This is a genomic window from Priestia sp. Y58 (assembly GCF_029522095.1).
Classification (GTDB): Bacteria; Bacillota; Bacilli; order Bacillales; family Bacillaceae_H; genus Priestia; species Priestia megaterium_E.
Window position 1 is genome coordinate 624652 of the sequence record NZ_JAKWFL010000002.1, and the last position, 56330, is coordinate 680981.

A 56330-nucleotide genomic window follows, 5' to 3' on the forward strand; every position below is an offset into this window, starting at 1 on the left:
AACACTAATACCGTACGCATCTTCTTCTTTTTCATAGATTGTAATCAACTTTTCTTTTGTGCCAAAACTTCCTGTAGGCAATTCATAAGGAGATCCTATATAGTGATGTACAGTCATATTCGTCACTTCTCTTTCTCTTTGCTTATGTAAAATACTATTATTCTATCACTCTTATTAAGATTACATACAAATACAAGGGAAATATGTATAATAAAACCAGGAGGTGACAGCATGAAAAAACTACTGCCTTTTCTATTTCTAGCCGCTCTTTACCTGTATGACTCTTCATACAACCATACTGCTTTTTTACATAAACCGGTTGTTTCTGCATTTTTATATGTAGCTGCTATTTTAATTTGTGCTCTTTTATTTGTAAATATAAAAAAAGAGCGTGCTGTTTAAACGAGGGATAACGATGAGCTATAAGATTGTATTCTTTGACGTAGATGGAACCCTTACCCATCATGAAAACGGGACGATTTCCACTAAGACACGAGAGATTATAAAAAGCCTAAAAGCTAAAGGGTTAAAAGTCGTAGCCGCAACAGGCAGGCCTTTATCTCTCTGTGAAGAAATTAGAGAATTAGGTATAGATACGCTTATTACCGCAAACGGAGCGTTTAGTGTACATAATGAAGAAATCATTCATAAGCTGTCCATGGATAAGCACGTTGCGCGCGAAGTTTTTGAATACGCTGCATCAGAAAATCACGGTCTTTCATTTTACACAAAAGAGCTCAGCATGAACGGTGTCAAAGATGAAAATATTTTAAAAGCCCTGAAAGAAACATTATCGCTTAGTGATTATCCTCAAATAAGTGAGCGCATTTACGATGAAGATATTTATTTAATGTGCTTATTCGCTGATGAAAAAACGACTGAACAGTATGCACAGCGATTTCCTCATTTAATGTTCAAAAGGTGGCATCCTTTTGTCGTAAGTGTTCTTCAAGAAGAAATCACAAAGTCGGTAGCTATCCTAAACGTCTTAAACTATTTTAACATCGATCACTCCGAAGCCATCGCATTTGGAGACGGAGAAAATGATATTGATATGATAGAATTAGCCGGCCTTGGAATTGCGATGGGTAATGGATCTGATAAGTTAAAAAACGCCGCTGATTTTGTTACGAAGAAATCCGGTGAAGACGGAATTGAATTTGCGCTTAAAAATTTTGGCATTTTATAAGAAAGCAGTACGCCTAGATAATTTATCTAAGCGTGCTTTTTTCTCTCCATAAATGTTTCAGGATGTAGCTCCTCGGATTGAATGACAATGGCCGTCATGCCTTCTTCACTTCCCGACGTATGCCACTCTCCTTTTTCCCACATCGCCGCTTCTCCACGTTTAATAGATACTCGTTTTTGATCTCCTCCTGTTACCCATCCTTCACCTTCGACTACGATAAACAGCTGAGCGATAGGCGCTGGGTGGTGTCCTACCGTTCCTTCTCCATCTATATACATATAGCCAATCGTAGACGCTTCGTTTGTTTGAATCATTTTTACGTAAGTAGCTAAATGCGACTGATATTTTTCTACATTTTTGCCGTTTTCTTTGCTGCATGTATAGATTTTCAATGTGCACCTCTTCTTTGTTCATTACGATTTTTTATTTATTTTTATTGCGTTTAAGATACTCGGGCGGAGAAACAGACTCAACGAGTAAAGCACCGTCTAGCTGATCACGCGGTACAAATAAAGTCGGCATAGTACCGCTTTCTAAAAAGATCGTTTTAGTGAATATCCATTTGTTGTCTGAGTTTTTTTCAAGCTGTGAGAAATCTGTAAATAACGCCGGTGACTGCACTTGATGCATGTAATCTTCTAGACTTTTTTTAGGCGGCTTCTCTATTTTGTATGGCTGCCCTGTATCCGTATGTATTTCACCTTCGTACATAAATAAGCCTAAGTAATAAGACTGTTCCTTTATTTCACTAGAGACAATTGCTCCTAGAGGTTCAAATCCCGTAAACGTTTTGTATTGCTTAAAAATATGAAGGTTATGAGCCCAGATAATGATCTTTTCATCAGGATACAGCTCCTGACAAATCCACTCTAGATTTTCTTTCATTCTTTTTTCTCTTACTTTTTTATAGGTTCGGTGGTTATGGTGAATATGGTTAATAAAATATAAGCGATTTTGCAGGCATCGAATAATTATTTTAACTTTACATACAAGCTCTTGATTTTCAAGATACAAAACGTATTCTTCATGTAGATAAGCTTCTAAATCTCCTATCACCGCGCTTACTTTTTCTTTAAACTCTGCAAACTCACGTAGCATTTCTGTTGGGACTTTTTTTCTTCTCGCTTTATATTGCCCTAGCTGGTAGTACCATTTATATACGCCTGCTTCAATGTATTCTATCTTTTCTATCACGTCTTCAGACACTACGGGACTCAGCTGCTGAACAAATTTTATGAAAAGATCAGGATTAGAAGAAGGATTAATATCTATTCCTATTAAACTTAAATCTGATTTTTTCATTAGCTGAAACAAAGACAGATTTTCTTTTGTTGCCCATAAAGAATAAATCGCGTTTTTTAAAAAGTCTTCATCTGTAAACTCTTCCTTTAACTCATTAGCGCTATGGCATTCCGCTAATCCACTTTCAAATGCCAGTACGGTAAAATTCATTTCTTTATGTAGAAATTCTATTATTTTTGACTTCATCATATTATGTTCTCTTATGTTATGACCGTTTTCTCCTAGCCACACAACTCTCTTATCTTTTACGATATGACGGAGAAATTCAAACTCTTGCGGCGTACATTCAGTTGGTTTGCTTAAATGGATTGAGTTTTCAGATAGCCATTCTATAGAGTTTAAATACTTCTCTTTTCCTCTAAAAAAAATTCCCATACCCTATCCCCCTTTACTACATTACCTATTACTTCCATTTTACTAAAATACAGCTAACACTTCACTATTTATGTCCAGTAGCTGATCATTAGCAAAAAGACCTTATATATCTATAAGGTCCTAGCTTACTAGAATCCTAGATTAAGCCCTTCTGAGCTGTCTCCAAACGTTCTTTGACTATTTTTTTAAACGCGTGAGGATCATCTACGCGAATGGCTACCTGCTTGTATTTCTTTTTGATTCCCATAAAAAGCGTCGCCTCTACTGGAGATTTTAATGTTAGTAAAAGATCAGGATGAACGGTTTCAAAATCGCGTGCGATAAATTCAATCGTGGTGCTGGGTATTTTTTGTTTCAGGATGTGAGTGTCTTCTATTATTTCTTCAATATCTTTAAAAGAGATTTCCATACGCTTAGCTAAACCAAACGAAATGTATATGCGATCCTCTTCCACTCGTAAAGGGTTAAGCCTTAAGGCTTGAATGTCTCCTATGAAGAAAACAATGCTATAAATATTAAGGATCAGTAAAACGACTGAAAGAATGATAGACGTGTTGTGCAGCAGCCAGTGAAGCCCTAATGTTTCAATAACAATCGCGTGAATAATCATAATTTGAAACGTAATAAAACTTGAGCGTTTATACAGAGTAAACGTATCCCCTTCAGTACTCGGCTGCTTCTTCCACGTTCCAAACGCATAGTAAAACATCAGCATTTCTGAACACAGTATGTGTATAAAAGTTTGTTTGGGAAACTTTTCGTTTATAGCCCGCGAAAAGGAAAATAAAAGCGGTAAAGAGCTTGATTTGACTCTTTTCAAAATAGGCGGTACGTTTTTAGCCAGCATAAACAGCAGCGAAAGTTCAAAGAAAATGAGTACCCCTTCTATGCCAACGCCTAGCCACATAACCGACTGAAAAGAAGCTAAATATTCACTTGGAATGATAAAACGCGCAGCCACGAGGCCTGTTGCCATTAATACAATAAAGTACTTTAGACTGAACTTACGTTGCCAAGCTAGAAATAAGAGCGGAGCCACAAGGCTTAAGTCTAAAATAGAACCTACTACTACTCCGTTGAAATCACCAGGCAAAGACTGAATTCCAAAAGAAGAATGATACAACACGTAATTTGAACTTATTACTAACAGCAGTAAAAAAAGAGCGACAAAAGAAACTGTTTTTTTATGAAGAACCAAACAACCCACCTCACTTTTAGTTGGCGAAACATTACAATTCCTGTTACTTCCATTTTAGCAGTGTAGTTGATTTAAGTCACTTTGTAACATGGCTTTGTGTTATAAAATCCATTTAAAGATATCGACTTTTTTATCGTTATTACCTGAAATTGTCTGAAGAAGCTTCCACCCTCTGTTTTGGTAGTATTCAGAGGCGGTTTCAGTCTTTAAATAAAGCTCTTGATATCCTAAGCTCTTAATTACCTTTAATCCTTCTAGTATGAGAGTTTGACCAACACCTCTACTGCGATGTTGGGGCTTTATGTACAAGGAAGCAAGCCAAGGTTTGTATACATCTTGTGTTTTTAAGTCGTTTTCAAAAATTGATACGGTCCCTAAGCACGCTTCTCCTTCTAGCGCAATGAGTGTAAGAGGCAAATCATCTTTCTTTGTGTGTGAAAAGAAGGTTACAGCTTCTTCAAAAGTCATGCTGCTAGTTGTTGGTTCCACAAATTCTTTATAAATCATAGCAGCGACTTCTTTAATATAATCAGGATGATTAGACAAGAAATCAACTGTCATGGTTTTTCCTCCGCGTCTTAATGGTTCTCCTCATTTCCATATGCACGCCCTTTCTTTTTCAAATGCTAGACACGTATTCCGCTATATGAAAAGTCTTTAACATCTGCAATATATTTTAGATTTCAACTTTTATTGCTGTAGTTCATGAGTATTCTGGAAACAGACTTTAAGCTATCTCCTCCAAAAGATAATTTGTAGATATCAGGCATCTGTAAGCTCTTCAAAAACTCAAAATCATACTTTGCATCAAAATAATTCATGATTAACACCATGATGTTTCCATGCGTTCCAACAACAATATTTTTTCCTTGATACTTTTCTAAAATGTTACAAATACATGCTATGCCTCTTTGCTGAGCTATGATATTTGACTCTCCTCCTGTTAGAGAAAATAAAGGATCTTTCCACACTTTTATGATTGCTGTTTCAAAATCTTCTAAAGGATCCGAGCTTAATTTTCTTTCTTTTAGATCATATGCCAGTTCAATATCTAAATTGAATTGATTAGCAATTCCTTCGACTGTTTGAACAGCTCGTTGATACGGACTGGAAATCACAAGATGTATCTCTTCGTTTTTAAGTGAACTCGCAATTTGCTCAGCGTCTACCATTCCTTTTTTTGATAAAGGTCTATTCACTTCATCAGGTGTATATATCGAATGAGCATGCCGGATCAAATATAAATTTGTCACATTTTCTCTCCTCTTAAAACTGTTGTGTATGTATAATTCATCTTTTCATGTTAGAAGCGCCCTACATCTCAAAAAAGCTATGTCTTTCCACTTTACAAACCCTAAGCGAAAACGTTTGATACCATTCTGTTTTTCCTTTGTGCTGGGCTGCGCGGTGGGCTGAGTTTTCTTTCCACATTTTGATTGATTCTAAAGAATCCCAGTATGAAATGGTAATGCCTAAATCTTTGTCCCTGGCACTTTCTATTCCTAAAAAGCCTTTTTGTGCAGAAGCAAGCTCCGTCATTTTGTCTGCCATGATTCCATAACCCTTCTCACCTTCCGTTCTTTCAGAAGCAAAAATAACAGCATAATAAGGGGGCTCAGGGGTTTTAGCAATTCCAGACACCTTAATTTCCTCCTTTAAATAAAGTCAAATTAATAATAAAAAGAGTCTAATGTGAAGACTCTTTTACTATTGATACGTAGAAGCTACTACTTTATATTTTTTCACTTTTGCTAGTTCTTTATCAGGGATTTCCGATGAAGTAGCGTCAAAAGGAATGGATTTTCCAGGAGTCAGCTGCGCTTCTTCGGATTGAAATATAGTTCCTATAAACTCATTTTGTTTTCCATATAAGGCTCCACCAACCAGAATATATTCAGTAGATTCTTTGGTATTGTTTGTAGCTGTTCCTTTGATATGTAGGATGTGATTCTCTTTTTCCTGACTCATTGCGTCGCCTTTAATTTTCAAGCTCTGTACATTACTTACAGGTTTTATCGGATTAATCTTGACCTTTACATTATATGTATCTGGTTCTTTATTAATAATTCCTTCCGCTGAAATGTACCCTTTCTCGCCCGGCTTTAGTACATAGGGAGCAAGATGAACGTCGGGGTCACTTGGAATAATATGCGGATCAAGGACTTTTCCAGTTTTGTTTACATATTTTATTGTTGTATCGTTTACATTAAGCGTTTTGTCACTTTCATTTTTTATAACCGCAGAATAGCTCAGTACGTTATTATGAGTGATCGAATCTGCAAGTGTATAACTTTTTTCTTCTACTATTTTTATTTTTTCATCCTTTGTTTTCTCTTTCTTATGCTGGGCAGTGTCCGTTTCCTTGTTGCATCCAGCCAGAATGAACAAGAATGCTAGGAGTATTCCTAGCAGCAGTCTTACTTTCATGATGATTCCTCCGTTTAATACTATTTTTTTCACAAATTCCATTATAATACTTTTTTGGATTTATCTAAAGGGGATTTCACACCTAATTAGAATTTGCTAAAACTATAATTAGATAAATATTCCATTTATATGATATAGTCTTTATATGTAAGTAATAAACAAAGAGAAATGGAGTTTCAACATGAGGAACATAAGCAAGATAACAGCTGGGACCATTACGATAGCTTTGGCGCTTGGATTAATGGGGTGCAGTCACACGAGTTCAAACAATGAAAGCATAGATGGAAGCGAGGAAAAAAAAGAGCTGGCCATAGAGCTGAAATTTCTGCAAAACGAGTCCGAACGCTTAATCAATAAAGACGGAAAGATAGAAGATAAAACGTTTCAAAGCTATAAAAACGATTTTAACCTGCTGTCTGCGTCTATTAATAGTACGTCAAAAGTAGAAACACAAAGTGATAGCGAACTAAAAGAAAGCATAGCGCAATTAAAAAGAGATGTAGATGCATTAACAGAAAAAGAATATGTAAAATCTTATAAAAGATTTAATTCAAGCAAGACTATCTATGAAGTTACGCTCATGAACAATATGCATGACGTTATAGATGCAACAAAAACGTGGGAAGGAAGCAATAACGTGTCAGATTCATTTGATGATAAACACTTCCATTCTTCTGAAGCACAAATAAAAAAAGATATGGGGCCTGCGATTGATCATATTAACACCGTATCTAAATATAAAATAGAGCTCATGCAAGACGAAATCCAAAAGCATCGCGATAGTTTCACCCAGCTGCAGCTCGAACAATTAAAAAAAGCAACTTATAATTTTAATTTATCTCTCAACGATCAAATTAAATCGATTCAATTCTATCAACCTATAAGTGGAGATTATAATGTAAGCAGAAACTTTAGCTATGATTCCTATGATAAATATACGAATGCCTGTGTATACATTACCGACTTTGAATCTAATTTAGGAATTGCTAAGGCCGGTGAGTTTTAAAAAAACCTCTCTAAAATTAGTTTTAGAGAGGTTTTTTTGCTGTATTCATTACAAGCGCTAGTTCTTTATATCTTTTAACGCTCTATAAGCATTTGCTTCTCCTGAACCAAATAAAGCGTCATGTCCTTTTTTTCCATAGTCAAAAGCTGTTTGCTTAATACGTGCTGTTACTTGAGCGGGTTTATACTCAGGATGAGCGGCTTTAAGAACTCCTGCAATTCCAGCTACTTGAGGAGTTGCCATGGAAGTACCGGCGTTTAACTCATAGGAAGCCCCTAAATAAGTCGGCCATGTACTTAGGATTAAATTGCTTGGATCAGCCGCTGCTGGATCATTGGTTTTGGCATATTTCTCTCCCAAATCCCCTCCTGGAGCCGCTACGTCAATAGCACTGTTTCCATAATTAGAGTAGAAAGCAAGCTGCTGAGTAGACCATTTTGTAGAAGCCGAGACATTAATCACTCCTGGCATTTGTGCCGGCACGACAGTTGCAGGACCTTTGACACTTATTCCATACGGTTCATACAGGGTATTTAAAAAGTCGTTTACTTCCTTTTTATTATCTAAATTCAAACTTTCATTTCCGCTACCGGCTACGACCGTTACGTCATTTTTCACGGCGTACTGAATAGCTCTTTTCCAAAGCAGCGTTTCAGCGATTGATTTATAGCTTTCTCCTTCAATAGTCATTTTGTTATTATTATAGAAACGAAGAGACATATTAATAACATCGACTTTATCATTGGTTGCGGCAATAATTCCGTCTATAATCCAAGCAGGCATTCCAAGAGCTTGCTTTGAGTACAGTACGCGATAAGAACGTATTCCTAGTTCTGGTCCTACTCCTTTTACTTTTCCATTCGCTCCGATGATCCCAGCAACATGCGTACCGTGTCCATTGCGATCTTTTATATCTGCGGGATCCCCAGTTTCCGATTCGTCCATTCCGGCCGGAACAAGATTACGTCCGCCTAGTATATTATCTTTTAAATCAGGGTGAGACTCGTCAATACCCGTATCAATAACTCCCACCACTGCTTTATGAGTTGTACTACCATCTTTATTTTTATATCCGCCTGTTTCTACATCATAAGATTTTCCGCCATTTGTCACTCGTTGAATATCCCACTGAGAGTCCCAATAATTCTCTGCATTCTGTGAGCTGATAATACTAGACTGATAGTTGTAAAGACTATATGCTTTTTTTTCCAAGCTTAGAGGAATTTCCCTGTTGGCAGCTTCGATTGAAGAATTACCTTTTAAATTGTTAAGAAAAGAAGCCTGTTCAGATTGAGCTTCTATTCCTCCTACTTCAGGCAGAGCTTTGGTGACTTTCCCACCTGCTTTTTGGATAATCTCTTGATAGTTGTCTGGTAATCCATTTTTAAAAGCAATTGTGTATGTGTTACTTATCTTTTGATCTTGACTCTTAGCTTGAGTAGGAACTCCGCCAACGGCAAACACTCCTGCTCCTACCGCAAGTGAAAGCACCGTATGTAGAATTTTTTTTTGCATATGTCCCCTCCTATATATGGAAATATTTATCATATACTATCTTATTACACAACCTTTAAAATTCCAAGTTTTTCTAATAGATTACGATTATTTAAAATAAGACTTGGATTATATTTCATAAATAATAACCAAAATAAGGGATTTAAAAGAGCTTTATAGCTCATTTACCGCCTAAAAAAACCTTATTAGTTGATGCATCAAGTAATAAAGAGTAAAGTTTTCCTATAATAAAGATTAAAAGCGAAAGGATGAATAAGATGTTTAAAGACGGTTATGTAAAAGTGAATGGTGTAAACCTTCATTACGTGACAAAAGGTGAAGGCGAGCTTATGCTGTTTTTACACGGATTCCCTTACTTTTGGTACACGTGGCACCATCAGTTAGAAGAGTTTTCGAAAGATTACCGCGTGGTAGCTGTAGATATGCGAGGCTATAATTTATCAGATAAGCCAGAAGAAATTTCTTCTTACAGCATGCCCCTTTTAATGGAAGATGTAAAACAGTTAATTGAAGCATTTGGTGAAAAAGAATGTGTGTTAGTGGCACATGATTGGGGCGGCGCTGTTGCATGGGCATTTGCTTATACATATCCGCAGTATGTCAAAAAATTAGTCATGTTTGATGCACCGCACCCTTACACATTTATAAGAGAGCTTGCTGAAAACCCTGCTCAGCGGAAAGCAAGCAGCTATATGAGCTTTTTCCAACAGCCAAATTCTCAGGATGAGCTACTCGCGAACAATAGTGAAAAGTTAAGAAACATGCTGACGGAGCCCGGCATCAAAAAAGGCTACTTAACTAAAGAAGAAGAAGCTAAATACGTACAGGCGTGGAACCAGCCGAATGCGATGAAATGCATGCTTAACTACTACCGTGCTTCTTCCCTTTATCCGTTTGAAGAGCGCGTTCATAAACCTGTTGCCCTGCCGCATAAAGTATTTCACTCTCCAACTTTAATTGTATGGGGAAATGCGGACGAAGCGTTTGAAAACAGTAATTTAGATGGAATTGAAGAGTACGTTCCAAACGTAACGATTCACCGCTTAGACGGTGTAGGACATGCGCCTCAGCATGAGCAGCCCCAAAAGGTGAATGAATTTATGAGAGACTTCTTACGCAAATAAAACCAAAAAAGACCGAAAAGTACAGGATACAACGGCTTTGCAGTCTTTTTTATAGATTATAAAGTATATTATCAATTATTCATTTCTATTATTGGATTATTTTTCAACGTTTCAACAGATGTACATGGGGTATAAATTTTACTGTACAGATGCAGTCCCCCAAAGGAACATGTACATTTCTTTCTTACTTACCCTTTTTGGAACTCTCTTTTTTGAGGGTTCTTTTTTTACGCATTTACTCTTTCTCTATCGGAAGAACAATCTTAAACAATGCTCCTCCCGTCTCCTTGTTATCGGCTGTGATGCTTCCTCCGTGGTTTTTCACAATGGAATGAGCAATGTAAAGACCTAGTCCCAAGTTTCCGTGGCCGCTTGTTCTCGACGCATCTTCTCTGTAAAACTTTTTAAACAGCTGTTCTTTGTTCGATAGTGTAAACCCAGGACCCGTATCATATATTTCAAAGATTACTTCGTTATAATGAATGAGGGTATTCCAAACTATCTCCCCTCGTTCAGGCGTGTAGCGAATACAGTTTGTGATGATATTATCTAATACTTGAGAAATGCGCTGAGGATCTCCGTAAAATTGATTGGATGCATCTTCTACACTAATTAAAGATACAAATGCAATCTCTTTTTTTTGACATAAAAGCTGAAACTCGTCCGCTTTCTCATGAACAAATGTATAGATATCAATAGGTTCCCGTTTTACAGTAAAGCCCGGATTTTCTATGACAGATACTTCTTGTAGCTGATTTAATAGTTGAATCGAACGCTGTGTATTTGTGTAGATCGTATGTAAATATCGATTAAGCCTCTCCGGGTCCTTTTTGCTTCCTTCTACTAAGATTTCCGTATGTCCATGAATAATCGTAAGAGGCGTTCGTAAATCATGCGCAATCGCAGCCGTCATATCTTTGCGGTCTTCTTCTAGCTGCCACTGTTTAGATAGCGATTGCTTTAATTCTTTTCGCATTTCTTCAAAGGCATGCAGCAGCTGACTTAATTCTTTTGCGTCTTGAGTCACGGACAGCGAAAAATCTAAATTATTATGCTGAATATTTTTGGCTGCGGTCATCAGCTCATTAAAAGGCCGTTCAATTTTTTTGCTAAATCGTCTTCCAAACAAATAAGCAAACAAATAAAAGTAAAGAAACGGGCTGGCTAACGATAAAAACGTTACAAGCGCAACAATCCATTTAATATTTGGATTAGCCGAAGCCATATTTAATTGATATCTTAGCGCAATCGCCCCGTTTACTTCGTCTTTTCCATTAAAAAGCGGATAAACTTTTATAATATATTTACCTGAGTGGATATTTGTATTGACCTGAGAATAAAGATCCCGTTTATTTTTTATGTATGAAGTGGACATGGATCCATACACGATTTCTCCTTCTTTATTTATAATTTGATAATCCATTCCTTCTAGCGGAATCACCGCTTCTACTTGGCTTTGAACATCTTTCGAAAGAAGCTCATCCTCTTTTTTATTCACAAACTGCAAAATATCAGGAATTTGTTTTTCATAATAATTTGCTGGATTCAGTGCCCCGGGCATAAGAAACCAGTTCACTAAGATGACAATTCCCCACGTTAAAAGCGTCGCAAGCAGGCTGTACAGCAAAATCAAATGAAAAGATAAAACAAACTGTGCTTTTAACGTCGCCCGGTTCATCCATTTTTTTATTTTACCCATTTGTAGCCAATGCCCCAAACGGTCGAGATATAAGGTGTTTCGTCATATTTTAATAGTTTTGCTCTAATTTTCTTTACGTGTTCCGTAATCGTAGACGAATCTCCTTCCGCGTCGTAGCCCCAAACTTTTTCATACAGCTGCTCACGTGTAAAAACCTGGCCTGGATGAAGAGCCAGAAAATGAATAACCTCAAACTCCCTTGAAGTAAACGGAATTACTTCATTGTTATGTAAAATTTGATAGCCGTTTAAATCGATAGTTAACTCTCCAAAGTGAAGCCTGTTATAGGAATTATTGCTAATTCTCTGTTCTCGGCGCAGATGGGCATAAATGCGGGCTTTTAGTTCTTTCATACTGAAAGGCTTAACTAAATAATCATCTCCACCCACTAATAGTCCTTTTACTCGGTCCTGCTCCGTTTGTTTAGCGCTTAAAAAGATGATGGGACATGATATGCTTTTTCGGATCAGTTCACAAAGAGCAAAGCCGTCCATACCTGGCATCATCACATCCAGCACAATTAAGTCTGGATTTATTTTTAGCTTTTTTAACGCTTCTTGCCCTTCGTAAGCGAACAACACCTCATATCCTTCATCACTCAGCGCATCTTTCATAAATGAGATAATGTCTTTTTCATCATCTACTAACAAAATTGTTTGCTTCATCTCCAGTTCACCCTACCCATTCTTTCTTTTTCCATACGAATAGGTTTATTATAAGGCTAATAAGCAAAATTGGAAATAATAGGTTTACTAAAAATTCAGAGTTTGGCTTGCTTAATTCATGAAAAACAGAATCCGTTACGGAGAAAAAGAAGCTTAATTTATCTGACACATACACGCTTCCAATCAAGGCACCAATGGTTGCGACGTAAGATAAAATGGAATTAGGCATAAGAACACTCAGGATACTCCCGATGCTAATAACCGCTATAAAGATACAAAAACAAATTCCGTAAAATTTGAGCGAATATAGTAACGCCCCTAAAGTCCCTAGCGTATGTCCGCCTAAAAACGTCGTTTCATTTACATGAGGCATAGCTATTTTTCCAAGGCATGTCCCCACTACCCACGTAATACAAAGAATAATAAAAACTAGTAAACATTGAACCGCCCACTTTACAAAAAACAGCTTCACGCGATGGTGCGGTCGAATTAGTACCATGCGCAGAGCTCCCGACGTATACTCGCCGTTAAAGCTATCTGCCACAAACATAGGAATGACAATAAACGTAATCACAAACGATAGGTCTCGAAGAAGCAACGGTGCTGCATTTAAAGAATCAATTTTCACGTCATGGTCTGCATCAAAAAACGAAATGCCTCCCCTTTGAAAGAAAATGAACCAAATAAAAGCAAGTAATCCTATGTACACACCTAGTACCACCGCTGTCTTTTTCCGTTTAAACGTTCGTTCTAATTCACTGATAAAAAGTCCTGTCATCATGTCTTCTCTCCTTTTATAGAAATGATTCTTTTTTTCGAATAGCTACATACGTTAAACCACTAAAGAATAGAACATAAAACCCTAAAACGCCGAAATTCCACCCTACAAACTGCGGTTTTTCTGCCATCATGACCGTAATTCCCTGCCATTGAATCATCGGTACGGAAGTAAAAAACAGCTGTCCAAAGAGCTCTTCACTCATCCACTGCCTAAATCCTCTTAATAAAGTAGGATACGAAAATGAGATTAGTATAAAAGCAACGCCAATTCCAACAGCCGTAGTAGTCGTTTTGCTGATAACAGAAATAAAAAACAGCACACAGCATATCGCAATCGTCGTTAAATAGGCATATCCATAGAATGAAAGATTATATACTAGCGCTTCTTTTATGCTAAAAGGATGACTATGATAGAACACAAAGTAGCTTTGCGGGTGTTCAAACATCAGAAAGCCTATTACATAGCTCATACAAAAATACGTAATAAAAAACAGTAAATTAAACAGCAAAATCACTGCGGCTTTTGCTATGATAATTTCTTTAAACGAATACGAGCGGATCATGACCATTCGCAGCTGTCCGGATCTGTACTCTTCAGTAACAACGAGCGTAATAAAAACTAAAAACATTCCATTAAAAAGAGTAAATAACATTTCGGCTAAGCTCAGTACAGGAAAGTTTCCCGCAAACGTATACTGTGGTAAATCGACTGTGAGTGCTCCGTTTTCTTTTTGGAGATAGGAAGAAGCGACCAATAGCACCACCGGCACTAATAGAAAGGTCAGCCACGTCACTTTTCGTTTCCAAAGTCTTTCCCACTCCGCTACTAACAGCTCCTTCATTGTGACACCAGCTCTACAAACGCATCTTCAAGATTTTTACCAGATGCCAGCTGATCTAAAGCGCCGTCCCACATTAGCTCTCCTTCTCTCATCACCACAATTTGATCACACACTCGCTGTAATTCATCCAGCAAATGACTAGAGATTAGAATCGTTTTGTTATAATCGCGTTTTAACGTAAAAAGCAGCTCGCGCAGTTCACGTACGCCCATTGGATCTAAGCCGTTGGCGGGCTCATCCAGTATTAATAAGTCCGGGTCGCCTAGGAGCGCTTGAGCAATGCCAAGCCTTTGCTTCATCCCAAGAGAATATGTTCGAACTTTATCGTTTTCTCTTCCGGTTAATCCCACAATATCAAGCACTTCTTTCACTCTTTGCTGCCTCTCTTGTTTTGTCGAAAATGAATGCAGTCGAGCTAAATTTGTCAGGTTTTCTTTTCCTGTCATATAAGGAAAAAAGATGGGGGACTCTACAATCGCACCAACGCTTTGCAGCGCTTCTTTTCTTTGTGAAACAATATGTTTATTATTAATAAAAACTTCTCCCCCAGTTGGTTTAATCAACCCCGTCAATAAACGAATTAACGTCGTTTTACCAGCTCCGTTTGGCCCTAGCAGTCCGCATATTTCCCCTTCGTTAATTTGAAACGATACTTCTTTTACTAAGTGGCGACGCCTTACTTTTTTTGAAACGCTTCTTACCTCTAAAATAATATTTTTCATATTAAATCCCTCCTACACGTAGTATAGGAGGGATTTATAAAGAATTTATAAAGTTTATAAAAATTATCGTACAGGTTTTTTAGCTAAGATATAGGATACCACTGCGAATAAAAGCAAAAACATGGATACAAACAAATAGCCCGCACCTTCAAAGCCTCTTACCTCTACATAGCCAATATAAAAAAGAACAGCGGCAGCAATAACGGTTAGCATTGAAGGAATCATTCTAATGACCTTGTTCCACTTCATCTTTCTGAACAGCCAGGTTACAAGGAGTAAAAGCACACCTAGCAGCAGTGCAATCAGTAAAGGACCGCCTATCATCATCGTCTATCAACCTTTCAAAATATCTGTTATTGAGGAACATACATAGAAAAATTTTTAAGTGTTGTGTTTAATTTAGTTTTTTATTCCCTTTTCCATAAATCACAACTGTGTAAGAATCACCTTTCACTTTATTTTTCATTTCTTTTGTTTCAAGAAATTCATCGATAATTCCTTTAAGTTCATCGGCAAATTTCTTATTATCTTCGGAAACGCTTAATGAAGTGTAGATAAATACTTGTGGTTCGGGATGAACAGAATAGCCTACCATCTTTACATGATATTTCTCTTTTCCCAATAAGTCTTCACCCACATCCGTAACAATAGTTCCCCATCGATTGTCTTGGTCACGTTTCTTAAGGTTTATTTTCTTTATTTTTATGGAAGCATTCTCTGCCTTATTCTCAGCGAGAACAGCCTGAATGAGGGCTTTTATTTCTTCTACTCTCTTTTCTGTATCAGGAATTTCCAGTTCTACTCTTGGCGGAGATTTAAAACTAACGTTAGCTATTAAAAAGTCATAATGATGCTTCTCTAATTCTATAGAAATATCAGTTTGAATCTTTTCAATTTTTTTCTCTTGTGCATTCGGTTCCGTATAGACATACGGCTCCATTCTTTCAATTTTAAACGTATAGGCATCATATTGCCTTTTAGACAAAATGTTGGTTGCAATATCGGTTATGTCTCCTCGAACCTTATTAAAATACTTCTCCGAACCTTCTACCGATACAACTAATTCTTTTTTTCCTCCATAATAGGTCTGCCCCACGCTAGCCGTTTTATATCCCTTTTTCTCAAGCTCTTGATACAATACATCGGCTACAGGCTTTTGCTTAAAAATCTGTCCTAAATAAGGGATTTTAGCAGCTACTTGCGCCATTGCTGGAGAAACAAATGCTGAACTAATGAATGCTCCGCTCAAAAGAAAGAGAGCAATACCACAATATACAATATTTCTTAAAAAGCGATTTTGTTTTATAGAAAATAGATTTCTTTTAGACTTTACAGGTGGTGAAGATTCTAATTGATTTATTGTTTCTAAAAGCCTTTGTTTATGCTCTTGCTTTCTCGTTGGTTCCCAAATCAACTCCTCATTCAATTTTTCTAGTGAATTGTCATCTATATAAGAATTAAACGGTTTCTTCATATACATATCCATCCTTTACTAACTGCTTTCTTAAAGCAGGAATTGCTCTGAACTGCGCTGATTTTACTTTGCTTTCAGACCACCCTAAAATAGTCGCTGTATCTTTAACGGAAAAACCTTGAACTTTGCGCAGTAAAATAACTTTACGATGTGAATCTTTAAGCTTTCCTAACGCTTGATACAGCTCTAAAGAGGTTTCTTTAAGCTCAATCATCTCTTGAGGTAAACGAGCATGATCCTTTTTCGAAAGAAGAAAGTCTTTTAAAAGACTAGTAGGCTTTTGTTTTCGAAAATAATCCATCGTTACATTATGGGCAATACGAAACAACCACGTCTTTTCACTAGCGTTTTGCTGAAATAAATCATAAGAAAGATAGGCTTTTACAAATGTTTCGTGAGCTAAATCTTCAGCCTGCTGATAATCTTTTACAAGCATCAAAATAAATTTTAATAAGGTGTCACTATGTTCGTCATACCAACGCTCAATCTCTTCTTTTTTCGTATTTTCCAATGTTCTGACCATCCTTTTAACTAATATTCGTTACTTAGACGTAATCTATAAAAAAAAGTTGTGGTTTTTATTTACAAAAATAAAAAAGCTCTCCTGTGCAGAAAGCTCTTACTATCACAATCTATGAAATTTTCAGCTAACCAGCAGCTTACGGTTCCGAAATTCCATTCGCAATTGCTAATAAAAAAATCAAGCCAGAAAGCAACACAAAAAAGGTGCCATTTGCTATAATACTAAACCACACAACGCTCGGCTTTTTTGTTCGAACTCCTAAAGCTAATGCCACAATAAAGCCAACATCTATCGCAAAAAACAGCCACAGCAGAATGGTCAAATCACCGGTTTCACTTGGAAAAATTGAATTTTGGGGAAGCAGCCGATTTGCAAAAAATACAACAAACGCGGCCGCCAGCAAAATAACGGTTAATACAATCGGTTTATTTTCTTTTGATATACTCATTTTGAATATCCTCCCAACTAAAGGGAATAATACCATATTACAGTTGAATTTTTGTGAGTTTTAGTAAAAAATCCAGCACACAAAAACGCTTGGACATTTCCCAAGCGTTTTTTCGTCTATTTATTTATCTGAAATACCCGACTGCATTTCGTAATTTCTTACGAGCATACTGTTTGATTTTAGCATTCCAAACTTTTCATAATAAGGAACTAAGTCATCATCACAACACAAATCCACCATATAAATATCATCAAGCTCTTTTAACATTAGCTTTACTAACTCTTTGCCTATGCCTTTACTTTTATACTCTGGTAAAACTTCAAGGAACGGAATATAGGCAGATAGAACTCCATCGCTGATTGCTGTTATAAATCCAACCACTTGATTAGTATTTTCATCTAACGCAATGACCACTTTACTGCTGTTTTTCAACAATTTTAAGTGAGTTTGTGGATTTGGAGGATTGAGCCAATCTACAAAAAAACCTTTCAACATATCAGATGAAATCTCATTAAGACAAGATTTATATATCATTATATATCAACTCCTAATTTATTTTTTATAATTAGACAGATGATATATTAATAGTAAAGTAACAAAACAATGACCTCCAAACATTTTCTTTGGGCTACTATAAGATATTCGACTTAAAAATAAAAAACCCCTTTTACTGTACACTGCTTTGTAATAATCACGATCAACTATTTACCTCAGATAAATTATATTCTTCAAATCAACTACCCTGTCAGTAATACCTAAACGCTGTGCAGCAGTATGCGATTTGGTTTTAGAATTGATATGATATTTCTATTGTTTCTCTATAAAAACTGAACTACTTGGATTTTTTCTATGCCCTCTTTATTCATCTGGCACATACTCTAAAATGTCACCTACTTGTCTTAGACATAGCTCATTCCAAATATTCTTCCGCTAGGGTGCGATTTAAATAACGAGCCATTCCGGTTTTCATTTTCCGAAATCCTGCTCTTTTATAAAACTCGTCATTGCCTGATGTGGATACAAGATGAACACATGAAATATCATCAAGCTGAGCAAACAGGTTTTCTATAATTTGCTGTCCGATTCCTTTGTTTTGATACTGCTCGTCAACCACAACATCATAAATCGCAGCATTAAACACACCGTCTGAAAGAGCTCTGCCAAACCCTGCTATGTTATCTTCATCATAAGCAATCGCTACTACGTTGCTTGATTGAAATACTTTTTTTATTTTTTCTTCATCATGGTTCTTCCACCCTACGGAGTGGTAAATTTCTTTCATTCTCGACCACTCAACATTTTCTATAGAACTGGAAAGGGAAATTTTCATAAAACCTACTCCTTTTATTTTTATATAAACTATTTCTGTTTTCAAAAACAAAAGTCCTTGGTGGATCATTCATTTATCTTTCAAATCATAACGAGTATTAAGGGTATAAAAACATATATTCAATATATAAATGTAGACAAAAATAAAAGTTCAAATCATATCCGATTTGAACCTAAAATAAATACTCAATTTATAGACTCCCTAAAAAATGAATAAACTTCTTAAGACTTTGAGAACGCTGCTTTCCTTTCTTTACTACAAAATCAATTTGAACGTCTTCTAAAAGCTCTTGATAGTGAATGCTTTGTATATCACTACGAGAATTTACTACGCTAGCGGGGACTACACTCATTCCAAGTCCATCACGGACGCCTTGTAAAATAGCTTCTAATGAATCGAATTCCATAATATTGGCTTTATGTATATGATGTTCTTTTGAAAACTCTAATAGTCTGTTTCTATAGATGCAGTTTACATCACTATTGATGAGTATCGTTGGTTGGTCTTTTTCTTCCCTAGCTTCATGTAGAGGTGAGATAAGCACCATTTTTTCTGCATAGTGATAAACCGTTTCAAACTGAGCCTCATTATAGGTACCGCTAAGAAACAGTCCGTCAATTTCTCCGTACGAAAGCATTTCTTGCAAGACTTGTTTTCTATCTGTTTTTATTTTAACTTCAATATTTTGGTGTTCTTTCAGAAAAGATGAGAATAAAGAAGGAATTTTAATAGCAGAAACCGTCTGCGAAGCCCCGATAATTAAAGATTTTCTAAACTTGTTGGGATTAACTTCTGCCTTAGCCTCGTCCATTAACAATAAAATACGCTGGGCGTAGTTAAACAAAGCTTCCCCTTTACCTGTTAACGTGACTCCTCGATTCGTACGTATCAATAATTTGGTGTCTAACTCTTCCTCTAGATTTTTAATCCGCTGGCTAATATGCGGCTGCACATATCCTAATAACTCCGCAGCTTTTGATAGTGATTTTGTTTCTGCGACACATTTGAAAATTCGTAAGTCTTGGCTTTCCAATCTCAATTCCTCCGTTGATATCATTTTAAATGATACCTCTCTTAGTATTACCTATTATATCCTTTTTCTCATCGAAGATATAATAAAAGATGTTAAGAGAAAGGAAGGTTTATAGAAATGATCGATTTTAAAAATAAAGTATTTATTATTACGGGCGGCGGCACTGGCGTAGGTAAAGCAACCGCTTTAAAGTTAGCCGATAAAGGCGCAAAACTTGTGATAAACTACAGCAACTCAGAAAAGGAAGCTAAAAAAGCTGTGGAAGAGATTGCTGAAAAAGGCGGCATCGCGTTTGCTTTTAAAGCGAATGTAGCCAACGAGCACGAAGTGAATGAAATGATTCATCAAACCATTGCACAATTTGGACGATTAGATGGTTTAGTGAATAACGCTAGTATTACCGCTCAAATTCCCATGCATGACTTAGAGTCTGCAACGGATGACGTATGGGACTCTTTATATGATGTAAACGTAAAAGGCATGTTTCACTGTGTAAAAGCAGCCGTTCCACATATGAAAAAGCAAAAGTCAGGGGCGATTGTTAATGTAGGAAGCGTTGCGGGTACAACCGGCATCGGCTCGTCTATTCCCTACGCAGCAACAAAAGCTGCGATTCATACGATGACAAAATCGTTAGCGATCGCACTGGCACCCCATATTCGAGTAAACTGCATCTCTCCTGGTGCAGTCGACACCAGGTGGTGGTCTGGCAACGAAGATAAAATGTATCAGCTTGCAGGAAATCTGCCTCTTCAGCGCATTTCTTCTCCCGAAGATATCGCAGATGCTATTCTGTTTCAGTTAAAACAAGAGTCCGTGACGGGCCAAGTATTTACGATTGATAACGGGCAAACTCTTTAAGCATACGTGAATATTCCTAAAAACAAACCCCACTACTAGCAAGAAATAGTAGTGGGGTTCTAACAAGGCTACTGATTAAACTTCTATTTTCCCAGTGAAAACCCTTCAAACAGCCGCCCCCCATGTGGTTCTAACACTTTATCCACCAGTTGAATTACTTTATCTTTATTTCCTGTTTTATAAAAGGTATCAAATGCCTCCACAAACTCTTTACTAAAGCGTTCATTATAGTGATTCAAAGACCGTACAATCCATTTAGAATCCCCGATCCAATGACCGTTTGTTCTTAACACAAATTCGTGCGTTATGTAAGCGAGCGTGTTGGCAATAAAAAGTGCTTCACCTGTATTTGAAGAACCAATTAAATCATCCAAGGCATCGCTTATAAAATATCTTTTTAAGCTAATCGTCTCTTCCGGCCATTTTTCCAGGCCTTTTTCTAGTAATTGTTTCGCTTCTTTTTTTATAGACTGCACGACTCCTTTATCCGCTAAAATAATTCCCTCGGAAATCATTCTTGGCAGTGACGGTCTAGCCCTCTTACAGTCGCTTTTAAAAAAGGCTTGGTATGAAGTCAGATTATGGGCAAAAACTTCAATGGCCCATCCAAATTCAATGAGTGATTCTCTAAAAGAAGAAGTAAAATCCTCATCAAAAATAACAAGATCAAGGTCGGACGTATGTGTAGCTTCTCCTCTCACCACGCTTCCGGCGAGTAATGCGCCTTGACAATTAGGGTAATGCTTAGAAATAAATCGTCTAGCTGCTTGCAGCGGTTCTAACTTTTTTAGCTCTTTCATCGTATTCCTCCAGAAAATGATATATATTCCTTTTCTGGTTAGAACGCGGAAATTCCTTTTAAAAATAGATTTGAATAAATATGTTATTTATAAGAAATTTCAGAATTCAATTCACATTAAAATGTACACATGGTTTATGATAATGAACAGCAGTTTTATGGCTGACAACTTAACTAGTTATCGGAGAAGGTTTTATTTCTTTAATTGTTTTGACGATAAACACAGGGACAGGCAGAAGGCTGAGTTTTCCTAATGACGTAATGATGCGAATATACTTCATTTCACCTTCCACATCGATTTCATCTCCGATATTCCAGCATTCCATTGATTTTTGACTAAGAACAGGAAGGATTTTCAGCACATCGCCATCAAAGGAGATATTATCTTTCACCTCTAAAAAAGAAAGGCGATCCATTCTTTTATAGTGATGCTTTGGATATGTTCTTTTTTTGAATACTGTTCCGGTAATTCTCACTAAAGTCACCTTCTCTTTTTTATCAGAGTATTCCTTCCACTTTTCTGTAAACAAGAGAAGACAAAGATGATGGTCTCTCTTGTTTACTTCTCAGCAAAAAATCTCATAGTATTTAAACAGCACTAGTTAATTTTCTTAGCTGAGCCTTCAAGCTGAATAAAATTTTTCACTGTAGTTTTACTTCCGCAAGACTCGCGTACGATTAGTTCATCTTTTAATACAAACTTTTTTTGTTCTAACGCTTTTCCGCTCATTAACCCAAGCAATAATTCCATCGCTTTTTTTCCAATTTCATATTTAGGCTGTTCAATCGTTGTAATATGAGGTTCAATGATATCCGACATTTTTGAGTTATCAAACCCTACTACAGCTATATCTTCAGGCACTTTTAAACCGCTGTCTTTTGCCGCTTTTATCGCTCCTATCGCCATTTCATCGTTAAAAACAAATACAGAAGTTGGTCGTTGCTCTAACGATAATAGCCTGATCATTTGATGATAACCGGACTCTAAGCTAAAATCTCCTTCTTGAATAAAAGCGGAATCCACGGGTAAATCGTGACTAATCATCGCCTGGCGGTACCCTTTTAATCGGTCACGGCTTAAGATAACATTCATAGGGCCCGTGATGTGCGCGATTTTCGTATGCCCAAGGCTTATTAAATGCTCCGTTATTTTTCGCGCGCCGCTAATATTATCAATAGATACGGTAGAGATATCTAAGCCATCTATATACTCGCACGCAAGAACCGTAGGGAACTGTCTGGAGACTTGTTCAATTCTGTCTTTATCCATGCGGGCTGTTAGAAGGATCATGCCGTCCGCTTGCTTTTGGAATAATAAATCAACAAACTCTCCCTCACGCTCAATGTCGTTTTCTGTATCTCCTAAAATTACTCGGTAGCCGCTTTTAATCGCCGTATGCTGAATTCCTTTAAGAACTTCAGAAAAAAACGGGTGGGTAATATCAGGAACAACTACTAAAATGGTTTTTGTTTCTTTTTTTCTAAACTGTCTTGCGATGATATGGGGCTGATAATTTAGTTCTTCAATGGCTTTTAAAACTTTTTCCTGCGTTTCTTTGCTTACTAGGTGGGGCTGACTAAGAACTCGCGAGACAGTAGCTGGAGCTACATTAGCTAGTTTGGCCACATCACTCATTTTAACTGACATACGTTCACTCACCTTTATCTGTAGTAATTAACATTTTATAATAAAAAGTTCTATCCGTTTTGCATCTATCTTTATTATACATTACTAGCATAATAAAGCCTCTCTTTATCATCATGATGGGGGCCGAATAGAACAATTAAGACTATTTTAAACTAGCTATGCCCACAAGTTCTGATCTTCTTTCAAGCATAAACCATGAAAAGTGATGCAAAACATATCTTTTTATGCTTCGCATCACTTCAGTGGATCACGTTAAATGTTTAGGCTTTCTTTAATATTTAATCCTTCTCTAATTGACTTTAACGTTACTTCGTTTGACCATTCCGGTCGATCAGGGTAAGCAAATACAGAGTTTGTTACGATGCCGTCAAATTTAATTTCTCTTAATTTGCGATACAGGGCGTCAAAATCAATTTCTCCTTCACCAGGATTTAAATGCTGGTGAATCGTTACCTTTGCATCAGGCGGATTTACAATATAGCGCAGTCCAAACGCTGCTTTATGGTTAAGAGTATCAGCAATCAGAACGTGTGCAAGCAAATCACCCGCTTCATCAATGTGCTTTGCTACATCGCCAACGCCATCGTCATAAAAGAAAGCATGAGGGACAGAATAAACTAATTTAATCCAGTCTTTATCCAGCGCACGAATCATTGCAATAGCTTCTGTGTTTAATTCGATAAAATCATTTGGATGCGATTGGAGGTTAAGCTTAATTCCTTCTTTTTCAAAAATCGGCATCAGCTCTTCCATCGATTTAACAAAAGCCGCTTCGCTTTCAACAGGCCGGCTCTTGTCGCCGCTGAATTCACTGTTCATTAAATCTACTTCCAGCTCAGAAGTAATTTCAATTGTACGCTTCCAGTTTCTTACTGCTGCTTCACGTTCCTGCTCATTTGGTGAAGACCATTGCTGCACCGGAAGTACAGAAGAAATTTTCACCCCAGCATCGGCACAATATCTTTTTAAGTCTTTTATACGCTGTTTATCAACTTTTGGGTATTCATAAAACCAAATAAAATCTTTGCGCGGAGATAACTCTACGTATTCATAACCTAATCTTGCAACTGTATCAATCGTATCTTTTAAACTCGTATTGTCACGGTAATGTGACGGATCATATGCTAAACGCAATGTAAAACTCCCCTTTCCTTTATGCACACTAGACGTGCCCATCCCCTAAGTTTTAATTAAGCTGTGTTGTAAACAAAACGTTTTTACACTTACATTTTGCCTGCTGCGGTTAACGTTTTATGGTAGAAATCAGGACGTTCGCCTAACGAAATAGGAACAATGTTTCCTGATTTTTTTGCTTCTAAGCAAGCATCTGAAGTAACGGCCGCAACGTAACCGTCCCAAGCTGTTGGTCCATTCACTTCGCCTTTAAGCGTTGAATTAATCCAGTCTTGAAGTTCTGTATCATAAGAGTCAATGAATCGATCTTTCCAATCTACTAAAATTTCAGTAGATTTTTTTGCTTCACTGCGCAACACGACGCTTGAAGGTTCAGGTAAGTTAGCAATTCCTGTTTCTCCTACTACTTGACATTGAATATCATAGCCGTACTGGCAGTTTACAAAAACCTCCGCATCAATTCGAACGCCTTGCTTTGTTTCAAGCAGCACCATAATTGGATCTTGCAGATGTTCAAGTGCCTTGCTCGTTTTTCGCGGTGCCACGATTTGAACAGATACATAATCGTCATTTAATAACCAGCGCAACACGTCAATTTCGTGGATGAATGTATCAACAATTGACATATCGCCCGTGTATGTATCAGGTACCGTAGGATTTCTGTGTGCGCAGTGAACCATTAATGCTTCACCAATTTGCCCGCTTTCAATCACTTTCTTTAAAGCGCGATACCCTGTATCATAGCGGCGCATATAGCCGACTTGCACCAATGGCTTGCCGTGTGTAATCTCAGCCTCAACGATTCTTTTGCAGCCCTCTGCTGTTGTAGCAAGCGGCTTTTCACAAAATACAGATTTTCCAGCTTGAATCGCCCCTAGCACAAACTCCTCGTGTGTCGGTCCCCAAGACGTAACAACAACTGCATCTACATCTTTTGACTTAATCAGCTCATGTCCGTCATCATAAATAACGGCATCCAAGTTTTGATTTTTGACAACAGCTTTTGCTTGTTCTTGATTTACATCCGTAACCGCAACAATTTTTCCGCCTGATAACGTATTTGTAATTCTTCTAATATGATCTTGTCCGATTGCTCCTGTTCCAATAACACCAATTTTCAACACCATAATCTATGGCCTCCTTTAATATGTGAGCTTTAAAAATAGAAATAGATGCTTGCTTCCATACTTTTTATTGTGCTTTAAAAACTTTATATGACGCTTCTTTCTTATCCCATGCCGCTGCAAAAACAGTAGCGGTTAACCCTAAGGCTGCTGCAAAAAAGAAGCCTGCTTTAAGTCCCATCCAAGAATTTAATATTCCTGCAGCAAAAGGACCTCCGAATATTCCTAACGCATACAGCGCTTGGTAGCCTCCCATCGCCGTAGCTCTTTTTTCTACAGCTATTCTTTCAATAGACATTCCTAACATAAGAGGAAACACTAATCCTAATGAAAAACCGTTCACACTTTGAATGATACAAAGCAAAAGTTTATTTTCCGTCATAGGAATCATACAGGTAAAGAATGCGGCCAGAAAAAATGCGGCCTTCAAGATGCTCCATTTTCCAAAGCGCCAAACAAATAGCTTTTCCATAATAAGAGGAGCAGCTGCATGAGGGATCATAAAGGAAAAGACAATCAAACTCAGCTCGCTCTCTCTAAATCCTGCGCTTAATGCGTACGCAGGAGTAAAACCAAACATAGTCGTGAAAATAATGCTGTGTGCTAAAATAGACAGCAGCGAAATTTTTAATAGCGAAGGCTCTTTTATTACGCCGATTAATTCCTTAAGCTTTATAGGCGATCTCTTTATGTTCTGTTTAGGCTCGTGAATGAAAAGAGAAAGAACGGCGCCTATTACACTCAAGATCGTCCCTATCCAAAACGGAGCGTGCCATCCCCACTTACTCACGATGTAACCGCTTAAACTCATGCCCAAAAGCTGAGCCAAAACCACTATAAATGAGATGATATTCATAGCACGAGTAGTTTTTTCACGTTCAAAGTAGCTTGAATATAAAATCGTAAAGGCAACCCACGTTGCCGCTGCCAATCCAGCTAAACAGCGTGATATAAACACGCCTATTAAGCTATCGGTCAACGAAAATAGCAGGCAGCTCGACATGCTGGCTATCATGCCGAAGATAACAAACGGTTTTCTCATTTTCACAAAGTCTGAAAAGATCCCGAGCGGAAGGCGACATAACAGCTGCATGAGTCCATAGCTGCTTAACACTAAACCAATAAAGGCATACTTGCCTCCTAGCCCTTCCATATAAGGAGACAAAATAGGTACGTAAATAAACTGCGAGAACCAAAAGATAAACGAAACAGCTGCAAAAAGATATTTATCTTTGAGGGTACTTATAGCACTCAACTAATCACTTCCATTTTGTTACTGCGAAAAAAACGACTTCTATTTTTTTATACGATTGTACTACAGGGTACTAGCAAATGTCGCTAGTATCCCATAGTACGATAAGTGAATTCTTAGTAGCGTGCCGTAACCATTTTCTTTCTTGTGTAGAACTCTACGCCGTCCGTGCCGTTGGCATGAAGATCGCCGTAGAAAGAGTCTTTCCAGCCTGAGAATGGGAAGAATGCCATAGGTGCCGGCACCCCTACATTCACTCCTAGCATGCCTGACTCAATATTTTCACGGAACTCGCGTACGCTTGCGCCGCTGTCTGTATAGATGCAAGCTCCGTTTGCGAATCGAGAGTTATTGGCAACGTCAATTGCTTCTTCTAACGTTTTTACACGCACGATAGAAAGCACCGGTGCAAAGATTTCATCTTGCCAGATTTTCATTTCTTGTGTAACGTTATCAAAAATAGTTGGTCCAACAAAATAGCCGTTCTCTTTTACTGCATGATCTTCACGGCCGTCACGAACTAAGCGAGCTCCTTCTTCTACGCCAGATTCAATATAGCTAAGCGTACGTTCTTTATGGTTTTCACGAATAACCGGTCCTAAGAAAACATCTTTTTCTAATCCGTTTCCAATGACGATGTTGTTTGACTCTTGAACAAGTCGTGAAATTAATTCATCTGCCACGTCTTCTTGCACCGTTACGACAGATGCTGCCATGCAGCGTTCACCTGCTGATCCGAAAGCAGCTCCGATAATTTGTTTTGTTGCTACGTTTAAGTCAGCATCGTTTAATACGATTGAGTGGTTTTTAGCACCCGCTAATGCTTGAACACGCTTTAAATTTTCTGTACCTTTTTTATACACATATTCAGCTACTGGCTGTGAACCTACAAACGAGATTGCTTTCACTAATTTATGTTCAAGAAGGCCATTTACCACATCATGCGCGCCGTTCACAATATTTAATACGCCTTTTGGCAATCCAGCTTCTTCAAATAATTCTACTAATCTTGCTGCTAAAAGCGGCGTGCGCTCAGACGGCTTTAATACAAATGTATTACCGCAAGCAATTGCAAGAGGGAACATCCAGCAAGGCACCATCATCGGGAAGTTGAACGGCGTAATCCCGCCAATAACACCGATTGGATAACGATACATGCCAGACTCAATGCCCGTCGCAATATCAGGAAGCTGTTTACCCATCATTAACGTAGGAGCACCCGCTGCAAATTCTACGCATTCAATTCCGCGCTGTACTTCTCCGCGCGCTTCATTAAAGCTTTTTCCGTTTTCGAGCGTCACAAGTTTTGCTAACTCGTCCCAGTTATCTACTAATAGCTGCTGATATTTAAATAGAATACGCGCACGTTTTGGCACCGCAGTTTTTGACCATCCTTTGAATGCTTGATTCGCAGCTTGTACCGCTTGATCTACATCTTCTTTTGTTGAAAGAGACACCTCTGCAATGACTTCACCCGTTGCAGGGTTATAAACTGGTTCTGTTAGACTTGTAGATGAATCCACCCATTCGCCGCCAATATAGTTTTTTACTGTTTTTACTGTTGTTTGTGTCATGTTCATTCTCCTCTCAATTTTTGATTATGCTTGTTGCAGAACCTCTTCAGCTGTATCCATAAACTGCTTAATTTCTTCTACCGTTGGCATTGCATCTGAAGAACTGTGTTTTGAAATAACAATAGAAGCAGAAGCACCGCCAAATCTCATCGCTTCAGGAATTGTAAACCCTTGCATTAATCCGTAAATAAAGGCAGATGCGTAGGAGTCGCCAGCTCCAAATGTTTTGAGCACTTTTGTTTTAAAGATGCCGCCTCGATGAGACTGACCGTCTTTTGTATAAGCAATCGAGCCTTCTCCTCCGTGCTTGATGACGACAATCTTAGCATGATGCGAAAACCATCGTTCAGCTGTAACTTGATCATTTGATTCTTCATAATTTAAAAGTTTTTCCATCATATCGAATTCTTCTCGCGTACCAATAATCACGTCTGATTTTTCTGCTGCTAAATTATAATAGACGGCAGTCTCAGCTTCTGACTCCCACGTATACGGGCGGTAGTCAACATCAAAGAATACAACCACGCTATGTTTTCTCGCATATTCAAGAGCAAGAAACACGGCTTCTCTTGAAGGACTTTTAGCAAGAGCCGTTCCGGAGATGAGCAGCGCTTTTGATTGCTTAATATACTCTTCAGAAACTTCTGTTGGATGGAGCTTTAAATCTGCCACGTTATCACGGTACATAAGGATGCTGCACTCTTCAGGACTTTTAATTTCAGTAAAGGCCAGTCCCGTTACGGCCCCTGTTTGATCAACTACAATGCCTTCAGTGTTAATGTTATGCTGATTTAAATATCTGGTGCTGAAGCGGCCCATTTGATCATTTGACACTTTTCCAATAAAGCCTGTCTTCATTCCAAGCCTAGAAAGACCAATAGCAATGTTAGCAGGAGATCCTCCTACGTATTTTGTAAACGTCATCGTGTCTTCCATCGGGCGATTAAATTCATTTGCGTTTAAGTCGATGCAAAGCCTTCCTACTGCAAGAAGGTCAAATCGCTTTTGTGAATCGAATGTTAAATAACTCATAATCACGTCGTCTCCTTACTTTAATGCTAATTTTTCTTCCATAATCCATTCATGATCTTTGCTATTATTAAATTTCCATGTTCGCACAGGACCAGCCATAACATTTAAATAATAAACTTCATAACCTGGAGGCGCAGATACCGGGTGATACCCTTTAGGAACCAAGACTGCATCTCCATCTTTAATGACCATTGTTTCATCTAGAGATTGATCGTCCGTATATACCCGTTGAATCGCAAATCCATGTCCTGGGTTGACTTTATGATAATACGTTTCCTCTAAATACGATTCATGCGGCAAGTTGTCTTGATCGTGCTTATGAGGAGGATAGCTTGACCAGTTTCCTTCCGGCGTAAACACTTCCACTACTAGCAGACTATCGGCCGGCCTTTGTTCTGGAAGAATGTTATGGACTTGCCTCGCGATATTTCCTGCTCCGCGATGCTCTACGCCCACATCCTGCGGCGCAATTAAACGAGCAGGGTATGTACCTTTTCCAGGCGCTGCGCACACCGCAATTTCTAAGTCGGTTACAGCTTCTACTTCATAGTGATCATCATTCGATACATATACGGAGTACGGCGGAATTTTTTCAAATATATTCATTCGCTGTCCGATGTTTTCCCATTTTTCTTCTTTTGTAGAAATGTTGGACTTACCGGTTAGGATCACAATACAAATCTCTTGATTTTCCGTGTTCTTCTTAAGCTTTTGGCCTTTTTTTAATGAGTAAACGTCAAAGCCAATGTACTCCCATCCTGCAGATTCCGGCGTGATGGTTAGTACATTTCCATCACTATCAGCTGTTTTTGTTGGTACGATTAAATCAGCCATTCCTTTCCACACCTTTCTATTTCTTATTTTTTAACGTGTTTATGCTAGGGACACTCTTTAATCAAGCAAACTGGATATTCTAGCTTTTTAAAAGATTAATATTTTCTTGCTTTTTGTAACTGGCTTTCTTTGCCTTCAAACGCCGTTTGAACGTTTGAGCTTTCAGATACGGCTGCTACTCCTACGTGCCACCAAGAATCGTAGCCGTCCGTCATTGTTTTTGGAAGAACTTTAATGTCAATCAGTGTACTAACACTTTGTTTTTTTGAATCTTCAATGGCATATTCAAGCTCTTCCATCGTATACACTTCGTATGTTTTGGCTCCGTACGCAGCTCCAGATTGAGCAAAGTTGATGCGCATAATATCTCCATCAAGCTGCCCCGTCCGTGGATTACGAACGCGGAATTCTGTGCCGAAGCTTTCAATTCCATTATCCATTTGCAAGTTGTTGATGCAGCCAAAGCCTGAATTATCAAAAAGAACAATATTTATTTTAATTCCTTCTTGAATGCTCGTTACCAGCTCACTATGAAGCATTAAGTAGCTTCCGTCTCCTACCATCGCATACACTTCTTTATCCGGCTCAGCCATCTTAGCGCCCAAGGCAGAAGCAATTTCATAGCCCATACATGAATATCCGTATTCAAGGTGATACGTATTACGTTCATTTGAGATCCACATGCGCTGAAGGTCACCCGGGAGGCTTCCCGCTGCACATGTAATAATAGAATCAGGTGCAATTAGTTCGTTTACTTTACCAAGCACAGTCGTTTGGACAAGTTCTGTGCTCAGGCTATCTTTATATTCCGACAGGCTTTGATCAAAATGCCCTTTGATTTCCGGAACAAATTCTTCGCCTGTGTATGCAATGTTTTTTAGACGAGTCAGCTCTTCATTCCACTCTGATTTAGCTTCTTCAATTTCAGTTTCATAGCCTGATTTGTAGCCTTCTAACGCAGACGAAAGAGCTTCAAGACCCACTTTGGCATCCGCGACAATTTTGGTAGCCTCCAGTTTTGACGCGTGAAATTCAGAAATATTAATGGTTAACACATCCGTCTCAGCGTAAAACAGCTTTGAAGAAGTCGTAAAATCTGTGAAACGTGTCCCAACACCAATAATTAAATCCGCGGATTGTGCTATTTTATTAGCAGCGCTGTTACCCGTTACGCCAACTCCTCCTAGATTTAAAGGATGATTGCTTTCAAGACCGCTTTTTCCAGCTTGCGTTTCGCTAAATGGAATATGAAACTTTTCAGCAAATGCAGCAAACGTATTCGCAGCCTCTGAATAACGAACGCCGCCGCCTAAAATAAGAAGAGGCTTTTTCTTTGATTTAATCAGCTTCACTGCATTTCTAATACTTTCTTGCGAAGGCTCGCGGCGTTCAATCAGGTGGGTACGCTCACGGAAGAAACTTTCTGGAAAATCCCACGCTTCCCCTTGTACATCCTGCGGCAGCGCGATTGTAACGGCTCCTGTATCTGCAGGATCTGTTAATACACGCATCGCATTGATCATAGCCGACATCAGCTGTTCTGGACGGCTGACTCGATCCCAGTACTTGCTGACAGACCGGAAGGCATCATTTGTAGAAAGAGATAAATCATGCGTTTGTTCAATTTGTTGAAGAACCGGATCCGGCTGGCGAGTTGCAAACACATCGCTTGGCAAAAGCAGCACCGGAATATTGTTTGCAGTAGCCGTTGCAGCCGATGTAACCATATTCGCTGAGCCTGGACCAACGGAAGAAGAGCAGGCCATGATTTGCTTTCGATGTTTTTGTTTTGCAAAAGCTACTGCAGCATGAGCCATTCCCTGCTCGTTTCTGCCTTGATACACTTCAAGCTCCCCTGGGTTTTCCTGCAGCGCTTGCCCGATCCCCACCACATTTCCATGTCCAAAAATGGTGAATACTCCTTTGATGAAACGCTCTTTTTTTCCATCAAACTCTACATATTGCTGATTTAGAAATTTTACTAAAGCTTGACTCGTTGTTAACCTTATCGTTTTCATATACCTTCCTACCTTATCTTCTGAAATTAATCACCATCAGATTGATTTTTCTACCCTTTTTTCTCTTTTTTAAATGAAATCGATTTCATTCCATGTGATAAATAAGGTTCTATCCTCTTACTTCCTAGCTCTTTCCTTTGTTTCAGCTACTATTTAGCGATGAGACAAATACTTTCAATCCCTGTACTTTTTAATAGTTGAAGATGGAGAAAAGCTCGAAAATTCATCATAAATTCCACTTTCTAATGAAATCGATTTCATTTGGTGTTAAAAAAATATTTTTCAAACTCCATCCTTAACTTCCCCATCAATTTTTCATGTTCTGTCTTACCTGTAAAACCAATTCTATTAAACATTCAACTCCATTTGATGAAATCGATTTCATATAGTTTTAAAAGCGCTTTCTTATCTATGAACCTAGTTTATAATATTCAGTTTACTTTGTAAACACTTTTTTAAAAATTTTGTTAGTTTATCTTTTTATTCACTGTAATCGCTTTCTAAAGGAGCTCAATGTGAAGAAAAAAGAAAAGGCATACTTCTTTGTATGCCTGCTGGCTCTAGGTCTAAGCATATGTATAACCACTCAAAAACACTTATTCTTCCGCAAGGATAAGCATAATCTCATTTTCTTTTGCATAGTGCTGATAGCTGACGTCCACTTTATCTGTAATTAAATAATCCACTTCATGCAGCTGACAATATGTAATCATTGCATACTTATCAAATTTCGTATGATCTGCTAATAAAAACACTTTTGTACTTCTTTTTATGACCGTTTCTTTGATTCCACTTTCAACGGGCGATGAATTGGTAACCCCATTTGATATGGAAATACCCGTAGAAGCCATAAATACTTTATCAAAGTTGTAGTTCTTTACGGGATTGGCATGGTTAAAGCTTGAAAATGATTGAGTTTCACGTTCAAGATAGCCGCCCGTAGAAATTACTTTTAACGCATCAAAAGGCAAGGCTTTTACTATAACATCTAAACTATTAGTAACAATCGTGATTGATTTGTCTTTTAGAAATTCAATCATTTCTAACGTAGTGGTTCCTGAATCAATAAAGATCACGTCTCCGTCTTCTACATACTGAGCTGCCGTTTTGGCAATCAAACGCTTTTGAAACTGATTTCTTGTTTGTCTTTCATTAAATGATTCAAGCTTCACATGGTTAACAGCTACGCCGCCGTATACTTTTTTTATATGCCCTTCATCCACTAACTTTTGAACGTCGCGTCGAATCGTGTTTTTGGAGACTTCAAACACCGAAACCAAATCATCTAATGAGACAGATTCATGTTCAAAAACATACTCTTGAATTTGTTGAATTCGCTTCGTTTTTAACATTTCTACCTCCCCCGTTTACCTTTCTTTTCGCTTTTTTGTTACTTACTATTATAACCTTTACAAAAGGCATTTTCTAGAAGTGTAACCGCTAAAACAAAGAGAGATTGAGACATAACTACATCAATTCCAGCTAAAGGCAAACAAGTTAGATACATAAGCTAGTAGGGATCGTTTGTTACACCGCTGTTGATTTCCGTGCAAGGCTTCGCCTTGCCCTCCAATCATCAGCTAGAAACAACTCAATGGATTAAAACCCTACCAAAGAAAAAATCCGATCGAGCTGGATTTTCTATCAAGAATCTCCATTCATCGTTCGGATCTTGCTTCAACTGTAATACTTTTATCCCAGCCTCTTTTTTATTAAGCTTTATGACTTGTGTGAAACTCTCTCATTTTCTCTTTTACAGTCGCCATCACCGCTTCTTTTCCCGGTGTAAGAATGGTTCGGGGATCATACACGTCACTGTCGCTTTCCAACGTGTGACGAACCGCACGCGTCCAGGCCTGAAGGCACTCGGTGTTCACATTAATTTTCGCATGTCCAAGAGCTATTGCTTTTTGAATTTGATAGTTTGGTATACCGGAACCGCCGTGTAAAACCAGCGGTACATCTGTTAAGTCAGCTATTTCCTTCATTTCATCAAAGCCCAGCTGCGGTTCACCTTGGTACTGTCCGTGAACTGATCCTAAAGCGGCCGCCAAAGCATCGACTCCCGTTTCTTTTACAAGATGCAGACATTCAGCGGGATCAGCGTACACGATGTTGCCAATAAGCCCGTCTTCCATGCCTCCGACTGTTCCAACTTCGGATTCAACGGAGACATACTGAGCAGCAGCATAGTCTACTACTTGCTTAGTCATGGCAATATTTTCATCAATTGGGTAATGAGAACCGTCAAACATGACCGAGCTAAATCCAGCGTCGATAGCTTTTTTACATCTTTCTACACTCATACCATGATCTAAGTGAAGCGCAACAGGAACTGTAATATTCATTTCCTCTAACAAGCCTTCCATCATGCCTACAATGGTTTTAAATCCGCCTAAATAGTCCACAAGCCTGTCTGAAACGGCCGCAATGACAGGGGCTTTTTCCTCTTCGGCAGCTTGTAAAATAGCCTGTGCCCACTGCAGGCTGTTAATATTATACTGACCAACCGCATAGTTTCCTTTTTTAGCTGCTTGAAGCATATCTTTCATTGATACTAGTTTTGAAGATACTAACGTCACTGACTGACACTCCTTATCATGAATATGATTTTGTTGTTTGAAAGCTGTAGTATTCCGAGATAGCCTTAATGGTTGTCTCTTTAGCCGTCTTAATTGCTTCTTCCGCGTTTAATTGATAATATTCAGGTCGGAATAGCTCTACAGATACCGCGTCATCATAGCCTTTTTCTTTTAATGTTGAGAAAATAGCATCTAAATTAATTGCTCCTAGACCTGGCCATACTCGGTCTTCGTCTGTTAAGAAGCCAATAGGAAAATCTTCCGTGTCATCAATATGAACAATAAATATTTTAGAAATATCCGCTTGTTTTAAGTCTTCTAGTTTTGATCCCATCGCATGGAAGTGGAAGCAGTCAAGTACTAATCCTACGTTATCTCGGTTCACAGTTTGCACAATGTCATACGCTTGACCAAACGTATTAACCGTACACTGAGGATGACCTACAAACTCAACGGCGATTTTAACTCCGTAAGGTTCAGCCAATTCCGATAATTCATTCAACACTTGTACGCAGCTATTTTTAATCTCTGCTTTTACGATTTTTTGTTCTGTTACTAAAGGAACGGCTACGATATACTGAGCGCCTATCTTTTGAGCGGTTTCTAGCATACTCTTAAACTCTTCTATCACTTCCTGGTACTCTTTTTCACTGCGGTTATTAAAGAAAACTAAAGCGTTCAGCGCTAGCGGTTTAATATGATTTGTATTAAAAAACTGCGCTAAATCATCCATTGAGTGACTTTCTAAATACTCAGGGAGTTTATCCATTGTGCGAATTTCGATATAATCATATCCGTGCTTGTTGCAATACTCAAGGTCCTTTACAAGATTTGAATTTTCTAATGTTGTTGCTTCGTTAAAACATAGTTTCATAATGATTCTCTCCATTCTTTACTTAAATAATTTTATTGTCATTCATGACGTCAGCGTCTTCATTATCATAGCTACGGAACCTTTGTTCCAGTTCTTCAAGTGTAAGCCCTTTTGTTTCCGGCAAAAACTTTTTAACAAATAAAATCGCTCCGATGCCGAGTACAACAAAGACAAAAAACGTAGTGGATAAGCCAATGCTGGCCAATAAAACAGGAAACGTTAAACCTACAAGGAAGTTAATTCCCCACAGACAAAATACGGTAACCCCCATCCCTAAGCCTCTTAATCGTAAAGGGAAAATTTCTGAAAGCATTAGCCACGTTACCGGAGATATAGCTCCTTGCTGAAATGCGAGAAACGTAATCGTTAGTGCTAATACGATATATGGAAGTGCCGCGGACCCTTCAAATACAAGAGAAAATATACCAATCAGCAGCAGGGCAGTAGTCGTTCCTACCAATCCTGTTATAAGCATTGGTCTGCGTCCAACTTTACCTAGCAGCCAAATTCCTACAAACGTGGCTAAAACGGAGATGACTCCATTTCCGATATTTCCAATAAGAGCAGCTTCTGTTTGAAAACCTGCGTCTTTTAAAATTTCAGTGCCGTAATACATAATGGAGTTTACGCCGGTAATCTGCTGTACAACAGCAATTCCAATACCAAGGAAAACGACTCTTCGAACCCACGGAGTTGTTAAATCTTTAAACGTTGCTTTTTCCATTTTTGCTTCTTGCTCGTAAGCGCTCTCAATCTCCTGCAGCTCTGATTTGGCTCTTTTACTTTCCCGTATCTTTTGAAGAACCGTTAGCGCTTCGTTATTTTTCCCTTTTGACACAAGCCAGCGCGGACTTTCTGGTACTCTAAGCATGCCAAAGAATAAAAAAACAGCTGGAATGGCAGCGATTGGCAGCATATATCGCCAAACGTGAGGGTTTTCTCCTAGCATATTTCCGATAATCGCGTTAAACGTAAAGGCAAGAAGTTGACCAGTAACAATCATAAGTTCATTTTGAGTTACCATTTTCCCCCGGCTTTCAGCTGGTGACATTTCTGCTAAATATGTCGGTACAGTAACAGATGCGCCCCCTACAGCAAGTCCTAATAGGAAACGGCAAAGAATCATAACGGCTGCGTTTGGCGAAATTGTACATCCAACTGTGGAAACAAAAAATAGAATGGCAAGATACAGAATCGTTTTACGCCGCCCGTTATGATCTGCTAGCCTGCCGCCTACCACCGCACCAAATGCAGCACCAAATAAAAGAGCGCTCGTTACAAGACCTTGAGTAAAAGAGTTGAGATTCAATTGATCAGATTCAGACATATAAGGCAGTGCCCCATTAATAACTCCCGTGTCATATCCAAAAAGCAGTCCACCAAACGTAGAAACTAAAATGATCGTACGTAAAAATGAATGTTGATTTCCCTGTTTACCCATGCTAATTCCCCCGCCTTATTTTAAGAATGAATAACTAACTTTTCGTTAATGTACTTTCGGGCCATTAAAGCATATTCTAATGGATGCGCAATAGAAGGGTCCTGTTCCGCCTCAACCACAATCCATCCTTTGTAATTGTAATCAACTAACGCTTTGTACACGTTTGTAAAATCTACACATCCATCACCCGGCACGGTAAACATACCGGCTAGAAACGACTGCAAAAATGACTTTCCTTCTTTTTTGCACTGCTCCAGCACGTTTCTTCTTGCATCCTTAAAATGAACGTGTTTAATACGATCTATATGTTTATGTAATAGCTCCATATAGTCTCCGTCAGAAACGTAAATATGTCCCGTATCATATAGAAGATGAACATGATTTGCGTCGGTTCCTTCCATTAGCCGATCAATTTCAGCTAATGTTTGTACACCTGTCCCCATATGGTGATGATAGACAAGACGTAAACCGTATTCTGCTGCGATTTTTCCCAGCTCATTTAACCCGGCACATAAAGCTTCCCATTCTTGATCACTGAAATAAGGTTTTTCAGCAAAAACATTTCTTTCAATCCCTTGAACACTGTAAGTTTGCTCAGATACGACCGCCACATCAGCATGCACTTCCTGCAGATACTGACAATGTTTGTGAAATAAATTTGACGTCTCCTCTATCCCATCACGAATGATAAAACTGCTAAACCATTGACCTGCAATTCTTAAATTTCGAAGCTCAAGCTCTTTGTTTAATATGCTTGGTTCAGGAAAAAAACCTCCCACTTCCGTTCCTTGAAAGCCCGCTACGACGATATCGCTTAACAGATGCTGCAATGTATTTTCTGCACCAATTTCAGGAATATCATCATTTCTCCACCCGATTGGAGCAATTCCCCACAAAATATTTTCGTTTCCCATTTTGATTCCTCTTTTCCCCTTATTGTGTAATGCTGCCTCACTAGCAATAGATAGTGATAAAACTTACCAATCTTATAACTCTACAAATGAAATCGATTTCATTTGTAGATAAAAAAACTCTTTTGTTATGTGTTGGTTAAATATTGGTTAAGTTTGAATTAATATTAATATTAAAAACGCTTTCAGTCAATAATAAAATTTCAGAATTTTTTATACACTGCATCTGCCTAAAGGCTTATTCCTTCTAAAAATGCTAGTTATAAAAGATATCACATCCACTTATATAACCACACAAAAAAGCTTTGTCTACTGTTATTTCAACAATAGACAAAGCTTTTATCAGCGAAGTTATATTTCTTATTTTAATAGCATTATTATTTAGTATGAATTTATGGAATGGATTTATAAAAAATGACCTGCATCTTTTTATAATCAGTTTCCTTTTACTTTTATAATAGCTTCTCCGTAGCTTGTCATTGACGTTTTAAATTCAGTTATGAACTTCTCTACTTTTAAAATAGATTTTTTCATTTCATCGTCCCCTTTGCCTCTTATATAGCTCTATTATCAACAATTGTCTGCTGTTTGACAAAGTCAGTGGAAACGGAAACATTCCGTATGAAAACGTACACATATCTGTTAAAAGAGGCAAATCTTCTCATTTGCTTAGTATTTCATCATTTTTCTTTCTTTTTTAGGGTCTCTTCTTACGTGTTTTGCTCATCCAACAAAAGGATTTATGAGAACTTTCCTTCAAAAGCGGCATTACGCTTCGCTCACATTCCCTCATACTAACAACAGGATCACTATGTGCATTAACAGTAGGCTTATTCTTTCTTCCCTTTCCACTTTTTATCCAAATTACTTCTTGCCTTAAAGTCAACTTTAACGACTAAGCTAGTTTTATAGTTTTTAAAATACAAAAAAGGGGAAATACAATGATGATTAAAAGAATGACGGTGCAGCTTTCTGGAGGACTTCAAGCTAGACATACGGCTTTATTTGCACGCGAAGCTTGTTCGTTTCAAAGTGACATTTTTCTTGCGAAAGATGGAAAATGTGTAAGTGGAAAAAGTATCATAAAGGTCATGGCTTTAGCTGTTAAAAAAGGAGATGAAATAACGTTACTGACAAATGGAGCGGATGAACACGCCGCAGCTCGCGCCCTTGAAGAGTTTCTTTTAACTAAACATAGATAAAAAGCTGCTACACTATCCCTTACTCTCTTTTTTCATAAAATCATAGAAAGCAAAATTTTTTTTAAAAAAACTCTTGCTTTAAAGTCGACTTTAACGTTTAAGCTAGTGTTGTAGCTTTTAAATACATCAAATGACGAAAGGATTGTGTTTTTACTTATGTGTAATCAACATACAACAACATCACGTGTTTTAAGTGCGCCGCATGCAAAGGCAAAATTCGAGAACACGACAATTGAACGCAGAGAACTGCGAGCAGACGACGTTTTAATTGATATTAAGTTTAGCGGTATCTGTCACTCTGATATTCATAGTGCATTTGATGAGTGGGGCGGCGGGATGTTCCCGATGGTTCCTGGTCACGAAATCGCAGGAGTAGTTGAAGCGGTTGGAGAAAACGTAACCAAATACAAGGTTGGCGATCGCGTTGGCGTTGGATGTTTCGTTGACTCTTGCGGAGAGTGCGAGTACTGTGTGAACGGTGACGAGCAATACTGTACAAAAGGCGTTGTTCAAACGTATAACTCATTGGATTACGACGGAAACCGTACATACGGCGGCTACAGCCAAAAAATCGTCGTAAAAGAAGGATTCGTTGTTCGTATTCCTGATAATTTAAGTATGGATGCAGCAAGTCCTCTTCTATGTGCAGGGATTACAACATTTTCTCCGTTAAAGCACTGGAATGCTGGCCCTGGTAAAAAAGTTGCCATTGTAGGAATGGGCGGTCTTGGACATGTAGCGATTCAATTTGCACATGCAATGGGTGCTGAAGTGACGGTATTGAGCCGTTCTAACAATAAAAAAGAAGAGGCTCTAAGCTTTGGTGCAGATCATTATTTTGCAACAAGTGATGAGGCAACGTTCACTGAATTAGCAGGTCGCTTTGACCTTATCTTAAACACGGTATCGGCTAACCTGAACGTGGATCAATACTTATCATTACTTCGCGTAGATGGAACGCTTGTTAACGTTGGTGCACCGGCTAACCCAGATCAATACAGCGTATTCTCGCTTATCATGGGACGTCGCAGCATTGCGGGTTCACTTGTAGGCGGCATTCGTGAAACACAAGAAATGCTTGATTTTGCAGCTGAGCACGGCGTTGCTCCTATGATTGAAGTTATCGATGCAAATCAAGTAGACGAAGCGTACGAGCGCGTTCTTCGCAGCGACGTTCGCTATCGATTTGTTATTGATATCTCTACACTGTAAGTTTAGAAGAAAAGCGGGCAGCTAATTGAATTAGCTGCCCGCTTTTTATTCTTTATAAAATAAGAAAAACAAACGATAAATTAGGCTTTAGATGAAAGTTCTTCCTGATACTTTTGTTCTAATTTATCATAGTAGTCAATTTTCGTTTCAACTTTTCTAAAAGCTACGTCCAGCTCTCTTTGTTTTTCCATCATTTTCTCTCTATGCTTTTCAAATATCTCCTTGCGCAAACCGATTGTATCATCACCTTTCTGTGTTAATTCAACAATCTTACGCAATTCTAAAAGAGAGATGTCCGTTTTCCGTAAGCAAATAATAAATTCTAGCCATTCGATATCGGACTCGCTAAAAATACGATTCCCGTTTTCATCTCTTTTTATAAAAGGCAAAAGCCCTTGCTGTTCGTAGTATCGAAGCGTGTGCGTAGGCAGCCCTACCTTTGCAGCGGCCTCTTTAATATGATATTCCATTCCACTATACCCTCCATCGCCATTCTTCGTGCGGCGTTCGCTTTATGTATCTAAGCTTCCCTTTTCACGGGTGCTTTCAACTCATTTTCTAGGTTTCTACTATACAATATATATAATAGATTCCGCTATTTTCTTTGCTATGAGGTAACTGTATAAATAGTATCATAAACACTAAAGTAAACGTTAAGGCAACTTATAAAGAGCTGCCGTGAAGTCAGCAGCTCTTTTCATTTTTATATAAAATACGATTAATCTGCGGCCATCACTTTACTTAGTTCATTTAATAAATAATCAAGGGTTTGACTGATTCGAACTGTATTACGACTTGTAAGACCTTCTGTAAGTCCTAACATAACCATGTGCTCTCTTGCTGTTTCGATTTCTGTCATTAAGACTTGCATGACAACTCCTTTATACCACTTCACAGCTCATCACCCCTTTTTACTATACATATATCTCATATGCGGTAATCTTAAACCTATCATACAGGTTTTTGGGGGTGAATAGCGAGTTTTAGACCTTCAACAGTTGTATTTTTTATAAAGTAAATATACTAATATACTTATTGAAATAGAAAGTATCACTCCACTTTCTGCTAGAAATTAAGAAAAAGGCCTCCCAAATGGAGGTCTTTTCTTATTTCTTATAAAGCAGTCTAATACAAAGCCTTAGCCTCTAAAATATTCTCTATAATACGAACCTTTCTCACACTCTATCTCATAGCGCAGCCTAGTTTGCTTTCTGTAAAGCTCTTCGGACAGCTCATTAAATTCACCTTCTGTGATAGATCCATGAATTAAATTGTTGAATAAATTATTAAGATGTTCAGTTAATTCTTGAAGTTTTTTTTCTTTCAATGAACGTCACCCTTTAAAATAATTTTCATCTTCTAAAATTATATCAAATAAAACGTTTTCATACGATATATTTTTTACTGAATTATCGTATTAAAGTGATGAAAGTATTTTTTAACGACCAAAAAACAGGCGAAGAGCTCAGATAAATCATTAATCACATGATTTCAGCAAAAAATAAGCGCATAAAGACCGCGGACAAAAAGGCAAATGGTATCAACCGTTTTGACAAAAGCATAGGATGAAAAGAAAAATCAAACGAGAAAAGGAGAATGAGTATGCACTATACACCTTATTATCATCAGTGGCAGACCCCAGTGTACTACGGCTGGCACCCATATAGTTATTATGTGCCGAATCACTATCACACCAGCGAACAATTTCAGCAAAGAAACGGTAAATTAAAGGACTACGGCCCAAGGCCGTTTGTTATTAACATTAATGAAGCGTCAAAGCAAAACAATACGTACCGCACTGCTTTATGGACGGGAACACATTTACAAGTGACGTTAATGAGTCTCAAGCCCGGTGAAGATATCGGCTTAGAAATCCACCCTAACGTTGATCAATTTCTGCGCATTGAACAAGGGCAAGGCGTTGTTCAAATGGGCAAAAGTAAAAACAACCTAACCTTTAAACGAAAAGTCTACGATGATGATGCGATATTTATCCCTGCCGGAACGTGGCATGATCTCACTAATACAGGTACCACTCCGCTAAAGCTTTACTCCATCTACGCTCCTCCAAACCATCCGTTTGGCACAGTTCATGTGACAAAAGCAAATGCCTTAGCTGAAGAACATTAACTAACATAAGCTCGCTAGAAAATCGGTGTACTGCCTTTTCTAGCGGGCTTTTTTTAAACTTGCTATACATAAAGGATTTTATAGCCAAGGAAAGAATTAATTATAGAATAAACTAATCTTTTGAAACAGCTTAAAATAACTGAAAGGCAAACGGGCTATGAAATCATTTTATAAAATTCCCAAATCAAACGTAAATCCTTCTCTTAAACTAGCAAGAAAAATTCTATATATATCTGTAGAAGCAGTCATTATGACCATGCTTGTGATTAAATCTTTTACTGTGGCCTATGAAAACGACATAAATTTAATTCTCAGGCAGCTAAATGAATTAAAAGCTTCGATTGGCGGATTTGGCATAAACGAATCGTTATTTTGGTTTATGATAAAATGCAGTATTTGTACCATCGTTACATTTGATATTTGCTTATATCTTCGAAAAAAGCTAAAAAGAAACAAAAAAAATTTATGATTTATACGCTAAAGCCTTTACATTGGACCGCTGTTAATTTCCGTGCGAGGCTTCGCTTTCCGCGGGCGGACCTTTCTTCTACTAAATTACTTTTGCCCCAGCTCCATTTTAAATAGAAAAATAATAAAAGTAGAGGCATATCACGCCTCTACTTTCTGTTTAGAAATCTACATTGATATCTTCTTGAATGGTTCCGGTCACTTTTTCACTTTTAATTAACTGACCTTCTTTAAATGTTTCTTCTTCCTCATTTTTAACGGGTTTCAGCTGCTTATAAGAAGGAGCTGACGCAGAGCCAAGCTCTTTTTTAAGCAAATGAATTTCTCCTAACAGCTCGGTTCTTAATGAATGGACTAACGATTGAAAATCTTCTTCCCGGCTGTCTTTCTGCCCGTTTTGTTCCACAATCTTCGCTACATAATCCTGAAGTTCATTTGCCTGCTTAGACTCATACTCCTCACGATTTGCAGCAAGACGTGAATTCATTTCTTTTTTTAGTAAGTCAATTTCGCCCAACAGCTCTTTTCGAAGTGAATGAACGAGCGTTTCTACATCCTCTTCTTTCCTCGTTTTTTGCAAGTCTTGCTGTATGAGTCTTACTATATAGTCCTGAAGCTCGTTTGCCTGCTGTTTTTCTTTCAGAAATGAAGACACTTCTGACGGAATGTTAGCAGTTTCAATTGTAAAATTTGCACGTTCATCTCTATTACTTACGGTCTTTTCCCTTACTCCCATCATATCTGCTGATAGATTCCCAGCTGTCAGAAACGCATTTGATAGTAAGTAAAATGGTGCAGCCATTTGGGAGCTTAGCTGACCGTACCAATCGTCTAATGCTTCCTTAAGGCGAGTGTTTTGATGACTCATATATGCTCCCCCTTTTTAAACGTGAACCGCTGCGTTTGTTTCATGTCTGCTTAAAATTTCAAGACCGTATAAATTTAATTTGCGTGTCTCCGGCAAGAAAAGATGATTTTCTTCTCTAATTTCTTCCCCGTACATGTTATCAATCTGCTCTGCAATAAACTGTTGAAGGATAGGAGCCAGTCCTCCAATATAAATATATTTATAGACTTTATCTTTTGGCGATGAAAATAGATTTTCAACTTTCGTTAATAAAATTTGCGTGTATTCTCTAAGCGAAGCGTGAATAGGCTCCGTGAGATCTACCTTTTTCCCGCTATTGCCGTCTCTTTGCTCCATTTTTGCTTTATGGATATTGGCAATAATAAATTCTTCCAATGAACGAACATCATCAAAATACTCAAGTAGCTTTTCATTTCTTAGCTTTTCAATATGCTTCAAATATGAAATATCCGTAAGACACTTCAACGAATTTCTGCTTTTAGGAGCTTGAAGTCCTGCAGGAAGAAGCGCAAGGTCAACCGTACCTCCTCCCAAATCTACAATTAGCGTTTCAAAATGTTTGAATGCATTTGCTTCTTCTCTATCTTGTAATTCAAAATCTTTTTTGATCGCCCAGCGAGCCACTTCGCTTTCAATACGGCATTTGCTCGTTTCAATGTTCACAGTGAGCGTTTTTTCTAACCCAGGAGTCAATACCGTAACCGTATGCTCTCCTTGAAAACGTTCGGCCATCTTCTGCTGCATTTCACTGAATTTATTTGTTTTCTTAAGCAGCCAAATCGGAAGCATAGTCGAGAAATAATTAATCGTCACACTATTATCCTCTTTGTCTTTTCCTTTAAGTGTGTTGTAATAAGCAACTGAAGCTAAAAACATCACATAAGGAATATCAGATTCAGTTTTATTATGTAACTTATTAATATGGATATTGCCTAGCACGTGCTTCTCTGCTGCGTCTCCTACTAAATAATACTTTTCTACTCCTTCGATTGTGGTAGAAATCAGTAAATTTTGAAGCAGTAATTCCGGTTCATTTACACTTGAAGGAAAATGACCCTCTGCCTGATCTTTTGTGATTTCTACTACGTTTGTAGGAATTTCATAGTAATAACCATCCACTAGCGTTTGAAAAATTGAGTTACCAAAATCAACGTTTTGACGTTTGATATCCATCCTTGTTTCTCCCCTTTATCTTTTCGTGACAACACTAATAAGTATATATTTTCCTCATTTGTTTGTCTAAGTATTTAAATAATTTATGTTATTCTAAATTGACAATTAATTAATTTTAGACGGCTAATGTAATTGAAAAGCGCTTGAAATGCTTCTTTTTACCAGTACCCATTTTTACAAGGAATGTAACATGTGACGCTGTGACTTCCCCTTAAATTTTTCGTAATATAAGCCTTTCTTTTATTTTTTAGAGACACGAGAAAACTAAGAGATGGAAACATAATTAAATCAACCCAATCGAAAGACGAACAAATGAGATAAATGAGTTGGACTGCTTTTTACACCGCTGGTGATTTCCGTGCAGGACTTCGCTTTCCGCGGGCGGCCGGTGAGCCTCTTCGTCGCTAATGCTCCTGCGGGGTCTCACACCTGTTCCGCTTTTCCCGCAGGAGTCTCCGTCTTGCCCTCCAATCACCAGCTAGAAGCAGCCACATACATGAAACCTGCGTTCACCATAACAACAAAAAAAACCCGAACCATCAATCAGATTAATAGTTCGGATTTAACGTCAACTAAAATATTTTTGTCCCAGCCTCTGGGCTTTTTTATTTATTAATAACGCCATTTGTCTTTTTTTCTTTGCGGATTTTCTGTCAGTTTGCTAAAGCCTATTTCTTCAAGGCCTTTTTCTAACGTCGCTCTTGTTTTGATTGTTCCAAAATCGACGCCTAAATCCACAACGGTTTGCGCGATTTCTGGACGTATTCCGGTAATCATCGTTTTAGTGCCGATAAGCTGTAAGGCTTTTACAATTTGAAAAATATTGTCCGCTACCATCGTATCGACGATAAGAACACCTGAAATATCAAATATTAAGTAACTCAGCTGCAGCTGAGCGCTTTTTTCTAAAGCCGTTTCCATAATAAGCTGCGAACGATGCGTATCAATTTGTCCAACGATCGGCATCACAGCGATTCCTTCAGAAAGAGGAACGATGGGAACTGATAATTCTTCTAGCGCTGCGTAAGCGCGTTTTATGGTTTCCGTATTATGTTCTTCATAGATTTCCACAAATATATGATTAAGCTCATCAAGCATCGGATCAATTTTTTTACTTACATCAAGCATCGTAATAGGAGCAAACTGCTTCTGCTGCAACTCTTCTGTAAAAACACCCCATATCACTGTTCGAAACAGCGCGAGCGATTTTAACGTTTGACTCAAAGAAAGTCCGTTTTCCACAGCCACTTTTCCTATATCTGTACCCCACTGAACGATTTTCTTTAAAACGACCGAGTGCTCTTCGAATAGCGACTCGCCTAAATACTCAATGAGTTCTGCTCTCCATTTTAAAACTTCGCTTTCTTCGTGGTAAACAAGCTTCCGCTTATATTCAGAGTCCATCAGATCAGAAAATTGTATCGCTAATTCCTGTTTATTATCGATAATTTTCTTCCCTATATATAACAACTCATCCCTCATTTTTTTCTTTATCTCCTTTAGTTAGCAGAATTAACGATTACATTTTATAACAATAGTTATATCACATACAATATAAAAATATAACCGAATTAAAAAAATTGTTAAGCCCTCCCTATTTACTTTTATCCCTACTCTTCTAATCGGTATAACTACCACGAACATGATTGAAATTTCAGCGTTTGGGTAAAAAAACTATTAAGAATTAATTTCTATACTTATAAGGGGGATTTTTCAATGAACAAACATAAAGGAACCGTTAAATCATTCAACGAATCAAAAGGATCTGGATTTATCACACCCGAGGACGGATCAAAAGAAGTGTTCGTTCACTCCAATGCAATCGACCGTGAGGAATATAAAAACCTGTCAGAAGGTCAAAAAGTAGAGTTTGAAATTCAAGAAGGAGCTAAAGGACCCAGCGCTATAAAAGTACACCCAGTAGACTGATAGAGTGGTTATTCATGTAGTATTGATTAGCAAATACAAAGTTTCAGGCAGATTTCTCCATCAATCTTTTTGAACAAAAAATACCTCTTAGACTTTTTCCTAAGAGGCGTTCATTTATATTATTTCTATTAATGTCGGCCGGTCTGCGCTTGGGCAATAACCTTTCCATCTGAACTATAAACAAATACAACAGCTAAGGAATTGTACGGGTCTTTATCCCATAATTGACTTGTATAACATGACGTCTCCCCTTTGTTTACCATGCCGTTGCCACCGGAACTGTTACAGAATGTTCTAGCATTAGAGGAACTCGAAGAGCCTTCATATCTGTACGTTCCGACGTTTGCATACCCGTCGTAAGGGGAGTTATTATAAAATTTTACATATCCCCATGCTGTATGGCAATAAGCGCTTCCCTTTAACTGCACATAACCGATTTTTACACCGCTTTTATAAATATACTTCGTTTCATAAGTAATGGGACTTTTGCTTGCACATCCTGTTGTGTATGGATTTGAACCATCATACGATAATGCAGATGCCTTACCCGTAGGTCCAACGCCAAGAAATAAACCAAAAATCAGGAAAAAGAGAACTCCGATATTAAAGACTTTCTTCATCAAAAACCATCCTCCTTTATTTCGTTGACAAACACAACTATCATTTTATTTTAATTTTCAGAATTTTACATCAAACTATACTACTGTTACATCATAATAAATAGCCGTGTTTTTCTGGAGGAATATGGTTTAAGCTAGTTATTTTTGCTGATAAGGCCTGCCATCCTGATGAGCTATATAACAGATTGCTTCCTATTTGGGACCGCAACGTAAATCATGAGAATATAAACACGCACAACAAACAAAAAAGCGCGTTTTGAAAAAGAGAATTCAAAATGCGCTTTTGCTATTTTATATGGTTAATCTTTTCGTGTTGGACAAAATGTTTACTACTAATCTGCTGCTAAAGCTATCTTGCTTAAAAAGTACACTTTTTCTCAGCTATCACTATCCGCTTGCGTCGAAACTTGCCAAGTTACTCCGAATTTATCTGTTACCTGTCCATATAACGGACTCCAAAAAGTTTCTTGAAGCGGCATGATTGCTTCGCCGCCTTCTTGCAACTTTGCGAATATTTCTTTTGATTTTTCCGCATGATTTACCGTGATGGCTAAAGTAACTTGTGATCCAAGCTGATAAGGCTGACCTGGAAACGTATCAGAAAACATCAGGTCAGTATTGCCAACTTTTAAATGTGCATTTAATATACGGTCTTTGGCTTCTACTGGAATAGGAGACTCTGGATTTTGGGGCATCTCCCCAAAAGTTTGAACACTAATTACTTGTGCATCTAACGCATTCTCATAAAATCTAACTGCTTCTTGACCATTACCATTCAAAACTAAATAAGGGTGGATTCCTAAAATCATATTGAGCACCTCTTTTTACATTTTGTGTTACTATTTCCTTTCTATTTATACGACAACTTTATTTCTGTATCCTGCTCTATCTGACAAAACAATTTCTAAAATGATGCGCTTTATTTTTGCTTAACATCCCCGGAAGTTTATGATATCCATAACAAACTAACTCTTGAGTACTTTCTCAAACAAGAAGCTACCTCGCTCCAATGCCAATGAAACGAGGTAGCTTCTTTTATACATAATTAATCTTAGTTCTACACTTTACGGCCACTTCTTCTCAAATTAAAGTTATTTCGTAAAGACTTATCCCTTTTTCATTCCTTAATTCCGTAATATTCTTCAAGCGTAATTCCTTTACTCTTAATCGCCTGCGCCACTGGTTTGCCTACATATCGCAAATGCCACGGCTCATATTTATAGCCGGTTACCGCGTCTTTCCCTTTTGGATAACGAATAATAAATCCGTATTCGGCTGCGTGGGCATCGAGCCAAGTTGCTTCTTTTGTTCCGCCAAAGCAGTCTTGAGCAGCACATGTACCGTCTCCTTTTGTTACATCAATTCCAAGACCCGTTTCATGTTCACTCGTGCCTGGCAATGCGCTATAAGTTGCCGCTTTATCATAACCGTCTCTTTGAACATACGAACTAAAAAGCGCGCTTTGCGTTGCATGTGAACGGTAAGCCGAGACGCCAAGAAGGGTAACGCCTTGTTTTTTCGCACCCGCAAACAACTGTGCAATAGCAGCGGCTGCTTCACTGCGCATTTTTTTCTTTTCCGTTTGTTCTTTGAATGTAAATGGAATCGTTGTATATACTAAATCTTTCGGAACGTAGTTTTCCGGAAGCTTGTTTTGTTTATTCACAACAACTTGGATGCTTTCAGGGTTCGAAACCACTTTCATGTCAGCTAATGCTCGTACGTATTGACCGCTTACATAGCCAACCTTACCTTGATACGTAATTTTCAGCCAGCCGTTTGCTGCTTTAGCCGTTACGTCTAGCTGTGTGCCGGCTTTAAGTGTTGCCATAACCGCACCAGAAGTTGAAGCAGTTGTTCGAACGTTTAAATTCGCCGTTGCCACATAGACAGAAGCCGCCGGAGCTGGAGCCGGTTCAGAAGAACCCGTTGATTCCTTTACGTACTGCGTGCTCACATAGCCCGTTTTGCCTTGATAGCTCACTTTTAGCCAGCCGTTCGCTGCTTGTTCTGTCGACGTTAGCTGCGTGCCTTGTTTGACCGTTACAACAATCGCGCTTGACGTAGATGGACCGCTTCGAATATTTAAATTTGCCGTTGTTACATAGGTTTTGGTCGTTGAACTCGCTGACTTTTTAACATACTCACTGCTTACGTAGCCCGTTTTGCCTTGATAGCTTACTTTCAGCCAGCCGCTTGCTGCTTGTCCGACTACCGTTAGCTGCGTGCCTTGTTTGACCGTTGCAATAATCGCGTTGGAAGTCGATGGACCGCTTCGAATATTTAAATTCGCTGTTGTTGTATATGTTTCCGCAGCTGCGCTTGCTACAGTTGGCTCACCCGTAAAATGTAAAGAATGAAGACCTAGAGTTCCTGCCCCTACAAGTGTAAAAGCAAGACCTGTTACCGCTAATTTTTTGTAAAATCTTTGTTTGTTCACTTCTGTCATTTTTTATACCTCATTTGCAAAATATAATAGAAATATATGCTGCTAGTTTAATAGGTTAAGTGAAAACAGGATCCGATGTTTAAGCTCAACCTCAACTAAGCAACATTAAGTAAAATTATTCGACGTCTAGAGGCTTACCATTACTTCGTTCCAGCTAGCACGTACTTTTAGAATACCGGATAATCGTGTCAAAAGTATATCAAAATATTTCAAACTTGTTTCCAAACTGATACATTTTCAACAAAAATAGAATAATAGAGCAAAAACAGCAAAAAAACCCTTACGTTTACGCCCAACTGCTTAGGGTAAAAAACAATTAAAAACAAAGATTGAGATGGTGATAAAATGAACACGGCAACGGATTTTTCCTCAACTGCGTTTCGAGAACCTCACACATTAAAACAGCATATTTTTGATACGCTTCATTTCTACTACCCCGCTTGTATTGACAAGAAAAACGGCGGGTATATCCATGAATACTACGACGAAGGCACCGTCAACAACACGCATTCAAAGCACTTGGTAAGTACGGCGCGCTTTATTTATATCTTCAGTGTAGGAGCTCTTTTAGACGGACCGGATTGGTGCAAAGAAGCAGCTCAGCACGGCATTCGTTTTCTACAAAACAACCATTATGATAGAGAGCACGGCGGGTATTTTTTTGAAATAGCCGATGAAGGAGAAGTAAAAGATGATTCTAAACAAGCATATGGCCACGCTTTTGCTCTTTTAGCTTCTTCCATCGCATATCAAGCCGGCATTTCAGAAGCAAAAGAAACAATTGAACAAGTATATGACGTGATGGAAAAGTACTTTTGGGAAGATGCGCACGGCTTTTATCGAGACGAATGGGACGCATCGTGGTCAGCTTCTTCTTTCTATCGCGGCCAAAATGCAAATATGCACATGTGTGAAGCTATGCTTTCTGCCTTTGAAGCAACAAGAGATAAAAAATACTTAGACCGAGCGTACACGCTTGCAAAAAGCGTTACGCAGCAGCTTGCTGAACGATCCGGTGGCATGATTTGGGAGCATTATGATACAGACTGGCAGCCGGATTGGGACTACAATAAAAACAATACAAAAGATGAATTTCGTCCGTACGGCTTTATACCAGGACATCAGTTTGAATGGAGCAAGCTGCTTTTATGGCTTGATCGGCACCGTTCGGAAAACTGGATGACAGAACGTGCAAAGTATTTGTTTGATAAGGGCTGGCACCTGGGCTGGGATGCTAAGTACGGAGGTCTTTACTTTGCGCTGTCTCCTCAAGAAGAGGTCATTGACCCGGATAAAAACTACTGGGTGATGGCCGAAGCCATTTCTGCGGCTTCACTTCTCGGAGTGAAAACCGCAGACAGCGGATATTGGAAAGCATACGACGCCCTGTTCTCCTACTGTCAGAAACACTTTATCGATCACACATACGGAGGCTGGTATCAGCTGTTAAATCAGCAAAACGAACGCTACAGCTCGAAAAAAAGCCCGGCTCCTAAAGCCGATTATCACCCTGTGGCAGCCTGCTATCAAACACTGATAGCGCTGAATTCTCGTTAAGATCACAATAACAAAGAAACCGTTTTCTTCCAGATGCGTTTATTTTTTTTATTTAAGGGAATTTACTTACTAACAATCAATGTTTCTACATTTCAGAAAAAGCTCGACTATATATATGCAAGGAGTGAGGACGATGTATTTTTACGCGTTAGCACAAGGAACAGATTCTGGAGATCCAGTAACACTGCATCATGAGAAGAAATTTTCGAAAAAAGAATTTTTAGAGATGTTTAATGAGGCATTAGATGAGTTGGATACGCATCCAGCTCCAAGCGACGTCGGTGACTACCTTTGCCGTGCGTACGGATTTCAAGAAATTGAAATCGAGACGGGAGTTGTGTGCTACTGCGCTCCTTTTAGAAAGCTAGACGACTCGGATATTATAGAAGATCGTACGTACATGGACGCCACGACCGGAACACTAAAATACAACTAATCAAAAAGAAAGGTTGGATGCGTGTGAAGACCGTACAGAACATTTATCGAACGAGTGAAGCTGTACCAGAATCGGGCGCTTACATTTGTGCGGAAGGTGAAATTAAACTCTTTCAAAAAGATGATCTTTTTACACCTTGCCCACACACACGTGAATCAACGACGTGGAAGCCTGTAGATGACGCCTTTTCAACCGGAGAATTGGTTCCGCAAACCGGTCGCTATACCGACGAAAACGGCAATCAAGTAAAGCTAAAAGAAAACGATTTATTTCCAAGATGCCTTCGTTCAGGTGAGCCTACGACGTGGAGGCGAGGATAACAAACAACAAAGAGGCTGGGACAAAAATATTTTAGCCCAAGTGAAAAACGAACCATTAATCAACATGTTTGATGAGTGGTTCGTTTTTTGTGATGGTGAATATAGTTTGATCTATTTTGTTCCTTCTAGCAGTTGATTGGAGGGCAAGGCGAAGACTCCTGCGGGAAAAGCGGAACAGATGAGACCCCGCAGGAGCGCAAGCGACGAGGAGGCTCAGCGGCCGCCCGCGGAAAGCGAAGCCTTGCACGGAAATCAATTGCGGTGTCATAAGCAGGCCAGCTCATGTATCTCATTTGTTTGCCTTTAGGTTGGATTCATTTAGTTATGTCTCAACCTCTTTTATTAAAGCTTATTTAAAAAATGAATTCTTTTTTCTTCCTTTTAACAGATCGCCCGTCCATCCTTTCATTCGTAAATAGAGATAAATGGCCACGGTCGAAAGGACAATTAAAATGAGTGCGTAGATATAACCGAATTTCCAATCAAGCTCTGGCATCCCTTTGAAGTTCATTCCCCAAAGGGCTCCAAAAGCGGTTAAAGGTGTACTAATTGCTGTTAAAAGCGTTAAAGCTTTCATAATCTCATTTCCTCGATGAGTAGACACAACTTCTTCTAATTTAATTAACGCGTCAAATTCTTTTTGATATTGTTCAATCAGCGTTAAGCCAATTTCAATTTTTTTACACATCCGCTGATATTCGACCGTTTGGGTAATTTTTTTATGAAACGCTTCTTCTATTCCCATGGTGACTTCTCGAACAGAACTGATTAAATTTGTCCATATAAGCAGATCATAGCGCGCTTTGTGAATTTCATCTAACACGTCGATGTTATTATTATGGCGCACTTCCCACAGAAGCTCTCTGAAATGACTTTCAAACTGATCAAACCCATTTAAGTGTTTTTTCATAATTTCGCCTAAAAGAATAAAAAAACTTTCCGCTGTGTTAGCAGACTGCTTCATGCGTTCAATCATTCGTTCATGATTGGTGTTCTCGAGGATTTTCAAATCGATTCCTGCCGTTATAATAAACTCCTCGGTAATATAAAAATGAAACGAATCGTAATTTTTTTGATCAAACGACTTCTTATGATAAATTAGTGAACCATAAATAAGCTCACTTTCTCCTATTACATCTACTTGAATATGATTAGAATTTTTCTTTTGAAGCTGCTGGCAAAACCATTCATCTCTTGGATACTGATAGTCTTTGATTATATCAGCTATTCCATCTGCTTCTTCTAAATCAAACTGATACCATTTCCACTGATCGTTCGTCACGGTATTCATACTTTCCCTCTTTCCCCTTTTATTAGAATTTTTCCCTATATACAATCACTTAAAACCTAACACAAAAAATAAACATACATTTCATATCCATCTTTATAAAAAAGGTGCTATAATAAATACGTTGCGCACCTGCGTGATGCTTTATCAGTTTGAGAGGAGAATAACAGTGAAGAAAGATATCGCTTTACGTTCTTATCTGCTAGAAAGTGCACCAACTATGACGGAAGAATGGTATGAATCTTTGGACAAAAAATCTTCTGAAGGCGTATATACCTCTAATGATCCTGACGTCATTCAACGCTTAAAAGCGCAAAACTATGAATTTCATTTATATATTAGCAACGTCTTTATAGAAGATGAAAAAAGCTTTTTTGAATCTTTTAACACGTGGCTAAATAAAGTTGCCAAAGACCAACAGCATCTCAGAACCCCCATTCAAAGTATTATTAAAGAATTTATGAACGTCCGCAAACAATACTGTGAGTATATTCGCCGGTTTGCAGAACTTCATGATGACATCACTCAGCAGCACCTCGATGTTTGGAATGAAAAAGTAGTAAGGGTATTTGATATTATTATTTTAAAATTCATTACAGAAGCGCAGGAATATGCCTCAAACCGCCTCCGCTCTCAGCAGGAAATGATTCATGAATTAAGTTCACCTGTTATTGTGATTAAAAAAGACGTGGCTCTTTTGCCATTAGTCGGCGATATTGATACGGCAAGAGCCAAAATGATCCTAGAAAGCACGTTAAAACAGTGTGCAGAGAAGCAAATCTCTCATTTGTATATTGATTTGTCAGGAGTTGTGATGATCGATACAATGGTCGCGCACGAGCTGTTTCAGCTGATAAATGCGCTTGATTTAATCGGCGTTAAATCGATTTTATCGGGCATTCGTCCTGAATTAGCCACTACTGCGATGCAGCTTGGTTTAAATTTTGACCATATACGAATTAAATCGAATCTTGCTCAGGCATTAGAAGATGATTCAAAAATTGTAATTGCTTCTAGCACTCATTAATATAGGGATACAAACAAAAAAACAGCCCGAGAAGGCTGTTTTTTTATTTTCTATGATGAATGTTTTCAGAACCTGATTCATCTTTCGTTTTCGTTTTATTCTTCTCTTCTTTTTGTTCAAGTCTTATGTCTTCCAACGGCATAGGATCGACCGTTTCTTCTTCTTTAAAACGTTCAAACAACGTTTCGTCTTGATCTGTTACACGCTGTTCCGTTTCATCTCTTTTTTTTGGTGTATTTGAAATAGATCTTTTCTGGCGTTCTCCCATCTTTTCTCCTCCTTTATATAGGTGAAGCAATTATGTGTTCATGAAATCTCCACCGTTGACATGCAGCGTTTGACCCGTCATATAAGATGAATCATTTGAAGCTAGCAGCACATAACAGCCCACGTGCTCCACAGGATGTCCAGGTCTGCCCATCGGCGTATCTGTACCGAATTCTCCTACTTTATCACCTGAGAAAGTAGATGGAATAAGCGGTGTCCAGATTGGTCCCGGTGCTACGGCATTAACGCGAATGCCATCTTTGACAAGCGCTTGCGCCATACTGCGCGTAAAGCCGTTAATTGCTCCTTTTGTCGCCGTATAATCGATCAGCTGAGGATTTCCGCGGTAAGGATTAATCGACGTTGTATTAATGATCGCACTGCCTTTTCCTAAGTAATCAAGCGCTTTTTTCGTAAAATAAAAGTATGAATAAAAGTTTGTTTTGAACGTTCGTTCAAGCTGTTCACTCGTAATTTCTTTAATGCTTTCTTTTGGGTGCTGCTCTCCTGCATTGTTCACAAGGATATCAAGCTTTCCAAGCTCACTCACTGTTTTTTCTACCGCTTCGTTACAGAACGATTCGTCTCCTACGTCTCCCGCAATCAGCAGGCATCTTACACCTTCTTCTTCAATGCGGGCTTTTGTTTCCTCGGCGTCGCTATGTTCGTTTAAGTAAACGATGGCTACGTCCGCTCCTTCTTTCGCATAAGCAATGGATACAGCTCGTCCAATTCCGCTGTCTCCCCCAGTAACTAGCGCTACTTTTCCTTTTAATTTTCCTGTACCAATGTAATTGTCATCCTCATAAATAGGGAGAGGATTCATCTCACTTTCGATACCCGGCTGGCGGTCTTGCGTTTGCTCGGGCTGGCCTTGTGTTTGTTGATCTTGTAAATTCATTTTAATCTCCTCCTATTTTTGATGGAACTTTTTAGTATAGTCTAGGTTTAGCCTTCTGTTTTGAAGTTCAAACATCTTTTTTTAAAAATTTATGATGTTTCTATTCTCTTTTACTATCTGAGAAAATTCATAGAAAACAAGTTTAAAGTTGGAAACAAAGGCTACAGAATGAGTAGAAGATGTATTTCAGAAATATCTTTTATCAGGAGGTTTGGTTGGTGTATGAAACACATCCAAGTAGCAAAAAACCAAGAGGAGGCAACCTGCGTCATCCATTCTTTTTTAAAAAAAGGATTTACAAGCAAAGATATTTACCTGCTGGCCTACGATAAAGAATGGGCTCATAATTTAACGGACGCAACACGCACCAAAAAATATAGAATGGCAGAGCAAGGTATTTTTGAAACAGCGGTCAATATGCTTCTTTCAAGAGAAGATGAGCTTCTTTCAAAGATGGCTTCGCTCGGTTTATCTAACCGCGAGGCAAACCGGTATATAGAAGAGATGAAACAAGGTCATATCGTGGTGATTGGCGCACAGAGTCAATCCATTCCCTACTAAAATAGCGGAAACGTTTTTTATCAGCTTATAAGGGTATTTAGTAAAATAAACCATTTTTATCAAGGAAGGAAGTTATGACAATGTTAAATTATTTAGGTATTCATATAGGCTCTCTTTACTTTCCTACAAGTATTCTTCTTATTACACTTCTTGTATTAGCAGGATTTTTTATTTATTTCTTTTCTA

Annotated in this window: 67 protein-coding genes (2 of these 67 only partly in view); 17 read left to right on the forward strand and 50 right to left on the reverse strand. The window is 38.3% G+C overall.

Translation table 11 applies throughout. The annotated features are described in order from the left end of the window. Positions 1-117: the beginning of a hypothetical protein gene (locus MMB68_RS09245; RefSeq protein ID WP_014459059.1), read on the reverse strand. 327 nt of this gene lie to the left of the window's left edge; 117 of the gene's 444 nt are visible here — the first part of the coding sequence; its start codon is at positions 115-117; the stop codon falls past the left edge of the window. Positions 118-231: 114 nt separating this feature from the next. Between MMB68_RS09245 and MMB68_RS09250 the strand changes: the two genes are divergently transcribed. Both MMB68_RS09250 and MMB68_RS09255 read left to right on the forward strand, forming a co-directional pair. Continuing rightward, entirely contained in the window at positions 232-402 is a 171-nt protein-coding gene (locus tag MMB68_RS09250) for a hypothetical protein (RefSeq protein ID WP_264408123.1), read from the forward strand. 13 nt (positions 403-415) lie between these two features. Then, complete coding sequence (locus tag MMB68_RS09255; RefSeq protein WP_277548665.1) at positions 416-1189, forward strand: Cof-type HAD-IIB family hydrolase; 774 nt, start codon at positions 416-418, stop codon at positions 1187-1189. Positions 1190-1215: 26 nt separating this feature from the next. On the opposite strand, the gene MMB68_RS09260 is transcribed toward MMB68_RS09255, so the two are convergent. The 7 genes from MMB68_RS09260 to MMB68_RS09290 form a co-directional block, all read right to left on the reverse strand. Beyond that, positions 1216-1581: a cupin domain-containing protein gene (locus MMB68_RS09260; RefSeq protein ID WP_260506918.1), complete on the reverse strand. Its 366-nt coding sequence runs from the start codon at positions 1579-1581 to the stop codon at positions 1216-1218. 31 nt (positions 1582-1612) lie between these two features. Continuing rightward, a complete protein-coding gene (locus tag MMB68_RS09265; protein ID WP_277548666.1) occupies positions 1613-2866 on the reverse strand; it encodes an erythromycin esterase family protein in 1254 nt (417 codons plus the stop codon). Positions 2867-3002: 136 nt separating this feature from the next. Beyond that, positions 3003-4064, reverse strand: coding sequence for a beta-carotene 15,15'-monooxygenase (locus tag MMB68_RS09270; RefSeq protein ID WP_277548668.1), 1062 nt, complete (start codon positions 4062-4064; stop codon positions 3003-3005). Between the two features lie 99 nt (positions 4065-4163). Continuing rightward, positions 4164-4625 carry a GNAT family N-acetyltransferase gene (locus tag MMB68_RS09275; protein WP_221785419.1) on the reverse strand — a complete coding sequence of 154 codons (462 nt, stop codon included), beginning with the start codon at positions 4623-4625 and terminating at the stop codon, positions 4164-4166. 122 nt (positions 4626-4747) lie between these two features. Continuing rightward, positions 4748-5317, reverse strand: coding sequence for a histidine phosphatase family protein (locus MMB68_RS09280; RefSeq protein WP_277548669.1), 570 nt, complete (start codon positions 5315-5317; stop codon positions 4748-4750). A 61-nt stretch (positions 5318-5378) separates the two neighbouring features. Then, positions 5379-5705: an antibiotic biosynthesis monooxygenase family protein gene (locus MMB68_RS09285; protein ID WP_221785418.1), complete on the reverse strand. Its 327-nt coding sequence runs from the start codon at positions 5703-5705 to the stop codon at positions 5379-5381. Between the two features lie 66 nt (positions 5706-5771). Further along, positions 5772-6491, reverse strand: coding sequence for an FxLYD domain-containing protein (locus tag MMB68_RS09290; RefSeq protein WP_277548671.1), 720 nt, complete (start codon positions 6489-6491; stop codon positions 5772-5774). A gap of 181 nt (positions 6492-6672) precedes the next feature. Here MMB68_RS09290 and MMB68_RS09295 point away from each other — a divergent pair, with 181 nt between their 5' ends. Continuing rightward, positions 6673-7497, forward strand: a complete 825-nt coding sequence (locus MMB68_RS09295; RefSeq protein WP_221785416.1) for a hypothetical protein — start codon at positions 6673-6675, stop codon at positions 7495-7497. A 57-nt stretch (positions 7498-7554) separates the two neighbouring features. Here the strand turns inward: MMB68_RS09295 and MMB68_RS09300 are convergent, their stop codons facing one another. Then, positions 7555-9012, reverse strand: a complete 1458-nt coding sequence (locus MMB68_RS09300) for a S8 family serine peptidase (RefSeq protein WP_277548673.1) — start codon at positions 9010-9012, stop codon at positions 7555-7557. 257 nt (positions 9013-9269) lie between these two features. Between MMB68_RS09300 and MMB68_RS09305 the strand changes: the two genes are divergently transcribed. Then, positions 9270-10136, forward strand: a complete 867-nt coding sequence (locus tag MMB68_RS09305) for an alpha/beta fold hydrolase (protein WP_277548674.1) — start codon at positions 9270-9272, stop codon at positions 10134-10136. A gap of 235 nt (positions 10137-10371) precedes the next feature. On the opposite strand, the gene MMB68_RS09310 is transcribed toward MMB68_RS09305, so the two are convergent. The 12 genes from MMB68_RS09310 to MMB68_RS09365 form a co-directional block, all read right to left on the reverse strand. Beyond that, the gene (locus tag MMB68_RS09310; protein WP_277548675.1) at positions 10372-11835 is read right to left on the reverse strand and encodes a sensor histidine kinase; all 1464 of its coding nucleotides are present in this window, start codon (positions 11833-11835) and stop codon (positions 10372-10374) included. Continuing rightward, positions 11823-12500 (reverse strand): response regulator transcription factor, encoded by a 678-nt coding sequence (locus MMB68_RS09315; RefSeq protein WP_277548676.1) that lies wholly within the window; start codon positions 12498-12500, stop codon positions 11823-11825. Before MMB68_RS09315 ends, MMB68_RS09310 begins: the two co-directional genes overlap by 13 nt. 7 nt (positions 12501-12507) lie before the next feature. Next, positions 12508-13281, reverse strand: a complete 774-nt coding sequence (locus tag MMB68_RS09320) for an ABC transporter permease (protein WP_221785411.1) — start codon at positions 13279-13281, stop codon at positions 12508-12510. Positions 13282-13294: 13 nt separating this feature from the next. Next, positions 13295-14122, reverse strand: a complete 828-nt coding sequence (locus MMB68_RS09325) for an ABC transporter permease (RefSeq protein WP_269871257.1) — start codon at positions 14120-14122, stop codon at positions 13295-13297. Further along, a complete protein-coding gene (locus MMB68_RS09330) occupies positions 14119-14844 on the reverse strand; it encodes an ABC transporter ATP-binding protein (RefSeq protein ID WP_264408141.1) in 726 nt (241 codons plus the stop codon). Before MMB68_RS09330 ends, MMB68_RS09325 begins: the two co-directional genes overlap by 4 nt. Before the next feature lie 63 nt (positions 14845-14907). Continuing rightward, on the reverse strand, positions 14908-15171 hold the full coding sequence (locus MMB68_RS09335) for a YesK family protein (protein ID WP_269871259.1): 264 nt from the start codon (positions 15169-15171) through the stop codon (positions 14908-14910). Positions 15172-15238: 67 nt separating this feature from the next. Further along, on the reverse strand, positions 15239-16318 hold the full coding sequence (locus MMB68_RS09340; RefSeq protein ID WP_277548678.1) for a DUF4030 domain-containing protein: 1080 nt from the start codon (positions 16316-16318) through the stop codon (positions 15239-15241). After that, positions 16302-16829: an RNA polymerase sigma factor gene (locus tag MMB68_RS09345; protein ID WP_277548679.1), complete on the reverse strand. Its 528-nt coding sequence runs from the start codon at positions 16827-16829 to the stop codon at positions 16302-16304. The genes MMB68_RS09340 and MMB68_RS09345 overlap by 17 nt, the downstream gene beginning before the upstream one ends. A 148-nt stretch (positions 16830-16977) precedes the next feature. Next, entirely contained in the window at positions 16978-17289 is a 312-nt protein-coding gene (locus MMB68_RS09350) for a hypothetical protein (protein ID WP_221785406.1), read from the reverse strand. A gap of 120 nt (positions 17290-17409) precedes the next feature. Continuing rightward, the gene (locus MMB68_RS09355) at positions 17410-17823 is read right to left on the reverse strand and encodes a GNAT family N-acetyltransferase (protein ID WP_277548681.1); all 414 of its coding nucleotides are present in this window, start codon (positions 17821-17823) and stop codon (positions 17410-17412) included. Positions 17824-18199: 376 nt separating this feature from the next. Beyond that, positions 18200-18619, reverse strand: a complete 420-nt coding sequence (locus MMB68_RS09360) for a GNAT family N-acetyltransferase (protein WP_221785404.1) — start codon at positions 18617-18619, stop codon at positions 18200-18202. Between the two features lie 190 nt (positions 18620-18809). Beyond that, positions 18810-19652, reverse strand: a complete 843-nt coding sequence (locus MMB68_RS09365) for a LysR family transcriptional regulator (RefSeq protein ID WP_221785403.1) — start codon at positions 19650-19652, stop codon at positions 18810-18812. A 117-nt stretch (positions 19653-19769) separates the two neighbouring features. On the opposite strand from MMB68_RS09365, the gene MMB68_RS09370 reads away from it, so the two are divergent. Beyond that, positions 19770-20513, forward strand: a complete 744-nt coding sequence (locus MMB68_RS09370; RefSeq protein ID WP_277447478.1) for an SDR family NAD(P)-dependent oxidoreductase — start codon at positions 19770-19772, stop codon at positions 20511-20513. A gap of 83 nt (positions 20514-20596) precedes the next feature. Here MMB68_RS09370 and MMB68_RS09375 read toward each other — a convergent pair whose 3' ends face one another. From MMB68_RS09375 to iolE, 15 genes are all read right to left on the reverse strand, one after another. After that, positions 20597-21313 (reverse strand): nucleotidyltransferase domain-containing protein, encoded by a 717-nt coding sequence (locus tag MMB68_RS09375; protein WP_277548683.1) that lies wholly within the window; start codon positions 21311-21313, stop codon positions 20597-20599. 169 nt (positions 21314-21482) lie between these two features. Further along, positions 21483-21788, reverse strand: coding sequence for a hypothetical protein (locus tag MMB68_RS09380; protein ID WP_277548684.1), 306 nt, complete (start codon positions 21786-21788; stop codon positions 21483-21485). A gap of 122 nt (positions 21789-21910) precedes the next feature. Continuing rightward, on the reverse strand, positions 21911-22960 hold the full coding sequence (locus MMB68_RS09385; RefSeq protein WP_013084165.1) for a LacI family DNA-binding transcriptional regulator: 1050 nt from the start codon (positions 22958-22960) through the stop codon (positions 21911-21913). Between the two features lie 252 nt (positions 22961-23212). After that, complete coding sequence (locus MMB68_RS09390) at positions 23213-24094, reverse strand: sugar phosphate isomerase/epimerase family protein (RefSeq protein WP_277548685.1); 882 nt, start codon at positions 24092-24094, stop codon at positions 23213-23215. Positions 24095-24183: 89 nt separating this feature from the next. After that, positions 24184-25221: a bifunctional inositol 2-dehydrogenase/D-chiro-inositol 1-dehydrogenase gene (gene iolG / locus MMB68_RS09395; protein WP_277548686.1), complete on the reverse strand. Its 1038-nt coding sequence runs from the start codon at positions 25219-25221 to the stop codon at positions 24184-24186. A gap of 64 nt (positions 25222-25285) precedes the next feature. Beyond that, positions 25286-26473: an MFS transporter gene (locus MMB68_RS09400; RefSeq protein WP_277548687.1), complete on the reverse strand. Its 1188-nt coding sequence runs from the start codon at positions 26471-26473 to the stop codon at positions 25286-25288. 113 nt (positions 26474-26586) lie between these two features. Then, positions 26587-28044 carry a CoA-acylating methylmalonate-semialdehyde dehydrogenase gene (locus tag MMB68_RS09405; protein ID WP_277548688.1) on the reverse strand — a complete coding sequence of 486 codons (1458 nt, stop codon included), beginning with the start codon at positions 28042-28044 and terminating at the stop codon, positions 26587-26589. Positions 28045-28068: 24 nt separating this feature from the next. Next, positions 28069-29076: a 5-dehydro-2-deoxygluconokinase gene (gene iolC / locus MMB68_RS09410; RefSeq protein WP_277548689.1), complete on the reverse strand. Its 1008-nt coding sequence runs from the start codon at positions 29074-29076 to the stop codon at positions 28069-28071. 15 nt (positions 29077-29091) lie between these two features. Next, complete coding sequence (gene iolB / locus MMB68_RS09415) at positions 29092-29910, reverse strand: 5-deoxy-glucuronate isomerase (protein WP_277548690.1); 819 nt, start codon at positions 29908-29910, stop codon at positions 29092-29094. A gap of 95 nt (positions 29911-30005) precedes the next feature. Continuing rightward, positions 30006-31928: a 3D-(3,5/4)-trihydroxycyclohexane-1,2-dione acylhydrolase (decyclizing) gene (iolD, locus tag MMB68_RS09420; protein ID WP_277548691.1), complete on the reverse strand. Its 1923-nt coding sequence runs from the start codon at positions 31926-31928 to the stop codon at positions 30006-30008. 596 nt (positions 31929-32524) lie between these two features. Beyond that, a complete protein-coding gene (locus MMB68_RS09425) occupies positions 32525-33280 on the reverse strand; it encodes a DeoR/GlpR family DNA-binding transcription regulator (protein ID WP_277548692.1) in 756 nt (251 codons plus the stop codon). Positions 33281-33640: 360 nt separating this feature from the next. After that, complete coding sequence (gene fba / locus MMB68_RS09430; RefSeq protein WP_277548789.1) at positions 33641-34480, reverse strand: class II fructose-1,6-bisphosphate aldolase; 840 nt, start codon at positions 34478-34480, stop codon at positions 33641-33643. A gap of 46 nt (positions 34481-34526) precedes the next feature. Then, the gene (gene iolI / locus MMB68_RS09435) at positions 34527-35384 is read right to left on the reverse strand and encodes a 2-keto-myo-inositol isomerase (RefSeq protein ID WP_277548693.1); all 858 of its coding nucleotides are present in this window, start codon (positions 35382-35384) and stop codon (positions 34527-34529) included. A 22-nt stretch (positions 35385-35406) separates the two neighbouring features. Then, positions 35407-36825 (reverse strand): sugar porter family MFS transporter, encoded by a 1419-nt coding sequence (locus MMB68_RS09440; RefSeq protein ID WP_277548694.1) that lies wholly within the window; start codon positions 36823-36825, stop codon positions 35407-35409. A gap of 20 nt (positions 36826-36845) precedes the next feature. Then, positions 36846-37739, reverse strand: coding sequence for a myo-inosose-2 dehydratase (gene iolE / locus MMB68_RS09445; protein WP_047931375.1), 894 nt, complete (start codon positions 37737-37739; stop codon positions 36846-36848). A gap of 938 nt (positions 37740-38677) precedes the next feature. Here iolE and MMB68_RS09450 point away from each other — a divergent pair. Both MMB68_RS09450 and MMB68_RS09455 read left to right on the forward strand, forming a co-directional pair. Further along, entirely contained in the window at positions 38678-38938 is a 261-nt protein-coding gene (locus tag MMB68_RS09450; RefSeq protein WP_221785400.1) for an HPr family phosphocarrier protein, read from the forward strand. Between the two features lie 156 nt (positions 38939-39094). After that, the gene (locus MMB68_RS09455) at positions 39095-40150 is read left to right on the forward strand and encodes an NAD(P)-dependent alcohol dehydrogenase (protein WP_048019442.1); all 1056 of its coding nucleotides are present in this window, start codon (positions 39095-39097) and stop codon (positions 40148-40150) included. An 80-nt stretch (positions 40151-40230) separates the two neighbouring features. On the opposite strand, the gene MMB68_RS09460 is transcribed toward MMB68_RS09455, so the two are convergent. The 3 genes from MMB68_RS09460 to MMB68_RS09470 form a co-directional block, all read right to left on the reverse strand. Next, a complete protein-coding gene (locus MMB68_RS09460; RefSeq protein ID WP_277548695.1) occupies positions 40231-40620 on the reverse strand; it encodes a MerR family transcriptional regulator in 390 nt (129 codons plus the stop codon). A gap of 248 nt (positions 40621-40868) precedes the next feature. Then, complete coding sequence (locus tag MMB68_RS09465) at positions 40869-41045, reverse strand: aspartyl-phosphate phosphatase Spo0E family protein (protein ID WP_223260221.1); 177 nt, start codon at positions 41043-41045, stop codon at positions 40869-40871. 243 nt (positions 41046-41288) lie between these two features. Next, the gene (locus MMB68_RS09470) at positions 41289-41477 is read right to left on the reverse strand and encodes a hypothetical protein (RefSeq protein WP_013058178.1); all 189 of its coding nucleotides are present in this window, start codon (positions 41475-41477) and stop codon (positions 41289-41291) included. 275 nt (positions 41478-41752) lie between these two features. On the opposite strand from MMB68_RS09470, the gene MMB68_RS09475 reads away from it, so the two are divergent. Beyond that, positions 41753-42280, forward strand: coding sequence for a cupin domain-containing protein (locus tag MMB68_RS09475; RefSeq protein ID WP_221785398.1), 528 nt, complete (start codon positions 41753-41755; stop codon positions 42278-42280). Between the two features lie 157 nt (positions 42281-42437). Beyond that, positions 42438-42749 (forward strand): hypothetical protein, encoded by a 312-nt coding sequence (locus tag MMB68_RS09480; protein ID WP_277548696.1) that lies wholly within the window; start codon positions 42438-42440, stop codon positions 42747-42749. Position 42750: 1 nt separating this feature from the next. Here MMB68_RS09480 and MMB68_RS09485 read toward each other — a convergent pair whose 3' ends face one another. From MMB68_RS09485 to MMB68_RS09505, 5 genes are all read right to left on the reverse strand, one after another. Further along, positions 42751-42888: a hypothetical protein gene (locus tag MMB68_RS09485; protein WP_277548697.1), complete on the reverse strand. Its 138-nt coding sequence runs from the start codon at positions 42886-42888 to the stop codon at positions 42751-42753. Positions 42889-42908: 20 nt separating this feature from the next. Continuing rightward, positions 42909-43616, reverse strand: coding sequence for a hypothetical protein (locus tag MMB68_RS09490; protein WP_277548699.1), 708 nt, complete (start codon positions 43614-43616; stop codon positions 42909-42911). A gap of 15 nt (positions 43617-43631) precedes the next feature. Then, a complete protein-coding gene (locus MMB68_RS09495; protein ID WP_277548701.1) occupies positions 43632-44789 on the reverse strand; it encodes a ParM/StbA family protein in 1158 nt (385 codons plus the stop codon). Between the two features lie 283 nt (positions 44790-45072). Continuing rightward, positions 45073-45264, reverse strand: a complete 192-nt coding sequence (locus tag MMB68_RS09500) for a hypothetical protein (protein WP_277548702.1) — start codon at positions 45262-45264, stop codon at positions 45073-45075. 137 nt (positions 45265-45401) lie between these two features. Continuing rightward, positions 45402-46271 carry an STAS domain-containing protein gene (locus tag MMB68_RS09505; protein ID WP_221785393.1) on the reverse strand — a complete coding sequence of 290 codons (870 nt, stop codon included), beginning with the start codon at positions 46269-46271 and terminating at the stop codon, positions 45402-45404. 234 nt (positions 46272-46505) lie between these two features. Here MMB68_RS09505 and MMB68_RS09510 point away from each other — a divergent pair, with 234 nt between their 5' ends. Beyond that, positions 46506-46718 (forward strand): cold-shock protein, encoded by a 213-nt coding sequence (locus tag MMB68_RS09510; protein ID WP_221785392.1) that lies wholly within the window; start codon positions 46506-46508, stop codon positions 46716-46718. 128 nt (positions 46719-46846) lie between these two features. Here the strand turns inward: MMB68_RS09510 and MMB68_RS09515 are convergent, their stop codons facing one another. From MMB68_RS09515 to MMB68_RS09525, 3 genes are all read right to left on the reverse strand, one after another. After that, the gene (locus MMB68_RS09515) at positions 46847-47338 is read right to left on the reverse strand and encodes a YjfA family protein (protein ID WP_260506931.1); all 492 of its coding nucleotides are present in this window, start codon (positions 47336-47338) and stop codon (positions 46847-46849) included. A gap of 377 nt (positions 47339-47715) precedes the next feature. Further along, positions 47716-48147, reverse strand: coding sequence for a VOC family protein (locus tag MMB68_RS09520; RefSeq protein ID WP_277548704.1), 432 nt, complete (start codon positions 48145-48147; stop codon positions 47716-47718). Between the two features lie 308 nt (positions 48148-48455). Next, positions 48456-49787: an SH3 domain-containing protein gene (locus MMB68_RS09525; protein ID WP_277548705.1), complete on the reverse strand. Its 1332-nt coding sequence runs from the start codon at positions 49785-49787 to the stop codon at positions 48456-48458. Positions 49788-50132: 345 nt separating this feature from the next. Between MMB68_RS09525 and MMB68_RS09530 the strand changes: the two genes are divergently transcribed. From MMB68_RS09530 to MMB68_RS09545, 4 genes are all read left to right on the forward strand, one after another. Further along, positions 50133-51344 carry an AGE family epimerase/isomerase gene (locus MMB68_RS09530; protein WP_221785388.1) on the forward strand — a complete coding sequence of 404 codons (1212 nt, stop codon included), beginning with the start codon at positions 50133-50135 and terminating at the stop codon, positions 51342-51344. Between the two features lie 133 nt (positions 51345-51477). Next, a complete protein-coding gene (locus MMB68_RS09535; RefSeq protein ID WP_025750844.1) occupies positions 51478-51780 on the forward strand; it encodes a hypothetical protein in 303 nt (100 codons plus the stop codon). Positions 51781-51797: 17 nt separating this feature from the next. After that, the gene (locus MMB68_RS09540) at positions 51798-52100 is read left to right on the forward strand and encodes a hypothetical protein (RefSeq protein WP_016764991.1); all 303 of its coding nucleotides are present in this window, start codon (positions 51798-51800) and stop codon (positions 52098-52100) included. 132 nt (positions 52101-52232) lie between these two features. Continuing rightward, entirely contained in the window at positions 52233-52370 is a 138-nt protein-coding gene (locus MMB68_RS09545) for a hypothetical protein (RefSeq protein WP_221785386.1), read from the forward strand. Between the two features lie 79 nt (positions 52371-52449). Here MMB68_RS09545 and MMB68_RS09550 read toward each other — a convergent pair whose 3' ends face one another. After that, positions 52450-53391: a magnesium transporter CorA family protein gene (locus tag MMB68_RS09550; protein ID WP_221785385.1), complete on the reverse strand. Its 942-nt coding sequence runs from the start codon at positions 53389-53391 to the stop codon at positions 52450-52452. 166 nt (positions 53392-53557) lie between these two features. Here MMB68_RS09550 and MMB68_RS09555 point away from each other — a divergent pair, with 166 nt between their 5' ends. Next, complete coding sequence (locus tag MMB68_RS09555) at positions 53558-54415, forward strand: STAS domain-containing protein (RefSeq protein WP_221785384.1); 858 nt, start codon at positions 53558-53560, stop codon at positions 54413-54415. Between the two features lie 43 nt (positions 54416-54458). Here the strand turns inward: MMB68_RS09555 and MMB68_RS09560 are convergent, their stop codons facing one another. Both MMB68_RS09560 and MMB68_RS09565 read right to left on the reverse strand, forming a co-directional pair. Next, positions 54459-54683, reverse strand: coding sequence for a hypothetical protein (locus MMB68_RS09560; protein WP_028409498.1), 225 nt, complete (start codon positions 54681-54683; stop codon positions 54459-54461). A gap of 30 nt (positions 54684-54713) precedes the next feature. Next, complete coding sequence (locus tag MMB68_RS09565; RefSeq protein WP_176343685.1) at positions 54714-55583, reverse strand: SDR family oxidoreductase; 870 nt, start codon at positions 55581-55583, stop codon at positions 54714-54716. A gap of 222 nt (positions 55584-55805) precedes the next feature. Between MMB68_RS09565 and MMB68_RS09570 the strand changes: the two genes are divergently transcribed. Together MMB68_RS09570 and MMB68_RS09575 are read left to right on the forward strand one after the other, a co-directional pair. Then, positions 55806-56144 carry a YflT domain-containing protein gene (locus tag MMB68_RS09570; protein ID WP_269871872.1) on the forward strand — a complete coding sequence of 113 codons (339 nt, stop codon included), beginning with the start codon at positions 55806-55808 and terminating at the stop codon, positions 56142-56144. Between the two features lie 74 nt (positions 56145-56218). Next, positions 56219-56330, forward strand: partial view of a hypothetical protein gene (locus MMB68_RS09575; RefSeq protein ID WP_277447472.1) — the 5' portion only. The gene runs 50 nt beyond the window's last position; the window shows 112 of its 162 coding nt (coding positions 1-112); it begins with the start codon at positions 56219-56221; its stop codon lies beyond the right edge, outside the window.

Bases quoted from the DNA above. Each gene is read 5' to 3' on its own strand.
- fba (WP_277548789.1), bottom strand. From the start codon at position 34,480: ATGAAAGATATGCTTCAAGCAGCTAAAAAAGGAAACTATGCGGTTGGT.
- MMB68_RS09265 (WP_277548666.1), bottom strand. From the start codon at position 2,866: ATGGGAATTTTTTTTAGAGGAAAAGAGAAGTATTTAAACTCTATAGAA.
- MMB68_RS09510 (WP_221785392.1), top strand. From the start codon at position 46,506: ATGAACAAACATAAAGGAACCGTTAAATCATTCAACGAATCAAAAGGA.
- MMB68_RS09325 (WP_269871257.1), bottom strand. From the start codon at position 14,122: ATGAAGGAGCTGTTAGTAGCGGAGTGGGAAAGACTTTGGAAACGAAAA.
- MMB68_RS09385 (WP_013084165.1), bottom strand. From the start codon at position 22,960: ATGTCAGTTAAAATGAGTGATGTGGCCAAACTAGCTAATGTAGCTCCA.
- MMB68_RS09275 (WP_221785419.1), bottom strand. From the start codon at position 4,625: ATGACAGTTGATTTCTTGTCTAATCATCCTGATTATATTAAAGAAGTC.
- MMB68_RS09305 (WP_277548674.1), top strand. From the start codon at position 9,270: ATGTTTAAAGACGGTTATGTAAAAGTGAATGGTGTAAACCTTCATTAC.
- MMB68_RS09560 (WP_028409498.1), bottom strand. From the start codon at position 54,683: ATGGGAGAACGCCAGAAAAGATCTATTTCAAATACACCAAAAAAAAGA.
- MMB68_RS09295 (WP_221785416.1), top strand. From the start codon at position 6,673: ATGAGGAACATAAGCAAGATAACAGCTGGGACCATTACGATAGCTTTG.
- MMB68_RS09570 (WP_269871872.1), top strand. From the start codon at position 55,806: ATGAAACACATCCAAGTAGCAAAAAACCAAGAGGAGGCAACCTGCGTC.
- MMB68_RS09485 (WP_277548697.1), bottom strand. From the start codon at position 42,888: ATGCCTCTACTTTTATTATTTTTCTATTTAAAATGGAGCTGGGGCAAA.
- MMB68_RS09350 (WP_221785406.1), bottom strand. From the start codon at position 17,289: ATGAGTATATCAAAAGAAAATAAACCGATTGTATTAACCGTTATTTTG.
- MMB68_RS09455 (WP_048019442.1), top strand. From the start codon at position 39,095: ATGTGTAATCAACATACAACAACATCACGTGTTTTAAGTGCGCCGCAT.
- MMB68_RS09370 (WP_277447478.1), top strand. From the start codon at position 19,770: ATGATCGATTTTAAAAATAAAGTATTTATTATTACGGGCGGCGGCACT.
- MMB68_RS09255 (WP_277548665.1), top strand. From the start codon at position 416: ATGAGCTATAAGATTGTATTCTTTGACGTAGATGGAACCCTTACCCAT.
- iolD (WP_277548691.1), bottom strand. From the start codon at position 31,928: ATGAAAACGATAAGGTTAACAACGAGTCAAGCTTTAGTAAAATTTCTA.
- MMB68_RS09495 (WP_277548701.1), bottom strand. From the start codon at position 44,789: ATGGATATCAAACGTCAAAACGTTGATTTTGGTAACTCAATTTTTCAA.
- iolG (WP_277548686.1), bottom strand. From the start codon at position 25,221: ATGGTGTTGAAAATTGGTGTTATTGGAACAGGAGCAATCGGACAAGAT.
- iolB (WP_277548690.1), bottom strand. From the start codon at position 29,910: ATGGCTGATTTAATCGTACCAACAAAAACAGCTGATAGTGATGGAAAT.
- MMB68_RS09330 (WP_264408141.1), bottom strand. From the start codon at position 14,844: ATGAAAAATATTATTTTAGAGGTAAGAAGCGTTTCAAAAAAAGTAAGG.
- iolI (WP_277548693.1), bottom strand. From the start codon at position 35,384: ATGAAACTATGTTTTAACGAAGCAACAACATTAGAAAATTCAAATCTT.
- MMB68_RS09375 (WP_277548683.1), bottom strand. From the start codon at position 21,313: ATGAAAGAGCTAAAAAAGTTAGAACCGCTGCAAGCAGCTAGACGATTT.
- MMB68_RS09490 (WP_277548699.1), bottom strand. From the start codon at position 43,616: ATGAGTCATCAAAACACTCGCCTTAAGGAAGCATTAGACGATTGGTAC.
- MMB68_RS09460 (WP_277548695.1), bottom strand. From the start codon at position 40,620: ATGGAATATCATATTAAAGAGGCCGCTGCAAAGGTAGGGCTGCCTACG.
- MMB68_RS09480 (WP_277548696.1), top strand. From the start codon at position 42,438: ATGAAATCATTTTATAAAATTCCCAAATCAAACGTAAATCCTTCTCTT.
- MMB68_RS09335 (WP_269871259.1), bottom strand. From the start codon at position 15,171: ATGATGATAGGCGGTCCTTTACTGATTGCACTGCTGCTAGGTGTGCTT.
- MMB68_RS09440 (WP_277548694.1), bottom strand. From the start codon at position 36,825: ATGGGTAAACAGGGAAATCAACATTCATTTTTACGTACGATCATTTTA.
- MMB68_RS09525 (WP_277548705.1), bottom strand. From the start codon at position 49,787: ATGACAGAAGTGAACAAACAAAGATTTTACAAAAAATTAGCGGTAACA.
- MMB68_RS09250 (WP_264408123.1), top strand. From the start codon at position 232: ATGAAAAAACTACTGCCTTTTCTATTTCTAGCCGCTCTTTACCTGTAT.
- MMB68_RS09300 (WP_277548673.1), bottom strand. From the start codon at position 9,012: ATGCAAAAAAAAATTCTACATACGGTGCTTTCACTTGCGGTAGGAGCA.
- MMB68_RS09515 (WP_260506931.1), bottom strand. From the start codon at position 47,338: ATGAAGAAAGTCTTTAATATCGGAGTTCTCTTTTTCCTGATTTTTGGT.
- MMB68_RS09315 (WP_277548676.1), bottom strand. From the start codon at position 12,500: ATGAAGCAAACAATTTTGTTAGTAGATGATGAAAAAGACATTATCTCA.
- MMB68_RS09475 (WP_221785398.1), top strand. From the start codon at position 41,753: ATGCACTATACACCTTATTATCATCAGTGGCAGACCCCAGTGTACTAC.
- MMB68_RS09450 (WP_221785400.1), top strand. From the start codon at position 38,678: ATGATGATTAAAAGAATGACGGTGCAGCTTTCTGGAGGACTTCAAGCT.
- MMB68_RS09405 (WP_277548688.1), bottom strand. From the start codon at position 28,044: ATGACACAAACAACAGTAAAAACAGTAAAAAACTATATTGGCGGCGAA.
- MMB68_RS09360 (WP_221785404.1), bottom strand. From the start codon at position 18,619: ATGAAAATTTCCCTTTCCAGTTCTATAGAAAATGTTGAGTGGTCGAGA.
- MMB68_RS09505 (WP_221785393.1), bottom strand. From the start codon at position 46,271: ATGAGGGATGAGTTGTTATATATAGGGAAGAAAATTATCGATAATAAA.
- MMB68_RS09310 (WP_277548675.1), bottom strand. From the start codon at position 11,835: ATGGGTAAAATAAAAAAATGGATGAACCGGGCGACGTTAAAAGCACAG.
- MMB68_RS09565 (WP_176343685.1), bottom strand. From the start codon at position 55,583: ATGAATTTACAAGATCAACAAACACAAGGCCAGCCCGAGCAAACGCAA.
- MMB68_RS09340 (WP_277548678.1), bottom strand. From the start codon at position 16,318: ATGAAGAAACCGTTTAATTCTTATATAGATGACAATTCACTAGAAAAA.
- MMB68_RS09290 (WP_277548671.1), bottom strand. From the start codon at position 6,491: ATGAAAGTAAGACTGCTGCTAGGAATACTCCTAGCATTCTTGTTCATT.
- iolE (WP_047931375.1), bottom strand. From the start codon at position 37,739: ATGGGAAACGAAAATATTTTGTGGGGAATTGCTCCAATCGGGTGGAGA.
- MMB68_RS09355 (WP_277548681.1), bottom strand. From the start codon at position 17,823: ATGATATATAAATCTTGTCTTAATGAGATTTCATCTGATATGTTGAAA.
- MMB68_RS09425 (WP_277548692.1), bottom strand. From the start codon at position 33,280: ATGTTAAAAACGAAGCGAATTCAACAAATTCAAGAGTATGTTTTTGAA.
- MMB68_RS09540 (WP_016764991.1), top strand. From the start codon at position 51,798: ATGCGTGTGAAGACCGTACAGAACATTTATCGAACGAGTGAAGCTGTA.
- iolC (WP_277548689.1), bottom strand. From the start codon at position 29,076: ATGAGTTATTTAACATTCGATTCACAAAAGCGATTTGACCTTCTTGCA.
- MMB68_RS09320 (WP_221785411.1), bottom strand. From the start codon at position 13,281: ATGATGACAGGACTTTTTATCAGTGAATTAGAACGAACGTTTAAACGG.
- MMB68_RS09535 (WP_025750844.1), top strand. From the start codon at position 51,478: ATGTATTTTTACGCGTTAGCACAAGGAACAGATTCTGGAGATCCAGTA.
- MMB68_RS09550 (WP_221785385.1), bottom strand. From the start codon at position 53,391: ATGAATACCGTGACGAACGATCAGTGGAAATGGTATCAGTTTGATTTA.
- MMB68_RS09530 (WP_221785388.1), top strand. From the start codon at position 50,133: ATGAACACGGCAACGGATTTTTCCTCAACTGCGTTTCGAGAACCTCAC.
- MMB68_RS09520 (WP_277548704.1), bottom strand. From the start codon at position 48,147: ATGATTTTAGGAATCCACCCTTATTTAGTTTTGAATGGTAATGGTCAA.